Here is a 57671-nt window from a genome sequence, read left to right as displayed (position 1 = left end):
CTAACAAATCGATCTCTGCGATTTGAAATAAGGACTGGCCATTACTTTGGCTACCACTGTTAGTGAAGTTAAATTTAAAATGCTTGAAACTTTGAGTTGGTGCAACGCTAAATTCCCGAGTTTCCAATCTCTGTTCAAATACCTGATGTGACTGCGTGTCTATTTGGTGCCAATTAGTACCATCAGAGGATCCATATAAAGTCCAACTGCTAGGGTCTCTGCTAGGTTGGTTGTCGCCAACGGTTAAGCGATACGCACCCAGTTGTCCAGCACCAAAAGTAGAAAAGGTGATTTCAGAATGTGCATTTAAAGTGAGATATTTAGTATAGCGATCGCCATCAAAGGCATTTGTAACGTCATAGATTGGATCAGCAGGCACCGCGGTAGCACTTGCTTCCCCGCCCAATGTTATCAAACTGAGTTGCTCATCAGGAATGGCTGGGGCTTCGGGGGCAGCGCCTAAAGTAGCTTGATATTTCTGCCATAAAGTATTGATATCTTGATTTAAAATGCGTTTGAGCGCCTCTTCAAGTGTCCATTCCCAGCCTTCTTTTTGGCTAGTCAGTACCATTTGGTTTATTTTGTAGGTGAAGTCTTCGTCGTAGTTATCTTGTATCCAAGATAAAAAGAAGCCTGTATTGGTATAACCGCCGAGCCAGTTTTTCGAAGGTGAAGGGCTGCGTGTCGCATGGAAGCCTGCTCGGATCCTCACTAGATCCGCGATGCCCTCAATGATGGCATGTGCTTCATTGCCATCAGCCATTGCCCCTGTTGGGAAGTGTTGGTAGCCATGTACAAGTTCATGCCAGAAAACGCCGAGCAACTCATAGATCACTTCGTCATCGCTGGCATTGGCCAGTGATTCTGTGATGTATTTTGTACTGAATGCGATTTCCATATTGCGGCCAGAGCCCGCGCGATAAGCTAAGGTATCCATCCACTTCAGGCTAAATGTGACTGAATCAAACTCTGGTGACTCACCATAGTGTTTATATAAATACTGATTGACCTGTAGCGTTACATCGTTGATGGTTTTTTCCAAATCAGGAAAGAGTCTATGAATACGCTTATATCCTTCGCTCTGAGTATCTTCGTGGGCAAATTTAATTTCCGGATAAGCGAACCCCTGCCAAGGGTTTGCTGGGTCGACGACCTTCACCTTTTGAGTCACTGTTTCACTTTGACCATGCCAATTGTACGTCGTCAGTTCAATATTTTTGACGCCAGGAGTCTTGAATGAGACTAGCGGGTTTTTTGCTAAACTAGCGGCGGGGATACCCTGTTCAAACTGCCATTCAAAACTATTTGGTTTGTTGAGGCTAGCATCTTTAAATTCAATGGTTTCACCAACAAATACGGTATTGGAGTCACTTGTTATTCCAGCAATTGGCAATTGAGTGTTGGTAAACAAGTCTAGTTCGGCTATTTGCAAGAGATCATAACCCCAGTCATCGGTGCCTTTATGTGTTAATTCAAAACGGTAGTGTTGGTATGGCTGTTCTTCTGACAATTGATAGCTTTTTTGCTCGAAGCGTTTACTGAACACTTGCTCGTTACGCTGATCTATTGTTTGCCAGTTTTCACCGTCGTTAGAGCCTTTTAGTGTCCAGTTGTGAGGATCTCGACCCGGTGCGTCATTCGCTGAGGTAAACTGATATTGGGTGAGGCTTTGTGGCTGCGCTAGCGATACTTGGATCCAGCCTTGTGGTTTAAGCGTCACGTATTTGGTACGAGGATCGCCATCAAATGCATTGTTTAGGGATTCACCGGCTGGTGATTCTGCTTTTTGCTCATTCAGAATAATGTTGTGGCCAATTAAACTCATTTGTGAAATTGGATCGTTCTTTTTATCGTGTGCTATTTTCTCCCATACTTGGCTTGCACCCGGCACTTCGTTTAATGTCCACCACTTAGCTTTAAAAACTTCTCCCTTGTACGCTACCACTTGTCCCTTTGTATAAACTTGTGCATGCAGCCAAGGGTTAGATACCTCACCTTCGTCATTAATAAATTGCACAAACTGCCAAGCGCCCGACGTGTTGGTTGCTGGTAAATCTCCTTCTGACCACCATTTAGCCTTATATACAGCACCTTGGTAGGTAACTCGCTGGCCTTTTTTGTAACTTATTTTATCTTGCCACTCATTGAGTTCAGTTTGTTGAGTATGTTGATGTGTATGTCCTGAATGTGCGTGTATTGATGTCGATTGAATAGCAAGTGCTAGAGCACACAGTGCAAATCTTCTCATGACTAACTCCCATTATCTTGATTGTTTTTATTTGGAACGTTCCATTTATTATTGGCACAAAATTGCAGCAATTCAAAGTTTTATTTTAACTTCTAAACTTTAGCTAAGAACTTAGTAACAGGTGAGATTGAGGAGGTAATAAAAAAGCCGGGCTATCCGGCTTTAGGTATCGCTTTCAAACGGTATTAGCTGTCTGCACGACCCATGAATTTAACTTCGGTGGTATTGATTTTGATTTTATCACCCGTTGAGATGTGCTCCGGAACTTGTACGATTAGCCCCGTGGTCAGTGTTGCTGGTTTAGTGCGAGCACTGGCTGAAGCCCCCTTGATAGAAGGTGATGTTTCTTCAATCACAAGTTCTACACTTGACGGTAAATCAACTGATACTGGACTGCCTTCAACAACAACGACTGATAGGCCTTTTGTATCTTCGTTAATGAATAATACCTGCTCAGAAATAGCTTCTTTATTTAGGTGATAAGGCGTGTAGTCCTCTTCATCCATAAATACATACTCTTCGCCATCTACGTATGAAAACATAGCAGGGCGACGGGTTAGATCTGCCAGTTTCAGCATTTCTTCAGCTTTGAATGTTTCATCTACTTTGCCGTTATTTACGACATCGTACATACGCATGCGGTAAAGACTACCACCTGCACGACCTTGCGGTACCGAGCGCTCGATATCACGCACAATCATAACTCGACCATTGTATTCAATCGCCGCATGTTTTTTTATTTCACTGGCCTTTGGCATAGTAATTCCCAATTTATTTTGTTTTGCAGAAAACTAGCATGAAGCTCTGCCAACGCCAAGCCCCGTAGGTATTTTATTGTGTTTTAAAGGGGTGATAGGATAGGAGTGAAGGTCATGATATTCATCTTATCGTGACTATGACTGTTGCGATAAGGACACTGTATGGATAAATGTTTGAATTTTAGTTGTCGCTGCTCCAAAGTGTGTGGCACCGTATCTTATGGAAATCGGCTATTTCATAATCGTGTGGTTTGTTATTGTGATGATTGCCAGAAATTTGTAAGGCACCTTGGGCAAAATCAAATGCTCAATGAGTATGGCGGCTCAGACGTTTTTCAGGTTAGCTCATCGCAACTTGAGGTGCACCAGGGAAAACAGCAAATAGCTTGCCTTAAGGTGACAAAAGGCGGTGTTCACCGCTGGTTTGCTGCATGTTGCAATACACCGTTGGGAAATACCGTGAATGCACGTTGGCCTTTAGTAGGACTGTTGCAAGGTTGTATTGAAGAGGATCTAAACGAGACAGTTGGGCCACCTATTGGCAGCGTTTTCTGCAAGTTTGCCAATGCTGAAATTCCAGCCGAAATTAAGGGGCAATGGTCTCACAAGCGTGTTGTTGTGCATTTAGCATTTAAAATAGCGCTCTGGCGTTTACTTGGAAAAGGCAAGCCTAGCGAGTTTTATCAACAAGGCAAGCCGATCGCACAACCGTATTGCCTTGCTGATGATGAAAAACAACGCTAAAGCGCATACAGTGATGCCATTTCGTAGTAGGTTAAACCGAATTGTTTTTTGAACCAGCTGTTTACAAATTCATGCTGTGGAGAAATTTTGCCACAGCGCAGAATGTATTCACCATAGTGCGCACCGATTAAGCCATTGCAATGAGTTTCGACCCAGATACGATCTAGTTGTGACTTAAAATCTTGCTGTAGCGCGTCCAGTTGTGTACTTAATTTAGAGTCAACATCTAGAAAGGTAGCTTTAACAGGTTTGATTTTGAGTTGTGGAAAATCCGCTTGGTGGCTTTGCGTATAGTGAGTTTGGCTGTCGTCCACTCGAAACTCTATTGGCTGAGCCGCAATGGTGCCTTCATATTTTGCATCGACACTAAATTGCTCGGTAAATTCGGTGACTGGGTAGTTGTAGGCTTTTTTTACTTCTACATCGAGTTTATCCGATGGATCGTTTGGATTGTGACGTTCTTCAACAATGGTAAAGTGCTTCTGGCGATTGACCAGTTTAGCGTCTCTGATATGCTCCAACCTCGCATCAAATTTGAGTCTAAAAGTCTGTTGTCCGACTGGGCTATACCATAGGCTTTCTCTGAATATTTGCTTTAATTCAGAAGACGCTGTCTGTAACGAGTTCGCCTGTCGGCTAGTACGGTGCAAATTGACGTTGAATCGCGGTGTCAGTGCGATACTTGAATAGCGGCTTGGATCTTGGGTCATTGGAGTGAAGTTTTGTGGTAGATCCCATGCCATGCAGTATTTTTCAGTAAATTGGCGTAAATAAAAACGCGTGTTATTTGCCTGTGTGAACATACGAGTACACAGGGCATGTGCCTTATTTTGCAACGGAACACGATATGCCGAAAATTGATTGTGCAGCTGCGCGTTGCCGATTAAAAATGAATAGCGATGTTCAAAAAAGCGGAATTGATCTGGAAAGCGGGATTGGCCCAATTGTTCGGCACGTTGCTTCAACCACAATGTAGCATATTCAATTTCTTCATTCTGAGTATTGGCGATGGGCCCAAGTGGCTCTACTTGCCATTCAATTTGATTGCGTAATAATGACTCTAATTTCATTGCTGCGCCAGTCGGGTTGCCTCCTAAGCGCAACATTCGAACGTCGATCAAACCTTTATCTAATATTTTATTACGGGCCTGTAGTAGTCCTTTTTGTGCATCAATATTGTGCGGATCTTCAACCAATGCTTGCTCATAATATTCAGCTGATTGTGAATACATTCCTGCTTCAAATAAGTTATGTCCTTTTTCAACAAGGCTTTTACAACCACACAGTGCCAATGTCAGCACTGACAACACGAATATTTTTCTCATTTTATTATCATCCTTTTAATATCAATGAGTTGGCTTAAAGTCATGGCTGTCATTCGCGCACGCTTCTAGCAATCATTTTAATACAAAGTGAGCGAGTTTCTTCATTGTGAGAATACAAACTATTTAGCGTTTTATAGTAATTGGTATTGTGTACCTATGTCTAGGACTGCGGGTTAACTTTAGTTTACAAAGGAGGGTGATAATTGTACAGGTTTGGCTGGGGGAATGGGTCTCGCAATGACCCATTCAAGTGCTTTATCTATATGGTGGCTAGTATGTCAGATACTTTTGCTACCACTTGGTCGCTGAGTGTGTTGATAAAAAAGTGATCGCCATTAAAAGCGTGTTGCTGAATTGGCAAGCTTGACAGCGACTGCCACGCATCAAGTTGAGCTTGTGATATATCAACGTCATCGTGACCAAAAAAGACATCGATAGGCAGTGGGAGAGGGTGTGGCTCAGCCCGATAACAATCTGCGATTTCGAAATCAGCGCGTAGCAGTGGTAAAAACAGATCCATTAGTTCGGCATTTGCCAGAATTTCTTGTGGTGTACCATTGAGTTCACGAAGTTTTTTGATGAACTCTTGCTTAGGTAAATGGTAAATAGGTTGTTTCTGGCCGGCTAAATGTGGTGCTCGACTAGCTGAGGCTATCATTTTAACTGGCAGCGTTTTGTTTGCTTTTTGCAAGGAGTAAGCAAGTTCATAGGCGACACGGCTACCGAGACTATGACCAAAAAACACACATGGCTTTTGAGTAATAAAGTCGCTTTGTTGCATTAGCTCTTCAATAATTAAGTGCATTTTGTCATGGGGGGGCTCCATGAGCCGGGCACCGCGTCCGGGTAACTGGACAAGGACTATTTCAATATGAGCGGGTAATTTATCTAACCAAGGTATAAAAATGCTTGGAGCACCGCCTGCGTAAGGAAAGCAGAAAAGTCGAGTGGTTGCCTGAGGGTTAGGCTTTGGCGTTGTAAATAGTTTTGTAGTCATTGAATATTTTTTATTATTGGTTATGGATATCTATCCTAACAATTTAAATAAAATTGTATAGGGGCCGCAGCGTTCAAGCGGGTATATCAAAGAGGCCAAGTTTTTATATCCAGAAAATCGCTTAATGAATGTTGATGGCGGCATATGTGGAACGTAACATGAGATTGGTCAAGGTTAGAAATGCCGCAGTTTTTCGTCAATTTATGTGCCGATAAGTTGTTAAAATAGTCAGGATCAGAGACAATATGCGGATATGTGTTCACAGCTGAGTGTTATCAGTTAATAGTCACACTCAGATAAGCCAAAAGTAGAGTTTTCAATGTCAAACAACAGTATCCAGCAAGAAGTATCGCTTCGCCGTACTTTTGCCATTATTTCTCACCCGGATGCGGGTAAAACCACCATAACAGAGAAAGTACTTTTATTCGGAAAGGCGTTACAAAAAGCCGGTACGGTAAAAGGTCGTGGTTCAAACCAGCACGCAAAATCTGACTGGATGGAAATGGAAAAAGAGCGTGGTATCTCGGTAACAACCTCGGTGATGCAGTTCCCGTATAATGATGCATTGGTAAACCTACTAGATACCCCGGGACACGAAGATTTCTCTGAAGATACTTACCGTACACTGACTGCTGTTGACTCATGTCTAATGGTAATCGATGCGGCAAAAGGTGTTGAGGATAGAACTCGTAAATTAATGGAAGTTACTCGCTTACGTGACACGCCAATCGTGACTTTCATGAACAAGCTTGACCGTGACATCCGTGACCCAATGGAAGTGATGGACGAAGTCGAAACAGAACTGAATATCATGTGTGCACCTATCACTTGGCCAATCGGCTGCGGTAAAGAATTTAAAGGCGTGTACCACATTCATCGTGATGAAACGATTTTATACGCAACGGGTCAAGGCCATACTATCCAAGAAAAACGCATCATTAAGGGCTTAGACAATCCAGATCTAGATGTCGAAATCGGTGATGAGTTAGCCGAGCAGCTCCGTGAAGAGCTAGAGCTGGTGATCGGAGCATCAAATGAGTTTGATCATGAGTTATTTTTATCGGGTGAGCTAACACCAGTTTACTTTGGTACAGCATTAGGTAACTTTGGTGTTGACCATATGCTTGACGGTTTAACAGAATGGGCGCCAACGCCAATGCCACGTCAAACTGAAGAGCGTGAAGTAAAAGCTGAAGAAGAAAAGTTCTCAGGCTTTGTATTCAAAATTCAAGCGAATATGGACCCCAAACACCGTGACCGTATTGCTTTTATGCGTATCGTATCGGGTAAATATACTCAAGGTATGAAGATGGACCATGTACGTATTGGCAAAAAAGTCAGCATCTCCGACGCGGTAACCTTTATGGCGGGTGATCGTGAGCGTGCTCAAGAGGCATATGCTGGTGACATCATTGGCTTGCATAACCACGGTACAATCCAAATCGGTGATACCTTCACGCAAGGTGAGAAGCTGAAATTCAGTGGTATACCAAATTTCGCGCCAGAATTATTCCGTAGCATTCGTTTAAAAGATCCGCTTAAGCAAAAGCAGTTATTAAAAGGCTTAGTGCAGCTGTCAGAAGAAGGTGCGGTACAGGTATTTAGACCTCTACAAAATAACAGTTTAATCGTAGGTGCGGTCGGTGTGCTTCAGTTTGATGTGGTTGTAGCGCGCCTAAAAGCTGAATATAACGTAGATGCAATTTACGAAAGCGTGGCAGTACAAACAGCCCGTTGGGTGACGTGTGACGACGATAAGAAGATGGCTGAGTTTAAACGCAAGTGCGAAGCAAATTTGGCCCTTGATGGTGGTGATAACTTAACTTACATTGCACCTAGCCGTGTAAATTTAAACTTATCAATGGAACGCTATCCTGATGTTAAGTTCCATCATACACGTGAACACTAATAAGCGCTTAAATTGAATTTAACCTTGCTGGCTTGATGGCTGGCAAGGATCACAGGATAACAAATGAATATCAAAACTCTATTAATAGAAAAAGCCAATACCGCGATGCAAGCTGCGGGCATTCCTGAAGGCACAAACCCTGCGGTTACACAATCTACTCGCCCGCAATTTGGTGATTACCAAATCAATGGTGCAATGGGCGCCGCAAAAGCGCTCAAAACGAATCCGCGTGAAGTTGCACAAAAGATCATTGATAACTTAGATATCGACGATGTTGCTGCAAAAACTGAAATTGCAGGCCCTGGTTTTATTAATATTCATCTAAAACCAGAGTTCTTAGCATCAAGCTTAGAATCAGCCAACCAAGATGCAAAGCTTGGTGTAGCAGAACACGTGACCCCACATAAAGTCGTTGTGGATTACTCATCGCCAAATCTGGCTAAAGAAATGCACGTTGGTCACCTGCGTTCCACCATCATTGGTGATGCCGTTGTGCGCGCCCTTGAGTTCCGTGGTGATAAAGTTATCCGTCAAAATCACATGGGTGACTGGGGTACTCAGTTTGGTATGTTGATCGCACACCTTGAAGATTTACTTGAGCAAGGTATTGATCTTGAGGCGGTGGCACTGGCTGATTTAGAAAGCTTTTATCGTGATGCGAAAAAACGCTTTGATGATGAAGAAGGTTTTGCTGATAAAGCCCGTGACTATGTTGTGAAATTACAAGGTGGCGATGCGCACTGTGAAAAATTGTGGCAGTTATTCATCGACACCTCGGTGAAGCACTCTGAAGAAGTGTACAAAAAACTCAATGTGACATTGGGACGCGAAGACATCAAAGCGGAAAGTGCTTATAACGATCGTTTGAACGGTGTTATTGAGTTACTTAAAGAAAAAGGCATTGCGGTAGAAGACCAAGGTGCGCAAGTAGTATTCCTTGATGAATTAGCGAATAAAGATGGTGAGCCATCGGTATTCATCGTACAAAAATCAGGTGGTGGCTTCTTATACTCTACAACAGATTTAGCTGCGTGCGATTACCGTTCAAATGAGCTTGACGTTGACCGTATCTTGATTTTTGTTGATGCACGTCAGGGTCTTCACTTCAATCAAGTTGAGATCACAGCGCGTAAAGCCGGGTTTTTGAAAGACAAAACCAGCTACGAACCAAGTCTTTTTGGTACTATGATGGGTGACGATGGTAAGCCGTTCAAGACACGTACAGGTGGTACGATTAAGCTTGCTGATTTGCTAGATGAAGCCGTGAGTCGTGCAGCAGACAAACTGGCGGAGCGTGCCTCTGAACTCTCTGAAGAAGCGCGCGCAGAAATTGCCCGCAAAGTAGGTATTGGTGCAGTTAAATATGCTGATCTGTCAAAGCATCGTACAAGCGACTACATCTTCAATTGGGACACCATGCTGAGCTTTGAAGGTGCAACAGCCCCATATCTTCAGTATGCATATACTCGTGTTAAAAGTATTTTCCGTAAAGCTGCGGTCAATAGCGATTCATTGAACGGTCAGATCATAATTGCACAGCCACAAGAAAAGGCTTTGGCTCTTAAGTTATTGCAACTTGAAGAAGTCCTTGATCTAATGATCAATGAAGCGACGCCACACGTATTGTGTGGATACCTATATGAACTTGCCAGTTTATATATGTCGTTCTACGAAGCATGCCCGATTTTGAAAGATGATGTGGCAGAGCAAACGAGAGAGAGTCGTTTGCTACTATGTAACTTAGTGGCAAAAACACTACACACAGGCTTAGACCTATTAGGCATTGAAGTAATGGAGCAAATGTAAGCTCCATTGATTGGTTAATGTTGTAAAAGCCGCCACTTTAGGCGGCTTTTTGTTTACTGATGAGAGTAAGCACCTTTTTAATATGCTAAGGAATCGCCAAGATGAAATTAGATGATATCCGCAGAGAGTATGTGCAGGATGGGTTGCGTCGAGAAGCGCTTAAAGATAATCCAATTGAACAGTTTGAAATTTGGCTACAACAAGCCGTTGATGCAAAGTTTACAGCGGATCCAACTGCCATGGTTGTGGCAACGGTGGATGCACAAGGCCAGCCGTCACAGCGTATTGTGTTGTTGAAAAACCTGGATCAAAATGGCTTTGTATTTTTTACCAACACGGGTTCAAAAAAGGCACAAGATTTAGCTATCAATAACAAGATATCTCTGCACTTTCCATGGCATGCAATTGAGCGACAAGTGATTGTATACGGAGAAGCTCAGCCGTTAAGTACCGCTGCTGTGGCGAAATACTTTTTGTCTCGCCCTAAAGAGAGTCAGCTGGCGGCGTGGGCATCTCAACAATCCCGTCCAGTTTCGTCTCGACAAGCTTTGATGCAAACATTCCAAAATATGAAAAGTAAGTTTGCTAAGGGTGATATTCCACTACCGGACTTTTGGGGCGGGTATTGTGTTGTGCCTCATAAAATAGAGTTCTGGCAAGGTGGAGAGCATCGACTTCACGACCGTTTCATGTACGTAAAACAACCAGATGACAGCTGGTCGATTGAACGTCTAAATCCGTAAATGCGATTTATCGATAGCCATTGCCATTTAGATTTTGCAGAGTTTGCCGACAACATCACTCTGCAAATTGCAGACGCTGCGTCTTTTGGCATCGAAAAGCTGATTGTGCCAGGAGTTTCTCTGGCACAGTGCAAACGTTTAATAGATTTTCAACAAGTGTATTCGTGCTGCCATATTGCGTTTGGTCTACACCCATATTTTTTGACACCAGATAGCCGCCAAGAAATGGCGCAGTTGGCTGATTTGGCAACACGCCATAGAGAGAGGTTGGTGGCCATTGGCGAGTGCGGTATTGATAGTCAATGTGCAGATCTGCCCCTACAACAGGCAATTTTTACTGATCACATCCAACTGGCTAATACGTTAGAGTTGCCCTTGATTGTGCACCATCGCCAAAGCCATCATCTAATTGCGCAATCATTCAAGCAAACAAAACCTAAGTTTGGTGGTGTGATCCATGCCTTTTCGGGTTCTCGGCAACAAGCTCAATATTATGTCAATTTAGGGTTTAAACTTGGTCTGGGTGGTACTATCACCTATCCGCGGGCGAAAAAGACCCGAGATGTGGTGAGTGCATTGCCATTGTCTAGCTTTGTAATTGAAACTGATGCGCCATCAATGCCCGTTTTTGGCTATCAGGGGCAGATCAATACGCCAGCGCGGTTGATGGATGTTTTTAAGCATGTATGCCAATTACGCAGTGAACCTAAAGAAGAAATTGCGTTGTCACTTTACGCGTCGTCATGTGAGCTTTTTTCAATTTGATATTCGTTTTAATCGGTAAGCTCGATATGATAAGTGCAAAATGACAGACAGGAAGTCATGATTCGTTGTCTTCCTCATCTTCCATCAAACTGGCTTCTTGCGCGCCTTTTTTTATTTGCTTTTTGACATCACGGCGAGTTAGCGCTCGGCCTATTTGCCAAGTAAATACGCCGACAATAAGCAACATTAATAGTACGATTCGGCCCAGTTGATGGAAGTGTTTATGACTTTCACTCATGGCTGCGTCGGTAAGATATTCTATGCTGACAAAGCCGATAGTTTGTTGGTTGTCTACAATCTTTCCAACGATGGCATCTTTGCTTGGATTGATGCCAGCTAACCCGTCAGGCAAACCTTTAAATTCAGGCGCCTCGGTCATGCCGTCGTTGCCTATCAGAAATAGACCACTTTGGTTATACACAGCAACAGAGAGCACGTACTGATCGCTGGCCAAGTGGTTGCTCATGGCTCTGAGCCTTGGTGTGTCCATACGCGACAGTGGCTCAGCGGCATTGAGTGCAAATTGTTGGACCAAGCTTTGCCCTGTGTGATTAGCATTGGTATGCAGCAACTGGTGAGAGCGAAAACTGGTATTGGTTGCTATCCACAGTAGCGCGAGCAAGCAGCCTGCTGCAATCGTGAGTCTCAGTAAACGTTTACTTTGTGAAGATTTTAAAAAAGCATGTGCTTGTGTATTTTTCATAGTTACAGGTTGTTGGCTGACATTATTTTCATTAGATGTTAAAAAGAGCCTATACCGTTATTAGGAGTGCTCAATGCCAATGCAAAATATCATTGATGTCGACCAATTCGATGTCCGCCCTGTTGAAAATCAACTTACCTTATCAAAGTGGTACGAATTTGGAAATGCCCAATCTGCTAAAGAGAGTGGGTTAACAGAGGCCAAGTCGCAATACATCGTTTTATTTGGCGCTAGTGTCACGGGTACCTCGTTGGTGCAATTTATCGACATGCTTTCATCAGAGCACTTAACGTTTATCAGTCTGTGTGCTTTTAAAGCCCACGATGATCTGCCAATTGGCATCGCAATAGAAGTTTGCTTGCAACACCTTGATGAATTATCCAAAACGGCTGTCCGGCAAGCGGCTCAGACAGTGGGGTGTCAAGGGGCAATATTACCTAGTTTGCCTCAACTACTTAAACCTGGGCTGTTGGTGATGGATATGGACTCAACAGCGATTGAAATAGAGTGTATTGATGAAATAGCCCGTCTTGCAGATGTATATGACGAAGTGGCCTCGGTAACCGCAGAAGCAATGGCAGGCAAATTGGCATTTAGCGACAGTTTGTATAAACGCGTAGCGAAATTAAAGGGTATTGAGCTGAGCTTGATTTCCCCACTTAAAGAAGATCTGCCTTTGATGGCGGGGATTAAACCTTTATGTGAAATACTAAAGTCGCACGATTGGCGATTGGCAATTGCTTCCGGCGGGTTTACTTGGTTTGCAGAGGCATTGCAGGTTCGATTGGGGTTAGATCATGTGTTTGCCAATACTCTAGAAATTGAAGATCAAAAGTTAACTGGTCGAGTTATTGGTGAGGTAGTTGATGCTGATAAAAAGGCGCAAGTACTAGAGAGTTTGCGCAGCCGTTACGATATTGGTGCGGGGCAAACCTTAGCCATTGGTGATGGTGCCAATGATTTAGTAATGATGGCGGCGGCCGATTTAGGGGTGGCTGTACATGGTAAGCCGAAGGTTGTGGAGCAAGCGGATGCTGCAATTTGTGATGGGTCTTTACTGCAGTTACTGTACTTTCTAACAGTGCCTATGCCTGATGGAATTAAATCATAATGTACACACCAAATATGGGTTTGTATCGATAGAATTGGTAGCGACTCACATACTTGGGTTGAAAAAATAACAACAAAACAACAAAACAACAAAACAACAAAACAACAAAACAACAAAAGGATAGTAACGATGAAAATTAAACTTATCAAAAAAAACCTCAAAGCACTTAACGATGATAAAGTGCTTGCATCACACAAAACCAAGGCTGTTGGTGGTGGAGTAAGTGACTTTGTTTGCAGTGGTATCGAAGCATGCGACGTCGTCATTAAGTAAGCTAGTCTTAAGCTGGAAGCGGTGTGTTTCGTTATGAAATAGACCTTGCTTCCAGCGACCATTCGGTCTAACTCATCACATCCTTACAACTTTATCTCTTGTTTATTTTTCCAACTCACTTTTATTCACCTTTTGCTACTATGACACTCTGGTCTGACCATTTTTATTTTTCTTTGCAATCAATTTTAATTGTATAAAGTTTAATCTGAATGGATGTCAAAAAAAGGACATTAAAAGTGATGAAAAGGTGTATTTTTGACAGCCGAGCTTGATTTTGGTAACTTAATGTCCAAATTTGGTATGACCAATTTACCTGACTGGTCTCAATATACTAAATAATTAAGTAAATATTGCTAAGTTTTAAAGACTTACGGTTTAACGTAGGGGCTTTATTTTTAGCTGGTGGATATAAAACCCAAATTGGCGTGTTATCAATGTCTTTGAAAATTAAAGCTGCGAAACTCTCGGATGTGATTTTAGAGCAACTGGAAAACATGATTTTAGAAGGATCATTGCTTCCAGGAGAAAAGCTTCCACCGGAACGAGAGCTTGCTAAGCAGTTTGAAGTATCCCGCCCGTCGTTACGAGAGGCGATTCAAAAACTCGAAGCCAAAGGGTTAGTGACACGTCGCCAAGGTGGTGGCACGTACGTCAAAAATCAGCTAGAAGAAGGCTTAACTGATCCGCTTTTTGACTTGATCAGTAAACACCCTGAGTCTCAGTTTGACTTACTTGAATTCCGTCATGCTCTTGAAGGAATTGCAGCGTATTACGCGGCACTTCGAGGCACCGACAATGATATGGATAAAGTCAAACAAAGTTATGACAACATTGCAGAGGTCGGGGATGATTTAGCCCTGAAAGCCAAAGCAATCAATGCATTTCATTTCACTGTAGCAGAAGCGTCACATAATGTGGTGTTACTGCATTTGGTGCGTGGGATGCAGTCATTACTTGAGCAAAATGTATTGCAAAACTTAACTGTATTGGTGCAAAAGTCAGACGTAAGCGAGCAGCTTGCGCAGCACCGTGCGGTATTGATGGACGCTGTGATCCAAGGGGATCCAGAAAAGGCAAGGCTTGCGAGTAACGCACACCTTGCTTTCATCGAAGAAGCATTACTAGAAGCGGGCAGAGAGCGCTCTCGTATTGAGCGAAGTCTGCGCCGTACCAAGCAGCAATAGTTAGGTAAATTCGGTCTTTTTAAGCAAAATCGGGCAATTATGCTCGATTGCGTCATTGACGCATTGAATAAATTTGCATTTAAAACATAAGGAACACTCCATATGTCTGAAGTCAATAAGTTTGACGTTGACGCGTTAGAAACCCAAGAGTGGTTACAAGCGCTTGAGTCAGTTGTAAAAGAAGAAGGCGTAGAACGCGCGCAATTCTTACTTGAGCAAGTGCTAGAGCAAGCCCGCCTAGATGGTGTGGATATGCCAACTGGTATCACTACGAACTATGTGAATACCATTCCGGCTGACCAAGAACCAGCTTACCCAGGTGATACCACGATTGAACGCCGTATCCGCTCTATCGTACGTTGGAATGCGATCATGATCGTACTTCGTGCGTCTAAAAAAGACCTAGAGTTAGGCGGCCACATGGCGTCTTACCAGTCTTCAGCAGCATTTTATGAAATGTGTTTCAACCACTTCTTCCGTGCACCAAACGAGAAGGATGGTGGTGATTTAGTTTATTACCAAGGTCATATTTCACCTGGCATCTACGCGCGTGCATTCTTAGAAGGTCGTTTAACTGAAGAGCAGTTAGACAACTTCCGTCAAGAAGTAGACGGTAAAGGTATTTCTTCATACCCACACCCTAAATTGATGCCTGAGTTCTGGCAGTTCCCAACAGTATCTATGGGTCTGGGTCCAATCGCATCAATCTATCAAGCTCGTTTCCTTAAGTACCTAGAAGGTCGAGGTCTGAAAGAGACCAACGATCAGCGCGTTTATGCGTTCCTAGGTGATGGTGAGATGGATGAGCCAGAATCACGCGGTGCAATTTCTTTCGCTGCGCGTGAGAAGCTAGATAACCTATGTTACCTGATCAACTGTAACCTACAGCGTCTTGACGGCCCAGTAATGGGTAACGGTAAGATCATTCAAGAACTTGAAGGCCTATTCAAAGGTGCTGGTTGGAACGTGATCAAAGTGGTTTGGGGCTCTGGTTGGGATACGCTACTTGCCAAAGACACAACGGGCAAGCTTCTTCAGCTGATGAACGAAACAATCGACGGTGATTACCAGACATATAAAGCCAAAGATGGCGCGTATGTACGTGAGCACTTCTTCGGTCGCTACCCTGAGACTGCAGCATTGGTTGCAGACATGACTGACGAAGAGATCTTCGCACTTAAACGTGGTGGTCATGAGCCTTCAAAACTTTTCGCTGCATTTAAAGCGGCGCAAGATGAAAAGGGTCGTCCAACGGTAATCCTAGCTAAGACTGTTAAAGGTTACGGCATGGGTGAAGCGGCTGAAGGTAAGAATATTGCACACCAAGTTAAGAAAATGGATATGTCTAGTGTTGAGCACTTACGCTCACGTCTAGGTCTAGAAGATCTGGTTTCTGACGAAGAAATTGCAAACTTACCGTACCTAACGCTTAAAGAAGGGTCGGCAGAGTACGAATACCTGCACTCACGTCGTAAAGCGCTACACGGTTACACGCCACAGCGTCTACCTAACTTCACACAAGCACTTGAGCTACCTAAACTTGAGCAGTTCAAACCGCTACTTGAAGAACAAAAGCGTGATATCTCAACCACAATGGGTTATGTACGTGCACTAAATATCTTGTTGAAAGACAAGGGTGTTGGTAAAAACATCGTACCTATCATTGCTGATGAAGCGCGTACTTTCGGTATGGAAGGTCTATTCCGTCAAATTGGTATTTATAACCCACACGGTCAGAACTACACGCCTCAGGATCGCGACATCGTTTCTTACTATAAAGAAGCAACGTCTGGTCAGGTACTACAAGAAGGTATCAACGAGCTTGGTGCAATGTCTTCATGGGTTGCTGCTGCAACTTCATACAGCACCAATGACTTACCGATGATCCCATTCTACATCTACTACTCTATGTTCGGTTTCCAACGTGTTGGCGACATGGCGTGGATGGCGGGTGACCAACAAGCACGTGGTTTCCTATTAGGGGCTACAGCAGGTCGTACAACGCTAAACGGTGAAGGTCTACAGCACGAAGATGGTCACTCGCACATTCAAGCGGGTACTATTCCTAACTGTATTTCTTACGACCCAACGTTCGTATTTGAAGTTGCGGTTATCTTGCAAGATGGTATCCGTCGTATGTACGGTCCAGAGCAAGAAAACGTGTTCTACTACCTAACGCTGATGAACGAAAACTATCACCAGCCAGCAATGCCTGAAGGCGCTGAAGAAGGTATCCGTAAAGGTATCTACAAGCTTGAGTCAAACGCAGGTGAGAAAGCACACGTACAACTTATGGGTTCAGGCACAATCTTGAACGAAGTACGTAAAGCGGGTGCAATCCTAAGCGAAGAATACGGCATTGGTTCAGATGTATTCTCTGTAACGTCATTCAATGAGCTTGCTCGTGACGGCCAAGACGCTGAGCGTTTCAACATGCTTAACCCAGAAGCCGATGCAAAAGTACCTTACATTGCAACTGTACTGGGCGAATCTCCAGCAATTGCCGCGACTGACTACATGAAGAACTATGCAGATCAAGTACGTGCATTCATGCCAAGTAGTTCATATAAAGTACTAGGTACTGACGGTTACGGTCGTTCAGACAGCCGTGAAAACCTACGTCGTCACTTCGAAGTGAACGCAGGTTATGTGGTTGTTGCTGCACTTAACGAACTTGCTCAACAGGGCAAGGTTGAAAAATCAGTTGTTGCTGACGCTATCAAGAAATTTGATATCGACACAACAAAAGCTAACCCACTTTACGCATAAGAGGCAAAAACATGTCAATTGAAATTCATGTTCCAGATATTGGTGCCGATGAGGTTGAAGTAACCGAGCTCCTAGTAAGCGTCGGTGACACGGTTGAAGTGGATCAGTCATTGATCACAGTTGAAGGCGATAAGGCTTCAATGGAAGTACCGGCAGCTGCTGCTGGTACTGTAAAAGAAATCAAAGTTGTTGAAGGCGATAAAGTTTCAACAGGCTCTTTGATTATGATTTTTGACGCAGCCGGTGCAGAAGCACCAGCTGCGGCACAAGCGCCTGCGGCTCCTGCTGCAGCGCCGGCACCTGCGGCTGCAGAGCTTAAAGAAGTGCACGTGCCTGATATCGGTGGCGACGAAGTTGAAGTCACTGAGATCATGGTTGCAGTGGGCGAAGCCGTTGAAGCTGACCAATCAATCTTAAACGTAGAAGGCGATAAGGCTTCTATGGAAGTACCGGCACCATTTGCTGGTACTGTGAAAGAAATCAAAGTGGAAGTTGGCGGTAAAGTGTCAACAGGTTCTTTGGTATTCGTATTTGAAGTTGCAGGCAGCGCGCCAGCAGCAGCGCCTGTTGAAGCAGCACCAGCGCCGGCAGCGGCACCTGCTGCGGTAGCAGAAGCGAAAGAAGTACACGTACCTGATATCGGCGGTGATGAAGTTGAAGTTACTGAAATCATGGTATCAGTAGGTGATTCAATCGAAGAAGAGCAATCTCTTATCACTGTAGAAGGCGATAAGGCTTCTATGGAAGTACCTGCACCGTTTGCAGGCACTGTGAAAGAGATCAAAGTAAATGCTGGCGATAAAGTATCGACAGGCTCTTTAATCTTCGTATTTGAAACTGCGGGCAGCGCACCTGCTGCGGCGCCAGTTTCAACACCAGCTGCGCCAGCGACGGCACCAGCAGCTCCTGCTGCAAAACCTGCTCCGGCAGCCGCACCTGCCTCAGCGCAAAAAGATGAATTTGTTGCGAACGATCAGTACGCACACGCATCACCTGTTGTACGCCGTCTAGCACGTGAGTTTGGTGTGAACCTAGCGCGCGTTAAAGCGACCGGCCGTAAGAACCGTGTTGTTAAAGAAGACGTTCAAAACTATGTGAAAGAGCTAGTTAAGCAAGTTGAATCTGGTCAGCTGCCTAAAGGTGGCAACACAGGTGGTGGCGAGCTTGGTCTAATTCCTTGGCCGAAAGTAGACTTCAGCAAGTTTGGTGAAGTTGAAGAGAAGAAGCTATCTCGTATTCAAAAGATCTCTGGTGCAAATCTACACCGTAACTGGGTACAAATCCCGCACGTTACACAGTTTGACGAAGCAGACATCACGACACTAGAAGCGTTCCGTAAAGAGCAAAATGTGCTGGCTGAGAAGAAGAAAATGGGTGTGAAAATCACGCCATTGGTCTTCGTGATGAAAGCAGCTGCAAAAGCACTTGAAGAGTTCCCAACGTTTAACTCTTCACTATCAGAAGACGGTGAGAGCCTAATTCTGAAGAAATACGTGAACATCGGTGTGGCGGTTGATACGCCAAATGGCTTGGTTGTTCCGGTATTCAAAGACGTGAACAAAAAAGGCATCATCGAACTTTCTCGTGAACTGATGGAAGTGTCTAAGAAAGCACGTGACGGTAAGCTGACTGCTGCTGACATGCAAGGCGGTTGTTTCACAATCTCGAGCCTTGGTGGTATCGGTGGTACGTCATTCACGCCAATCGTGAATGCGCCAGAAGTGGCTATCTTAGGTGTATCTAAGTCTGAGATGAAGCCGAAATGGAATGGTAAAGAGTTTGAGCCGCGCTTAATGGTGCCGCTAAGCTGTTCATACGACCACCGTGTAATTGACGGGGCGCTTGCAGCACGCTTTACTGTGACACTTGCAAACTACCTGAGCGATATTCGTCAGCTAGTGATGTAAGATGAATCAAAACCGCCCAACCTAAGTTGTGCGGTTTTGTTGTATTTTTAGTGTCCTGTCTGATAATTGGACGGGACATTAGTGAGTGCGAATGATACACTTTCGCGCACAAAAAACTCTCTCTGTTGGATTTGCCCTAATTTGGCGACCGGCAGGCAAATTGGGTGCGGATACTCAGTTGAGTAGAGTCCCGTTCGAATAATAGTTAAGGTAATAACATGAGCAACGAAATCAAAACTCAAGTTGTTGTACTAGGCGGTGGTCCTGGTGGTTACTCTGCAGCATTCCGTGCAGCAGACCTAGGTTTAGATGTTACATTGATTGAATCTCGCGATACCCTAGGTGGTGTTTGCTTGAACGTAGGTTGTATTCCTTCAAAAGCACTTCTTCACGTCGCTAAGGTTATCGACGATGCAGCTGAAATGGCTTCTCACGGTGTAACTTTCGGTGCTCCACAAATCGATTTAGATAAAATCCGTACTTGGAAAGAGTCTGTAATCGGTCAACTTACTGGCGGCCTAGCTGGTATGTCTAAAATGCGTAAAGTTAACGTAGTTAACGGTTACGGTAAATTCACAGGTTCTAACACTATCGCAGTTGAAGGCGCTGACGGCACTAAGACAGTGACGTTTGACAATGCAATCATCGCAGCAGGTTCACAACCAGTAAGCCTTCCGTTCATCCCACAAGATGAGCGTATCATTGATTCAACAGGTGCACTTGAGCTTAAAGACGTCCCTGGCAAACTACTTGTACTAGGTGGTGGTATCATCGGTCTTGAGATGGGTACTGTTTACCGTGCACTAGGTTCAGACATCGACGTTGTTGAATTTGCTGATCAGCTAGTACCTGCTGCTGACAAAGACATCATCAAGGTTTACCAGAAGTACGTTAAGAACAAGTTCAACGTGATGCTTTCTACTAAAGTAGTTGCGGTTGAAGCGAAAGAAGACGGTATCTACGTTTCATTCGAAGGTAAGCAAGCACCTGAAGGCCAAGTACGTTACGACAAAGTATTGGTTGCTGTTGGTCGTACACCAAACGGTAAGCTACTTGACGCTGACAAAGCGGGCGTTGCTGTTGACGAGCGTGGCTTCATCAACACTGACAAGCAAATGAAGACAAACGTTGATCACATCTTTGCGATTGGTGACATCGTTGGTCAGCCTATGCTTGCGCACAAAGCGGTACACGAAGCACACGTTGCTGCAGAAGTTATCTCTGGTAAGAAGCACTACTTCGATCCTAAGTGTATTCCTTCAATCGCTTACACAGATCCAGAAATTGCATGGGTTGGTGTAACTGAGAAAGAAGCGAAAGAGCAAGGTCTTAAGATCGAAACTGCGGTATTCCCATGGGCAGCTTCTGGTCGTGCAATCGCTTCAGCACGTACTGAAGGTCAAACTAAGCTTATCTTTGATAAAGAGTCAGGCCGTGTTATCGGTGGTGCAATGGTTGGTATCAATGCAGGCGAAATGCTTGGTGAGATCGGCCTAGCGGTAGAGATGGGTGCAGATGCAGAAGACGTAGCACTAACTATCCACGCTCACCCAACACTGAACGAGTCAATCGGTCTAGCTGCTGAAATCTTCGAAGGTTCAATCACTGACCTTCCAAACAAAAAAGCAGTTAAGAAGAAGTAATTGAGCTTCTCACTGATTTAGCAGTATTGCTACTAAAAACCCGGCTATTGCCGGGTTTTTTAATATGTGTGTATCGATGTTATACATTTATTCAGCTCACTCCAGCACAGCCGCGAGCATTGTTCTTTACGGCATTAGGTTGACATAAAAACCTTTATCTCTTTTATTGTAGATAAATAATCTCTTCTTCCTGAGCTTTGGAGTTCACAATCCAGCAGTTTAAACGTGTTGTTCAGAAGTCTAAATAGCCATCAACCGATAGCAGTTCAGCGAGTTAATGTATTAGACATCTACGGTTGTTCAGGCAGCTAGACTATCGTGTTGAGTTTTTCGGTGGGATCTTAGCACCATGGTTTTTCACTTGAGTATGGGCCGTACACGAACTCTTAATTTTTATCCCACACCTCCATTGCTATACGGGTTCACATACAGTTTCGATTAAGCCAGATACGTAACTGTTTGTGTTGATGTGCTTGCGATGACCTGTTCATTGAGGACGACAGTTATTGTTGGTGAAGAAGGCGATCTTAGAGGGATTAATTATTTGAAAAATAAGAAATTATAAATAGTAAAGATATGTTCAAGATAGGAATAAGAAGTATCAATATTTGAGGCTTCTTATGAATAGAACATATAATTTTTTATATTTATCTATTGCGACTTCTATAATTGTTATTGATATTTTTTAAACTTTTATAAGTTAAATTGTTAGTGGCTAATTTGTTGTTAGCCACTAAATAATTAATAATATAGAATTATATCTTTATTATTAATAACGTCTGCAAGGCGTTTCAAGATTGGTTTCGCCAATTGTGCCACTGGCACCTGCAACTGCATGAGTTTGCTCTTTACTTAAGTTCTTATTATTAGAAAGCTCTTTGATTTTATTTTTAGTTAATTTTAATTTCATTTTAATTGTCCTTTTAATGTTAATTAAACCAAGTTTGTGGTCGTTTTGAAGATAGTTTTTTTTGTTTGTTGTGTCAATGGTTTTATTTGGTTATGAATATTTTTATTTTATGCTGGTTTTAAGGTTTTATTTTAGTCGGTGAGGGTAATAAGTGAACCATTCATGTTTATAAAAAGTGGTAGAATAATTGCGCTATCAGTTGTAATCTTGGGTTGTAAAAAATAACCCCTTGTGTGCGGTATATGACTGTTTTAAGGGTGGAATATTTAAAATGAAGTCGTGGTTTTTATTGTGTTTACTTGATTAATATAAATTGTACCTATCGCTGCCATAAGCCGCTTTCATGGATTTACCTATGCCTATCTGAATATATAGGAGCTTTCTGCGAGTTCTTTTTATGGAGCTGTTGTCTTCGCGAAATTTTGTATCAAGTGTTCAATATAACAGATATTCCACTGCCCATTGACTTCTTACATGTTCTACTTATTCTTTTGCAGATATATAAACTGAGCTTGTGTCGTAGCGTGTATCTATCAGTTATTTAGTATTTTCTATGTGATAATTAACTGCTAGAACGAAAATAACCAACTATTCTTTTTCACAGAGTTTCTTTGGAGTGGTCTCACATATATCGTCATTCTGTATTCTATGTGGCTACTTCGTATACGTATGTTCAGAGTCTCGGTTATGGCTGTTTTTGAAATAACAATTTTTTGACCGATAGATGAGGAGTGTTTTTATCGGCTACATTTGTCTGGCACGCGATAGCATCTAATGTCACTAAGTGGACTCTAAAGTCGATTATTTCCAATAGGCCCGATGTAGCCGTAGTATCACTCGACTTTTTTATATTTTTCATTGCCTCATAGCCGAACTGACTTTTGATATAAATGGGATTATTATGAAGGTAGTTGAGAGCCTATTAGGATGACTCTAAGAACACTTTGTATTTTTCCTTCAACCGTAATGTGCTTTCTTTCCTATTTAACTTTTTCAGTTAAAAAACCTTAAGTGAAGTGCATCTGGCGTAATATTATTGATTGGTTGGGAGTAATCTTAAGTGTAGGTTTGTTCAGTTTAAATGGAGAGTGTTGTCTTAACTAGCTTAATCTATAATTGAATAAAGTGTCTCAGCCAAGAAAGTTCTGCTATATATTCTAGATAGCGATAATCGGTTACTGTTTTTATAAAAAAGTGTTTTATTTTTTTAGTTTTAATTTTCACTACTATATTTATTTTTCAAGTTCAGGACTAGTTGTTATTCTCATAAAGATTGATAAGAGTTCTAAATAGACATATTTTATGTTGTTTGGACCATGATTTATAGAGAAGTCAGCTAATTAGGACTGGTTTCATGGAAACCAGTCCAGGCTACTAGGTATTTATATAGTCAAAATAGCTTCAATTCGTTTCAACTTTAACTTATCCATTTCTGCTTTTATCGCAGGCCCTTTGGCACCTAATTCGATGACTTCCTGTGCTTTGACATTACTGGCCGCTTTATATGCTTTGTTAAGTTCAATGGTTTTGGCTGCGCAGTTATCATCAATGACGCGTGCAGTGCTGATAAATACACTTAAGCGCTCTGGACGACGCCATGCGTCTAGTTGATTTAGAATGGTCATGACCGTGTCTGCTTGCCAATCACTTGATTGCAGCAATGGTAAATTCGCTTGCAAGTCACGCAAGCTGTCGGCATAGATTTTTGGTATCTTATGAACTTGCTCGAGATTGTATTCGCTCAGATCTGCTTGATATTGCCAAAGGCTAAACGCAGATCTTAAATAGGTGTCATTAATCGGATCTAAGCGTTTAAGCTGATCTGACAATATACTTGCGGTATTTTGATCCCATTTAGTTTGCCAAGGTGTGACAAACGGTAGCGCATCTAGATCCTTGAGGACATTGGCGAATATGTGGATTGCGCCATCTTTGAGTGACTTTTCAATTTCCATCCATACGCGTTCTTTGGTGAGGGTTTTAAGCTCACCCGCTTGAACCATATTACTCATCAATGTCATGGTTTCATCGGCAATGGTAAAACCTAAATAGTGATAACGTGCAGCAAATCTTGCCACGCGCAAAATCCTAAGAGGATCTTCACTAAAGGCATCACTGACATGACGCAGGATCTTTTTGTCGAGATCGACTTTGCCATGGTAGGGATCGATCAAGTTACCTTGATCATCTTGTGCAATGGCATTCACTGTGAGGTCGCGGCGGATCAGATCATCTTCTAATGTAATGGTCGGTGCAAAGTCGCAAATAAAACCGGTATAACCCTGACCTTGTTTGCGCTCGGTGCGTGCCAAGGCGTGTTCATCTTTACTGTCTGGGTGTAAAAATACCGGGAAATCTTTGCCAACTTGTTGGTAGCCAAGTTTTAGCATATCCCGGATTGTTGCACCTACCACGACGTAGTCTCGCTCTAATATAGGCCTGCCGAGTAATTTATCTCTGACGGCACCACCGACCAAATACACCTTCATAGTCATCCTAATACTTCATTAATTCATTCTTTACTATGGCACTATCACCTTGAGTTTAAAATGTTTGTTCCTAAATTTGTGAAAAATTCAGGGACGATTAAGCAAACAATGTTTTAACTTAAAGTGATTTTTTGCCATTATAGGCAGCATTCTAACAATAAAGAGACAGATCGTGTATTTACGCTATTTTGGTTTAACGGAGAAACCGTTTTCAATTGCGCCGAATCCTGAGTTTCTATTTTTAAGTGATCGCCACAAAGAAGCGTTGGCACATTTAACCTATGGACTTGGCGATGCCGGTGGCTTTGTATTACTAACAGGGGAAGTGGGCACTGGAAAAACCACGGTGACCCGCAGCATGTTAGCGCAATTACCCGAATCCACTCAGGTCGCGTTTGTCTTAAATCCAGCATTATCAGAAATGGAATTGTTAGCGAGCATTTGTGACGAGCTACATATAGAATATGATGCAAAAGACGCAACACTTAAATCGTTAACTGACGTGATTAAAAAAAGGTTGCTGGATAATCATGAGCAAGGTGGCCACACCATGCTGATCATAGATGAAGCACAGCATCTTGCGGCAGAAGTGCTAGAGCAGCTTCGCTTGCTCACCAACTTAGAAACGGATCATAAAAAATTACTCCAAATAGTGCTTGTCGGGCAGCCTGAGCTGCAACAACTATTGCAGCGCAATGAGTTGCGCCAGCTGGCACAGCGCATCACCGCACGGTATCACTTATTACCATTGACGGAATCGCAAGTATTTTCATATATCAAACACAGGCTGAATAAAGCGGGATGTCAAAACCATTTATTTAGTAATGAGTCGATAGCTTATATCCACCAAGTTACAGCTGGGATCCCTAGGCTTATTAACTTACTGGCTGATCGCTGTCTGCTAGGTGCGTATTCAGCCCAGCAGCAAGAGATCAGCAAAGAAATTGCAGAGCAGGCGGCAAAAGAAGCCTTGCCACTGAATTTGATCCCAGAACAACAAACCAAAAAGCTCAATGTACCTGTATTAATTTCAGGTTGGGTGGCCGCCATGTTTGCATGCGGTTTTGGTCTTTCATATTTATTTTAATGGTGTGTCATGTCTTATCTTGTTAATGCATTAAAACAATCACAACAACAGTCAAAATCTGAGCAAGACTATGTACAAGCACGTCAATCAGCACAGGTGGCTTTTTATAAACGTTTAAGTCTCGGTCTTGGTGGTGGGCTTATTAGTGTTTGCGCATTAAGTGCTGGCTACTTTTTAGGACAAGCGGTACAAGCACCTGAAGAAGCGCAGCAAGCCGTGGCTACACAAGTGGCTGAAGATGATAAATCCACCGCCACAGAGCAACCAGCAACGAAAACTGCGGACAATGTCGAGAACACAGAGGCTACCCCTGATACTACAGTGGCCTCTGCCGTTACACCTGCTGTTGTGCCTGCTATACCAGTGGCCAACCAAGTTCAGCAGCCTGTGCTTATGCAGCAACCTGTGGTTCAAGGCGTGGTGAACAACCAGATCCATTATCAGTGGATGTCGGTACAGGTTGGCTTTGACGCCAGTGGGAGAGCTGTGTACTCACAGCAATTGGTACCAGTTAATAGCCAAGGGCAAATTGTAAACGTACCAGTGCAAAGTCAAGTACCACAAGTACAACAATATGCGACGGCCGGGCAGTTTGTACAGCCTAATATGACTTACCCACAGCAGTCGATGGTGGCAGCAAATAACGGCCAAACGTACAATCCAAACATGGCTCAGCAGTATACAAATAACCCACAAGTTAACCAGTTTAATGGGACGCAAAACGTCCAAGAAGATGAGTTGGCTGGTGTGTCAGATGAACTAAAACAAGCATTTGCAGCGGCTGTAGAAGAAACACGACCAGCATTTACTGTGAACTCTGGTGACGAGGAAGATGTGGTATCGAGCAGTAGAGATACTGCACATGCCACGCCTGTTGAGCTGTTACCACCAAAATTACAAAACAGCATTCCTTCTTTGCGCTATCAAGCTCATATTTATGCGACCGAGCCAGAGAAGCGCTGGATAAAATTAAACAACCGAGAGTTATACGAAGGGGATAATCTTGGGGCATTGACGATTGTTGAGATCACACCAGAGCAAGCTCTTTTTGATTTTGACGGGATTGAATTTACCTTGAATGCAATGCAGGACTGGATCCCATAACTCAGTCACTGTGTGGGCACCTTAGCGCCGAAAGTCGGTCGCTAAGGTAGCATCGAGTGACGGAAAAACTTAATTAAATCAAGCCCAAACTCTTCAGGCTTAACTGCGGCTTCTAACTCATCATCAACACGTTTATCGCTCAAGTCGATATCTCTCACTTCAACATGGAACATGTTTTTCGCGTTATAAAATACTTTGACTACAGGCTGTAAAGGAGAGTCCGGGTTGCTGGCTGCGACAATGCCGACTCGGTGGCTTTTAAGCTTGACGAGTGTGCCGACAGGGTACATGCCAATACAGTGAATAAACTGATTAAGTAGGTTCTCATCAAATTCATGTGGACAGCCATCTTTGAGTTTTCTAAACGCTTTTATCGGCGCCATACCAACTTTGTAGACTCTGTCAGCGGTAAGTGCATCGTAAACATCGACTATTGAGATCATGCGAACGTATTGAGATAACTCCTCGCCTTTTTTTGCATAAGGGTAACCTGTGCCATTTAATCGTTCATGATGAAAGCCAGCGATTTCTGAGGCGATGTCACCGAGCCCACTGTCTTTAACAATATCGTGGCTGAATTTGGCATGCTCGCGCATAATGGCGAATTCGTTTTCACTGAGTTTGTCTGGCTTTTGGAGTATTTCGTCAGGTATTTTGATTTTGCCAATATCATGCAACAGCGCACCAGTGGCCAACTCTTCAATGAGTGTACGCTCAAAGCCTAGGTGTTTCGCGAAGATGCTCATTAAAATAGAGACATTCAGGGAGTGTTCTAACAAATAGCCATCTTTTTCACGGATCCGCGCAATACAGGCTAGAGCATCTTGGTTTCTAAAGACCGAATCAATAAATCCTGAAGCCGTTGCTTTAAAGTCCGCAACATCGATTTTGCGCCCTTCTTTGATATCTAAAAAGGTTTTCTCTTGGAGCTGTTTCGCCTGTTCATACATCTGCACTGCATGACCAAGCTCAGCTTCAACAGGCACTGATTTATGCCATGGATCCTGTTTAGGTGCTTCGGTGATCTCTTCGACCGTTTCTGTTTCAGGTTGAGATTGATCCAGTGTTTTATCGGGATCTATTTCAACTTCTAATACACCTGAGTTGATCAGGTTATTGATCCCTTTTTCATTTCTGACCCAACCCTGATTTTTTACACGAACATGTCCGGCTTGTTTGATCACGCCAACAACAAACATACCAGGTTGTAAATCTTTGATATTTATTGTTTTCACAGTATAAAAATCCCCCTGTAGAGAATTTAAGCTTAGCAAATGGATGTAAAAATGAAAGGGAGAAAAGTGTTCAGATCTTAATATGATAACGGCAAGTGATCGCTTATAAAGTAGTTGCATTTACCAGCATTTGTTTGCAAGCTGGTATGACTTTTTCAACTTAATAATAATAACCTTATGAAAACATTGCTCACATCAATGGCGTTATTGTGTTGCGCCAATCAGGTTATCGCCAGTGATTTAGAATCTGCGGTTAGTTTATCGCTGCCAAAATTAGAACAACTTTATCTCCATCTCCACCAAAACCCTGAATTATCGTTGCAAGAGAAAAACACCGGAGCGCGCTTGGCGCAGGAGCTCAGACAGCTCGGGTTTGATGTAACAGATCGCGTTGGCGGATATGGTGTAGTTGGTCTGTTCAAAAATGGACAGGGGCCGACCGTGATGATCCGTGCAGACACCGATGCTCTACCAATCATAGAACAAACAGGCAAGTCATATGCCTCTAAAATCAGGGTGCAGGATGCAAACAACAATACGGTAGGCGTGATGCATGGGTGTGGTCATGATATCCATATGACTAGCTTTATTGGTGCAGCTGAGCAGTTGATAAAGAATAAACACCAGTGGAAGGGCACCTTGATGATGGTGGCTCAGCCAGCAGAAGAAGTTGGCGCAGGTGCCAAGGCAATGTTAAAAGAGGGGCTATTTAGCAAGTTTGCCAAACCAGATCATGTGTTAGGCTTGCATGTCAGTGCATCATTACCTGCTGGTAAAGTAGCTATCTCTCCTGGTTATGCGCTTGCCAATGTCGACTCAGTGGATATTACTGTAAAAGGGCAAGGTGGTCACGGAGCTTACCCCCACACAACAATTGATCCTGTGGTACTTGCTTCTCGTATTGTGCTTGGGATCCAGACCATCACAAGTCGAGAGATCTCGCCGCTGAAACCTTCAGTGATCACGGTAGGATCAATACATGGCGGATCTAAGCACAATATTATTTCTAATGAAGTAAAGCTGCAATTAACTTTACGATCTTACGACAGAGAAGTGAGAGATCAGCAAATAGCCGCGCTAAAACGGTTAACACAAGGGGTGGCCATCAGTGCTGGATTACCCGCAGATAAAGCGCCTGTAGTGTATGTGCATGAATCTGAAAGCATTCCATCCACATACAATGATCCTGCGCTTGCTAATGCTGTAACAGCCAGTATCAAAAACGAGTTAGGTGAAGAGAATGTTGTCAAAGCGGATCCTGTTATGGCGGGTGAAGACTTTGGTTTGTTTGGGCGCACCACAGAAAATGTGCCGATCACTATCTTTTGGCTAGGCGGTGTAAACCCGCAGGATTATGCAGCGGCGCAAAAAAATGGCACCGTTTTGCCGTCACTGCACTCAAGCAAATTTGCACCAGACTACCCGCTGGCTTTAAAAACGGGCGTGCGTGCAATGACTGCCAGTGCGCTAGATCTATTTAATCAATAACTATAAATGCCGACCGGATCCTAAAACGGATCCGGTGCATTAAACTGCATCATTTCGCCGCTGACAGGGTGGCAGATCTCAAGCATTTGTGCATGTAATTGTAGCCTATTTGCCGCTTTCAGCGCATCTCCTTGGGCATAAAGTCTATCGCCTAGAATCACATGTCCAAGGGATTGCATATGCACGCGTAGCTGATGGGAGCGTCCCGTGATAGGTGTTAGAGAAACGCGTGTCGCCAGTGGTTCATATTCAAGTACTTCAAAGTGCGTCAGTGAGGGCTTGCCCGATTCGTGGCAAACCATTTGTTTGGGGCGGTTGGGCCAGTCACAGGTTAAGGGTAAATCGACAGAGCCATGCTTGGACTCTAATTTACCAAATACACGTGCGACGTAACGCTTTTTAGTGAGCCTGTCTTGAAACTGGATACTTAAAAAACGATGGGCTTCTTTGTGCATTGCTAAACACAGTACACCAGAGGTTGCCATATCCAAGCGATGGACAATTTTTGCGTTTGGAAAAACGCGATTAACGCGATTAATTACGCTGTCCGCATGCTTTGGATCTTTGCCGGGGACGGTTAACAAGCCGCTTGGTTTATTGATCACCAACATATGTTCATCTTGATATAAAATTTCAAGATAGGGATCGGTAGGCGGATTGTAATTTAAAAGCACAGCAAAATTCCAAAAGAGATCAAAACGGGCATATTCTAACTGCCTATGCTCGAAAGGCCAAGTAAGGGGACTAGCTACTTGGCACAATGGTTACTTCTATACCAAGCGCTTGGATATTGGCTTGAACATCTGGGCGCACACCGACATCAGTAATAACATGATGGATCTTCTGTGCAGGCACGATTTGAAAAGTCATGGTTTTATCTAATTTATCATGGGGGCCCATAAGTATGGTGCGATCAGCTTGCTCGATCGTTGCTCTGAGTACTTCCGCCTCTTCCAAATAACTCACACAGAAACCGTGTTTTACATGAAACGCGCAGATCCCCATAAAGACTAAATCAAAACGAATTTGCTTGATCATCTCGATGGCTGAATTTCCGACTGTACGCATTGCTGGTTTAAACATTCTTCCACCAATTTGTATTACTTGTACTTGGGGGTGTTGCATGAGATCTTGAACAATTAAAGGGCAGCCTGTGACGACAGTTAAAGGTAGGTTTGCGGGTAAATTTTGCGCCAAATAACGACAGGTTTCTCCCGAATCAATCACAATAGTTTGGCCCGCTTCAAGCATATCGAGTGCGGGTTTTAAAAAACGCTTTTTTGATGGATCTGGTGTACTTAACCTATCGAAATAATCCGGCGTGTCTTCCTGTAAAACCAAGGCGCCACCATGAACACGGCGCAGCAGCTTAAGTTCACCCAACTTGTTAAGATCGCGCCTGATCGTATCTTCACTTACGGCCAGTGTTTTGGCTAGTTCTACCGAAGTGATCCTGCCATGCAGGGTGAGTTGGTCTAAGATCAATTGATGTCGTTCAGCGAGTAGCATTTTGCATGTTCCTGCGTTTTTTTGCCGAATTTTACTTGATCTAATTGGGATCGCAAGCGTATTATTTGCTTGTTGTTGCATATTTTTACGTTTTTTTTGTTTTGTTTGCATGTTTTTGCATTTTTTAAGGAGGAGGTATGGAGTTGTTTTGTGACTTATCTAACTATCGAGGCATTATCTTTGATATGGATGGAACGTTAGTTGATTCTGATAAAGCCATAGCGAAAGCCATTGCACCTTGGTGTCAGATGCATCATCTGGACTTAGAAACTGTGCTTAAAGACGGTCGTGGTGTACGGTTTGAAGATTATATCCGCCAGCATTTACCTCACTTGGACATTCATCAGGAAACCAAGAATTTAGAAGGCGCAGAGGCCACATTTTCCGCATATGTATGCGAAATTGCTGGAGCCGGGAGGTTTATCACCCATTTGCACGAACGACAAATACCTTGGGTATTGGCAACGTCAGCGGATCGGGAGAATGCGCTTCAGCGCATGCAACACTGTGGTTTACCAAAGCCGCCATATTTAGTGGGGGCTGAAGATGTGCAAAATGGTAAACCTGATCCAGAGCCGTTTATTAGCGCAGCTAAAAAATTGGGTTTACCTTGCCGAGATTGTTTAGTGTTTGAAGACTCTGATGCTGGTGTACAAGGGGCATTGGCCGCCGGGTGTGACGTGGTGGTGGTAGGGCGGTTTTGCCAGTTGGAGCATCCAAACATTGTGGCGAGAGTTATAGATTATTGCTGTTGGAATACCGAGTTGTCACAGGGGAAACAAGCATGTTGAAGGCAGTTTGGAGCCATTTATTGACAAGTAATGAGCGCTATTGGGATTTCGCCGGAATTTTATTTGGTGGGATAGGTGCATTTGCTTTACTTGGACAGTTGCTCAATGAAATAAATCGTCACGGTGAAAGCACATTGTCGATGACATTTTTATTTGGGTACGTTGTTGTATTTATGTTTTGGTTACTCTATGGGGTCCGCTTTAAACGGCCTGCCATTGTCTTGACTAATTTAGCCTGCCTAGCACTGCAATCAATGATAGTTGTTGTGGTCATTGGTTAGAAAAGTGGGGACACATGATGTCCCCATATGTTCTTAGTTAGCAGCTGGGTAGGGGCCAGCGTCATGAGCAAATTTAAATACAGCTTGTCGACCTGTCGCACAGCTTTCACCTGGCTGATATTGGCAGACTGAGAGGCCATCTCGGGCAAACTTGGTTATTTCAAAAATGTTTTCTTGTTGGTTAATCAGCGTGTGCAGGTTGCCATCAATGAAAGAGAAGGTACCGGTGCCCGCAGGTGATTTAACTCGGTTAACAACCTCCCCATTTTCATCAGGAAATCGACTGAATACGTAAGCTTCTTTTTGTGCTTCATACTCTAGGGTCATTGGGGTGTTTGAAAAGATGTTTCTTGAGAAATCTTGTATGCCAAACTCTTCATCATACTCGATTTTTAATATCCATTTACCTTGCATCTTCAGAGGACCTTGGGGATAAAATTCAGAGCTAAAATGATGTGCAACATAAAGTGTATTGCCTTTTTTTGCGAGTAATTCATAGAAGAATTCACAACTAACATAGCAGCTATTATCAGGACAATTTAATACGACACCTTGTTCTGGGTGTTCTAGTTTTTCCCTGACAAGCTGACCAAGGTGGTTGAGTTCCCACTTTGACGCCGTATTGGCGACACTTGCAACCGCAATTTGGTCAGGGTAGTAGTCATGAAAACGTCCAGAAGCCTTGCGCCATTGACCAATGATTTGCTCGTAAGTGAGCGCGAGATCCTGTTTTTCGATCATGTAGCCACTGATCCACTTGGCTTGTTTTGATTCTTTATTTACGTGTTTTGCGACAAAACGTAGCCCGATGTCGTCAATGTATTCAAATACGCGTAGCACAACTTTCATGGGCTCATTGTTACGCTGATAATTAAGAATGAGCTTTTTCCCTTTCAGCTTCCATGTTAGGTCACTCTGTGTGTTGTCCCAATGTTGTACAATTCCAGTGCCTTTGTCATGAAAAGTGACCGAAGCTGAGCTGTTGCTTTTAAACCAAGGAGTATCAGCATGTGTTACTTCATCAATATTTGCGATTTCCCAAGTTTTATTTACCAGTTGTGATTGCCACCTTTTCAGCTGGCGTTGTTTTACTAACAGCGCTTCACCTGAGATCGTATAGGTATCAACGACCTCTTGTGTTTCTTTATGCCAAACCTGAAAGTGTTGTGTGTAGGGGCTTTGTTGTTGTGTTTTTGAATTGAAGCTTAACCCTGTTAACTGGTGTATATAGGTTTCATTCTCGGACAATTGTATTTCGAATTGATTTTGCGGCTGAGAAAGTTGCGCCATGATTTGTTGTTGAGGTTGCCACTGCCACTGGGCGGATACTTGAAAGTCGCCTGATACAAGGACTTGATTGTTAGGTTTAAAGCTTAATTTATAGGTCTGATCTGTGCCTGCACTATCGATTATAAAATAGTTTCCAATGGGCGAGGTGCTTTTGGCTGCATATGTTTGCATAGATACTGTGGCCAGCATGAGAAGGCTGAGCATAAAAAGTGAGGTTATTATTCTTATCTTCATAGTCATTTCCTTGATTGTATAAATCTTGACCAAGTTACCAAGCTTTTAAATCATACACAATAACTATATTTTCTGTATGAATTTAATAATAAATAATGGGTTTTTTGGCTGTTGAGAGGGGGGATAGGCAGTAAAGCGGGGCTTTACTGCCTGATATTGAATAAATAGTTATTGGTTAGAAACCACAATTAAGCGAATGGCATCGAGTTTAACTTGCGCTTTAGAGATATGTTCGCTGAGTTGTGTTTTTTGTTTATCAAACACCTTAATCTCTTCGTCACGAATATTAGGGTTGATCGCTTTTAGTGCGGTAAGGCGGTTTTGCTCTTCGCCTAATCGCGTTTGCATGTCTGCTTGTGCCTGACTTTGCAATGTTTCTAGCTGCTCATTTGCCATATCAGTTGCTTTGGCGATCAGTGGGTGGATCCCAGATTGAAGTGCATTGGCGAGCTTACTGGCCGTTTGACGACCAACAGCAGACAACTGCTGGTTAAATGCATCGAATGCAACATTATCTGCGAGGTTATTGCCCGCTTTATCCATCAACACACGTATTGGCGTCGGTGGTAAGAAGCGTCCTACCTGCAATGATTTCGGCGCGGAGGTCTCTGCTACATAGATAAGTTCAACAAAGAAAGTACCGACTGGTAACTTGTTGTTTTTAAGCAATGCGACTGACGCACAGCCAAAGTCATCATCACAGATCATGTCCATGACGCCTTCTACCATAGGGTGATCCCAACTGATAAATTGTGCATCTTCTTGAGACAGAGATGTTGAACGATCAAATGTGACCGTGATGCCGTCATCTTTCAAACAAGGAAAAGATGGATTGAGCATGTGTTCTGTCGGCTTCAGAATAATGGTGTTTTCACCTTTATCTTCTTGGTTAACGCCAAAGATATCAAACACATTAATCATATAAGCTGGCAGGATAACATCGTCGTCGAGCGTTTCAATTTCACTGACGATCTGCTCGGCACGGCCTTGACCGCTTGAATGTAGTTCAAGGAGTCTATCCCGACCTTGCTCCATTTTGGCGCGAAGTACTTTATTTTCCTTGGCAACTTGCTCAAGTAGTGGGTCTAGCTCTTCTTCGTCACAGTTGTGAGCTGCGATAAACTCGAGTAAATCTTCAGAAAACTCTTTAAAGAGTAGCTGGCCTGTGGTGCTGGTGGTTTCAAAAGCATCTAATGCTTCGTTGTACCAGCGCAGTAACACTTCTTGTGCGGTATTGGCAAAATAAGGCACATGAATATTTACATCATGTTGTTGGCCAATACGGTCTAGACGACCAATACGCTGCTCTAATAGATCTGGGTTCAGCGGTAAGTCAAATAGCACTAAGTGATGCGAAAACTGGAAATTACGCCCTTCAGAACCAATTTCAGAGCACAGTAATACCTGTGCACTGTCATATTCGTCGGCAAAATACGCTGCTGCGCGATCACGTTCAATAATAGACATGCCTTCATGGAACACCGCTGAGCGAATGCCTTCACGTTCGCGCAGGGTTTGCTCTAGGCTGATCGCGGTTTGTGCTTCTGCACAGATCAAGAGCACTTTTTCATGTTTTAACTCTTTGAGTTTTTCAATCAGCCAATTTACGCGCGGATCAAACTGTGTCCAGCTTGCGCTTTCCCCTTCAAACTCTTGGAAGATTTTTTCTGGGAACAATGCGCGTAACGCGCTTTTTTCAGCCGTTTGAATGCCACCCATATTGCCTAAAACAGACATAGCTGTCTTGTATTGTTTCGGCATTTCGACCGCGTGAGCGTGGATTTTTCGGCTTGGGTAGCCTTTAATACCGCTGCGGCTATTTCTAAACAAGATACGGCCGGTTCCGTGACGGTCAAGCAACATACCCAGTAGTTCTTGTTTTGCACTTTGTTCTTTTTCTGCGACACGCTTAAGTAACTCAGAGATATCAGTTTCTTTGAGTAGCTCAGTGATGGTCTGCGTGGCTTTTTCATCCAGTTCAGTATCTTGCAACAATTGGTTTGCCGCATCAGCAATTTCTTTGTAATTGCTCTCTTCTGCAACAAATGCATCGTAGTCATAGAATCTATCAGGGTCTAATAGCTGCAAGCGGGCAAAGTGACTGCGATGGCCCAGCTGATCAGGTGTTGCAGTTAATAGAATGAGGCCTGGAATATCTTGGCTTAGTTCAGCAATACGCTGATACTCAGTACTTGGTTTGTCTTTTTCTACGGTTAAGTGGTGTGCTTCATCGACAATGAGCAGGTCCCAATCAGCCAGAGTCGCCTGTTCAAACCAGCGGCGCTTTTTGGTGATAAACTCAAGACTTACCAGCACCAATTGTTCAGTTTCAAAGACGTTAGGAGAGTCGGCAAATGCTTCGTCACAGCGCTCTTCGTCGAAAATAGAAAAGTGTAAGTTGAAACGACGCAACATCTCTACTAGCCACTGATGTTGCAGGCTTTCAGGAACAACGATCAACACTCGGCTGGCGCGACCAGTAAGAATTTGCTGATGCAAAATCATGCCGGCTTCGATGGTTTTACCGAGTCCTACTTCATCAGACAGCAAAACGCGCGGTGCAAAACGCTGTCCTACTTCATCGGCAATGTACAACTGGTGCGGAATTAAGCTCGCACGTTGACCGATAAGGCCTTTTAGATGAGATTGCTGACGGTTAAACTGGTGCTGCCAAGTTTGGTAGCGCAATGTGTAGCGATCAAATCTATCGACTTGACCCGCAAATAGCCTGTCTTGAGGCTTATTAAACTTAATGAAGTGATCTAAAAAGGTTTCTTTTAGGCTGACAGTTTCTTCTGTGTCTAGACGAACACCATGATAGCAAAGCAGATCCCCTTGCTCTTCGATGCTCTCTACACGCATTTCCCATTCTTCGACACTGCGGATAACATCCCCAGGATTAAATGCTACACGAGTCACCGGCGCTTCTTGTACAGAATAAACGCGGTTTTCTCCACTGGCGGGAAACAGAATGGTTACTTGTCGACCCTCTAAGGCGACAATGGCCCCTAAACCCAAATCTGATTCGGTATCGCTTATCCAGCGCTGACCTAAGGAAAAATTCATGGTTTTCTCATCTTCGCAGAAAAAAGGCGGCTATGTTACCGAGAAGCAAAGCCTTGTTCAAGATTGTAAAAACACAATAAATGTGCCTTACAGCGTGGTGTTGTGCGGGTTTTACCAAATAACTCGTACATATTTGTTGTTTGCTCACCGTTGATTGTTTTTTATTGTGCAATAGTGGCTATTAAGCATAGTCAAACATACTCATAGTTGGAGATAAAATATACGATCCAATTGATTAAAAAAAGTGACAATGCACATATCTGGAAATAAATAGGGACAGTTTCAAACTGCACTTTTTGTCATAAAAACGACTTTTGTGACAAATAGACTAAAATTAAGTTAGAGCGATGTATTGTGTGGCGAGCAATGCAGTGTTCAATCATAGAAATTGCAGACGAATAGGAATGCACTATGGGAAAAGATGACCTCGACCGGAAAATATATGTACTAGACACCAACGTTTTACTTCATGAGCCCCTCGCTTACCTCTCCTTCCAAGAACACGATGTTGTGATCCCCATGACAGTGTTAGAAGAACTTGACCACATCAAAGATCGAAAGCGTGATGTCAGCAGAGATGCGCGGGTTGCAATTCGTAGCCTCGACGATGTCTTAACCGATGCAACACCTGAGCAAATGTTAGAAGGTGTTGATTTACCTAAAGTACAGAGAGACCCGAATAAACCAGCCAGCAGTGGCAAGCTCATTATCGTCAACGACCATTTATACCCTGATAGTATCTCTGGTCTGCCCGGCAATGAAAATGATCACAGCATTATCAACTGTGCATTGCAGTTGCAAAAACAGTATGTAGAAAAGCGTGTAGTCTTGGTGACCAAAGACATCAATATGCGACTTAAAGCAAAAGGAGTGGGATTAAAATTTGTTGAAGATTACCGCACTGACCAATTAATTGATGATATTAATTTACTCACTTCAGGGTATAACAAGTTCGAAGGCGACTTTTGGGCTACTGTTGGTGAGTGTCAAACTGAGCAACAGGGCCGTTATAGCTTGCATAAAGTGCCAAAGTCGCTGATGCCGGAAGTCTTTTACAATGAATATTTACTCGATGGCAGTGAGCATTTTGCAGCCCGTGTTGTCGGTTACGATGAGGCCCATGTCACCTTAAAGGACATCAGTGTTGAGCGTTTAATGCATCAACAAGCTTGGGGGGTTAAGCCAAAAAATGTGTATCAAGGTATGGCTTTAGATGCTTTACTCGACCCTAATATTGAACTGGTGGTACTCACCGGACCTGCGGGGTGTGGTAAAACTTTATTGGCATTGGCCAGTGCGCTAGAGATGATCATTGAAAAAGGGGTGTACGATAAAGTCATTGTTACCAGAAATACGCCAGAAATTGCCGAAAGTATAGGTTTCTTACCTGGCACAGAAGAAGAGAAAATGGCACCGTGGTTGGCAGCGATCACTGATACCTTGGAAGTACTTCACAAACATGATGAAAGTCCAATTTCCAGTCGCAATTACATAATGGAGAAGGCGAATATTCAATTCAAGTCTGTGAACTTTATGCGTGGGCGGAGCATTCAAAATGCAGTGGTGATCTTGGATGAAAGTCAAAATTTAACGGCATCGCAGCTGAAAACCATTATTACGCGCTGTGGCGAAGGGACTAAATTGATATGTACCGGGAATTTGGCGCAGATAGACAGCAACTACTTGACGCCGGTGACCTCCGGATTGACCTATATTGTTGAGCGCTTTAAAGATTTTGAAGGAAGCGCAACAGTCAACCTCAACGGGGTTGTTCGCAGTAGACTGGCGTCGTTTGCAGAAGAGAACTTGTAAAACACGCTGTGAGCCATTATTGACTCGTTAGCAGGTAGCTGGTGGATAGCGGTGAGCCCATGTGGTTTTCTGCTGTGCATCGGCTATTTGTGCAAAATAGATTGCAGCCAACGTGAAGCACTTGCTTATCTCAATTGTGCTCGCTACTCTTTCAAAAAAAGATGGAAGCAATTATTACAGGCCCATGAATGGACATTTTGTCAGAGTTCCTGCCACTTAAAACTTACCGAAAATCTATTTGTGTCGCTTTATTGATACCCCTAATTCTTGCAATCGTGCTGTGTTTTCACTTATTCAATATTAAGTTAGAGCGCCAATATGACGTGTATCAGGTGCAGTTTTCAGCGGTATTGGCACAGGTCGATCAAGCTGCGAGTGCCGCAAGTACGGTTATTGGTAGCATTAAAAGAGGTCTTGATACACCGATTAAATATCAACTCGCCAATAATGTGCAGCAGCAAGTGCGCCAGCAGTTGGGATACTATTATCATCGACTGCCTGAGCAGGGGGGGGAATTGGTTGGTCTGGGTACCTACAAGGCTTCGCCTCATATATTGGAGCATTGGTTGCACGTGATGGCGCTGGGCCCTAGCTTTGATACTGCGTTGGCATTGATCAGTGAGCTGGAGGCCGTGGCATACTTTAATGAACATGGCTTTGCCTTTGTAAAGCGCCGAGATGATACACAAAGCCATTTATTGACGGCCATTGTTGAAGGGCGTTTTAGTCCAAGAAAAGGTGTGCTAGCCAACCCTGATAGTAAACAGACTCGGCTTTTCGGCAATACCTATTTTAGTATCGCGCAGCCCATTATCAGCGGTGGTAAATCACACATTATTCTGATTTATAGTGCAGACAAAGTAACTGCATTGCTGGATAAGTTGACCTTCGATGGTGGGGCATTGGCACTGGTCGACGCAAATTCACAAGTTTTGGTACAAAGCAGCCAAGCAACTGTTTTACAAAAAGACCCCATGGTTGAGTATGCAAGGTTATGGCGCGGGGGGGTTGAGCTACAAGGAGCAATTAAAAATGCACCTTACACATTGCGGTTTCAGCAATCAGAAGACGCCTTTGTTGCAGCGGTGTTTGAGGAGGTCATGATTGAACTTGGCTTTTTGACCCTGTTTATTGTGTTCACCTTTTTTACGTTTTTGTGGTTGAACGGGCAAATTTTTATTCGTCCGCTAAAACATTTTGTACACTACCTGACCAAGCAAGACTTAGCAGAAGATCATACGCTCAACTATCCAGTACCAAGTGACTGGCAACCATGGTTTAAAGAAATCAAACAAGTTGTTACTCAAAGACAAGCCTTATTTGAGCAAATGGAAACTCATAATGCGCGTTTAGACGATCAGGTTCAGCGCCAAAGAAAAGCGCTGTCTCGCAGCTTTGAGGCCAAAGAACGCCAAGCTGCCCTGCTCAATACTGTGCTTAATTCAGTGCCGGATCTAATCTATTTTAAAAATATTGATGGTTCATTTATTGGTTGTAATCAGGCATTCGAGCGATTTATTGGGGTGGTGCAAGCGGAACTGGTTGCCAAAGAGCATCAGGAAGTGAGTCAAAAATACTTAGAATTACTCGATCTGGAGCAGGCCATGGAGTTACACAGTATCCCATTGACAGAAACGCTCAACTTCGATGAAAAAGCTTATTTGGTGAGTGTATCTCCTTTGTTTGATGAACAGGGGAGTCGTATCGGTAGTTTAGGCATTGCCCGTGATATAAGTGAACAACAGCAGGCTATGATCGCGCTGCGTGCCTCTGAGCAAAACTTTAAAGCAGCAATTAAACACGCACCAAATGGTATTTTATTGGTCTCAACAGAGTGTGTGATTTTAGAGTTCAATCGTGCTGTTCGTAAACTGCTAGATGGCGTTGAAGTTGGACAGCATTTAAGCGCTTTATTTGATAAAGACGAGCTGGATACACTCAATGGGGTGTTGGCGCAATTATTGGCAGAGCGCAAAGGGGTGAAAGTTCTGAGCTTGTCACAAAGTGAGTCAGCGCTGTGGCTTCAACTGAGTGTGTCACTCGTTTGGGACAAGCAAAAGGTGCCAAAATACTTTGTGATCCATGTGCAAAATGTCACAGCCCTAACTAAGGCTAAGATAGAGGCCGAGCGTGCAAATAGAGCGAAAAGCCGCTTTATTGCCAATATCAGCCATGAGATCCGAACGCCTTTAAATGCGATACTGGGACTGGTGGGGATCTTAAAACCAGGATTAACACGTGCCCAAGACAGTGAAAAGTTAGCGCATATTGAAACCGCAGCGAAACAACTGCTGACGATGCTGAGCGATATATTAAGCTTCGCTCGCCTCGAAGGGGGAAGAGCTAAACTGCATAGCAAATCATTTACGATATTGAACTTGATGAGCAGTTTAAGTGCGCTGATCCAGCCGTTAAGCGACGCAAAAAACTTAGGCTTGAAATTGCAGGTTGCGGCTAATGTATGGCCGGAATTTGTGGGGGATGAAGCTCGGATCAAGCAAATTCTCGTCAATTTGTTAGGTAATGCGGTTAAATTCACAAGCCAGGGTGAAGTGGGCCTTAGAGTAGAGACAAAATGGAGCAAAGTAGGAGAACAGTGGCTGTCTTTTGCTGTATTTGACACCGGCCCGGGCATTAAAAAAGTGGACCAAAACCGCCTGTTTGACGCATTTACACAAGGAAATGAATCTAGCTCTCGAGAATATGAAGGAATAGGCTTGGGGCTGGCTATTGTAAAACAACAAGTTACTTTATTGGGTGGCAAAATTGAGATCCGCAGCGAAGAAGGAGTTGGAAGCACTTTTGAATTTGAATTGATGTTGAAAACACACGGCCGGACTTATCAGGCCAGTCACAACAACATATGTTTGGTATCAACAAATACACCACCGAGTTATTTATCGACCTATCAAGTCACGCACTTTGCCAATTTTGGTGAGGCACTGGAGCAGTTGGATAAATTTGCGTATATCGCCTGTGATGACATCGAGGAGTTGAGCTATTTGTGTCATCACTTTAGTGATATGGAGTCATCAAGCTGCTCTGGGCTTGTGGTGCCCAATAATTTAAATATGTCGCAATGTGCAAGCCATTCACTTACCACTCTTAGGTTACCTGAGCACATGTTTTACCAGTCGCTGTGTTTATCACCGTTTGAGCAAGGTACAACGTCGACGCCAAGTCATGATCGTTTGGCAAACGCTTTATGTTTGGTGGTTGATGACAATGTACTCAACCTTGATATATCCAAAACGGTTTTGGAGCAACATGGTGCGGTAGTTGTGGCGCTCTCTAGTGCACTGGGTATTTTGGATATTTGCCAAAAACTCAAACCTGATATGGTGCTGATGGATATCTATATGCCACATATTGATGGCTACCAGGCAACTCAAATTATCCGTGAGCAATTAAGTGAAGAGGCATTGCCAATCATTGCGCTAACTGCAAATGCGCATGAACATGAAAAAGAAAAAGCGTTCGAGCATGGCGTTAATGCATTTTTAGTTAAACCCATTTCCCCAGATGACTTATGTGTCGCCTTGCAGCCCTATGTAGGAAATCACCCGCGTGTTTTTGACAAATCGTTTGCTCTGAGACAACTGATGAATAACTCAGACCTTGTAAAAGCAATGTTGGATAAGTTTGCTAAACTGTGTGATGAGTATGTGCGTGATTTGCAAGCCGTTGATAGCAATGTGCGGCTGGCTGAGATTGCACATAGTATTAAAGGGGCTGCTGGTGGTATTGGGCTGGTGCGTTTAGCCGACTATGCCAAATTGGCCGAGGCAAGCGCTCGCCGTGAAAAGCTGGATAACTCATTAGCTAGTGGACTAAGCAGCACCTCTTTGAATGAGCAGATACGAGATGAGTTAATCTCTTTAATTCAACAAGCTCAACAATTTATTTTATTGGAAGCAAAAGGAAGTTAAATGCAAAAGTCAGCCAATATCTTAGTGTTAGACGGTGATCCTCTCAATCGCGTGGTTTTAGAAAATACATTATCTGATGAGCACTTAGTGATTGGTTGTTCCAATAGTGATCAGGCATTTGAACGCTTATTGCAAACACGCTTTGACCTGATCATTGTGGATATTTTAATGCCTGATGATGAAGGCCTTGATTTTCTGTTACAGCTCAAAGCAGATCCCAGTAGCTATCAAATTCCGGTGATAGTCATTTCAGCTAGTAATAGCTATCAAGATGAAGCTCGTGGACTGATGTTGGGCGCGGTGGATTATATTGTTAAGCCGTTTAGCCCCAATATCGTCAAAGCGCGGATAAAAATTCATTTGGCAATTAAGCAAAAGAATGACTTGCTTGAGCGTTTAGCAAATATCGATGGATTAACCGAAATTCCGAATCGTAGAGCATTAGATGAGACCCTTGCTCAGCTTTGGTATCAAAGTCGGGATCAACACGTGCCACTATCAATTTTGCTGGTGGATATAGATTATTATAAAGAATACAACGACAGTTGTGGGTTCAGTGCTGGCGATGAGTGCTTGGTAAAAGTTGCCAAGGTACTGGAAGGTATCACACAAAAAGTAGAAGGGTTTGTCGCGCGCTACGATGGCGTGCGGTTTGTTGCACTGATGAATAAACGCAATGCCGATCAAGCTCTATCTCTGGCTGCGGCTATGCATCAAGCGGTGGATGCTTTGTCAATTCCTCATCCAAGCTCACCCATTTGTGCGCATGTAACGATTAGCATTGGTGTGGTCCATGTCAAAGAAGATTTTTCCGGTGATCACCAAGATAGTTTGAAGCAAGCGGATGAAGCTTTGCTACAAGCACACCAATTGCAAGAGCGAGTAGTATTGGTCAACCGCTAATAGTAATCCAAATGAAAAAGCCGCGAGATGCGGCTTGAGCAGGGAAATGTATAAATAATTGATTACAGGTAAGTGTCTACTGCCGACTGACCAAAACCAACGAGTTGGTTGTTTTTAAACACCAATGGTGTGCATTCGTCTTTGGTGATCTGACCATCAGCGTGTTTTCTGTTTGTAGCAAAGTACAGGACCTGATATGTGTGGCCGTCTTTTGATACTGCTTCGTTGAAGTCTGGCGTGCCAAATTCTTTAGTGACTTCTTTATAGCTAGTACCCAGAGCGAGTTCGCTGATCTTATCTCTATTTTCTTGGTGTTTTGCAGGCCAGCTATTGTAGTGACGCATTTCACCGTCAGACACGGCAACGATACAACCAGACAGTAATGTAGTGCTTAAAAGCGCAGTAGCAACAAGTAATTTTTTCATTGTGTTATCCTCATGACCTGATGTGCACAGTCATCATCAAGTTTTATCCTATTTTTTACTTACCTTAACTTTAGCAATTGTTTTGCCAGTTTTTTTGTTTTTAAAAATCAATGGGTTATGGTTTTTGTGGAAGAGTGGATATGAGTTTTACACTAAATAGTAACAATAATGAATAAAATGTGGTGTTTTAAGCCACTTTTATTGAGTGGCCTAAAATGCAGTGCGTTTGTCGGGTTAAACTACACGGTTATGTTGTCCACCATTCAAATAGCTGGTGATGTTTTCAGCAATACCAAGAATTAATCGGGTGATTGACTCTTGACTGGCCCATGCCGTGTGTGGAGTCAGCATTAGATTGTCGCCTTGATACTTGATCAATGGATTATCGGCATCGGCTGGTTCAACTGAAAGCACATCAACACCAGCTGCGGCGATTTGATTGTTAGCGAGTGCATCAGCGAGAGCTTGCTCATTGACAATGCCGCCACGTGCTGTATTGATAAGAATGGCGTGTTTTGGCAACAGTGAAAGTGTCTCAACGTTAAACAAGTCTTCAGTTTGTGGTGTGAGTGGGCAGTGAATTGAAACGATATCAGCGATCTTCATTGCATCTTCAAATGCCATACGGCCATTACGTGTTGCTTTGCTATTTGGGCGCTCAGCAATGATCACTTTGGCACCAAATGCCTCAGCGACTTTAGCAGTTGCTTGGCCAAGGTTACCATAGCCGACGATAACAAAACGTTTATTGGCAATATCATTAATGCTGTGATCTAGACGGCAAAACATTTTGCTTTTTTGCCAAGTACCTTGTTTGGTATCTGCGGCGTAGCGATGAATATTGCTCATGAGGTTACCTAGCAAGGTAAAGGTGTGCTGAACGACAGAAGGGGTTGAGTATCCGGCAACATTAGTGACAGCAATGCCTGCGTCTTTTGCCGCGACCAGATCAATATTGTTGGTGCCTGTGGCAGCAACACAGATTAACTTTAATTCAGGTGCTATTGCAAAGTGAGTACTATTCAACTGAACTTTATTAGAGACAATGATATTTGCCTGTTGAATGCGGCTGTCGACCTCACAGGGGCTGGTGTACTCATAGGTGGTTACAGTGCCAAATTCGTGAAGTGGAGAAAGGTCGACGCCGGCCAAAGTAGCGGCATCCAAAACAACAATATTCATATTTTTATCTCGTTATTGACTTTGGAGTTAACTCCAAGGTTTATACTCTTTATTAGTGATGAAATTGACGAAATGGTGGCGGTGAATTTTAGCGCCTACTTAATTGGTGGGCATTAAACGCGCTCGTTCACGACACCATTTGCAGAGTTCATGTGTGTGCGTTCAGCAAATAGCAAACGCCAGTGTATCACTTTTAGCTCTTAAATTTGATTTATTGTGGCTAACAGGTTGCACGGGCTTAAGAGCGTCAGCTGACTTTATCGTGTTAACTGAGTGGATAACTATGGCGATGTATCGAATAGGGCAACTTGCAAAGTTGTTAGACGTGTCAACGGATACGCTGAGATATTACGAGCAACAAGAGTTATTGGTTGCCAATGAAAGAAGTGCGGCGGGCTATCGTCTATATGATAAACAGGCAGTTGATAGGCTGCGTTTTATTATTCGCGCAAAGGAAGTCGGGTTTAATCTCAAAGATATTCAAGAATTATTGAGTATCAAGATTGATAAACAATTATATCGCTGTGAAGAAGTAAAAACCCTGACTTTACAAAAGCGAGATTGGGTTCGTGAAAAAATTTCGGAGCTGAGTATGTTTGAACGTTCATTGACTTTACTCGCTGATCAATGTTGTGGTGGTGATGAACCCGCAAACGCCTGTTCAATTTTAACGGCACTGGAGGATTTAGATGACACTCATCAGTAACTTTTGGCAATTATTTGTAATTTCAGCACCTTGGTTGATGCTGGGGTTATTACTGGCTGGTTTACTTAATGTATTTATTCCAAAAGACTTTTTACAACGTCATTTAGGTAAAGAGGGGTTGTGGACGACTGTTAAAGCGGCATTGATTGGTGCGCCTATGCCACTGTGTTCCTGTGGTGTGATCCCTGCTGCCATTGGGTTGCGACGCGCGGGTGGGTCGAAAAGTGCTACTACCGCATTTTTAGTGTCAACGCCAGAAACCGGCGTGGATTCTATTTCTGTATCGTACGCTATGTTGGGGCCTTTTATGGCTGTTATTCGACCAATTGCTGCGGTAGCCAGCGCGATCACGGCGGGGTTATTGGTTGGCAGAGACAGCACTGAGTTGTCTGGGAACGCGCAGCATTGTGATAAGCAACCACAAGCGACGTCGTGTTGCTCTAAAGCTTTGCAAGCGACTCCTAAACCCCAAGTTTCTTGTTGTTCTCAGGAACAGGAAGCTGTCACGGAAGCTGCACCTGTTTGCGCTGAGCAAGTGTCGGAACCTGTAACAACTTGCTGTAGCACTGAAGGTAGCCCAACCAAACAGCTTGGTGCGCACAGTCATGAACACATTGAGCAGGATCATCAGACCGACTGTTGCTCTAGAGAAGATAAAATAGACCAATCAGAAGTAAGTGCTTGCTGCTCTTCTCAAAGCAAACCCAAGGACGGCTTGCCCACCAAGCTCTGGCAAGCAGTCAAATTTAGTTGTAACAAGCTATTATCTGATACTATGGTTTGGCTTCTAATTGGTATATTCTTCGCAGCATTAGTCCAAACATATGTACCGACCGAGTTTTTAGCTCAATGGGGTAACGGTATATTGGCCATGATAGTGGTCATATTGATCAGTATTCCCATGTATATTTGTGCGACGGCTTCGACGCCTATTGCTGCAGGACTGCTGCTCGCCGGGGTGTCGCCGGGAGCAGTGTTAGTCTTTATGTTAGCGGGGCCTGCAACAAATGTAGCGACCATTGGGGTGGTTGCAAAAGAGCTGGGACGTCGAGCTGTAGCTGCATATATTACAGCTGTGATTGGAGTCGCTATTTTGTTTGGTTTTTTAACGGACTATCTCGTTTTGCAATTTGGTTTTGAAGTGGCCGCAATGGCAGGGCATCAGCATGAAGTATTGCCAAGTTGGCTGAGTCAAGTCTGTGCCATTTTACTTGCGGTGTTGATGCTGCGTTTATTCGCGAAAGATTTCAAACAACGTCTGACAACCTAGTGTGGTCAGACTTGATATTCTTAGCATCCGGGTAAAGAGCGAGATAGAATAGGCCGTTTTTTTGTCACACGCCTAGATCAGTAAGAGTAATTTAGTGGATAAATACGCAGATATCAGACCTTATAATGATGATGAAGTGCCCGCGGCCCTAGACAGGCTATTGGCCGACGAACAGTTTTTAGATGTTATTGCCGAACATAACCTACCAAAATGGATAGCGTCTTTTGCCGCTATTAGCAGGCCTTTGGTAAAAGCGAGACTCAAGTCTAAATGGAAAACTGTCAATAATGTTGAAGCGGTTCAAAATGAGGTGGCGCAATATTTGTCTATGTTGGTTGAGCGCACCACTTCCAAAGTTACCTATTCTGGGCTTGAGCGTTTAGATAAAAATGCCGCATATTTGTTTATTTCTAATCACCGCGATATCGTGTTAGATCCCGCGTTGGTTAACTGGGGATTGCACCAGAACAATTTACCGACGGTACGCATTGCAATTGGTGATAACTTGTTGCAAGTCCCTTATATTACCGAGTTGATGCGCTTGAATAAGAGCTTTATTGTAAAGCGCTCAGCAAAAGCGCCAAAAGAAATGCTCAAAGCGCTGTCGCAGTTATCAGGTTACATTTATGACTCACTGCAAGAAGGTAATTCGATTTGGATTGCGCAAAAAGAAGGCCGTGCAAAAGATGGTATTGACTATACCGACCCTGCACTATTAAAAATGCTACAGCTTCAGGGCAGGCGCTTAAAAGAACCATTTGCTGATTACGTGCGAAAGCTAAAGGTAGTGCCAGTATCAATTTCTTATCAATACGAGCCATGTGCACTGGCAAAAGCCAAAGAGCTGTATCACAAGCAGCAGTTTGGTGAGTATCAAAAGGAAGAAGGCGAAGATATCAAGAGTATCATTGATGGATTTAGCGCTGATAAAGGCAATGTCCATGTCGCATTTGGGACACCAATTGAGGATGATTTTGAAACGCCAGAGGAGTTGGCGCAAATTATCGACAAGCAAATCATTGATAACTATTACTTGCATTCAACAAACTATTTAGCAGCGGGCGAACAAGCAAATAGCAGCAGTGAAGAAACTGAGCGTTTCAAGCAAAATATTGAGACACTTCCAAACGAGCTAAAAGAGTTTGTTTTGTCTATGTATGCGCAGCCAGTGAAGCGTAAGTCATCTATATAGCCAATAGAAAATCAGTGTAAATAGTGAGCCCATAGGATGATGTTCTGTGGGTTTTTTTATGTATTCGGAAAAAGGAATAAGTCAGGCGGACTTTATGCGGGTTTTGATGGCAGATTAAGGTGTCCCCGGCTGCGCGGATGCGGATGTAAGTCCTTGAACCCTAAGGTTCAAGGCGGAAGGCAACAACCCACCGTAGGCTTCTCGGTACCTGCCAAGCTTGCGCAAAAGTGAATAAACTGCATTCCTAAAAAAAGTTTATCGGCTCAGGGACATAATCCACTGTCCGGCGAGCTAGGGAACAACTTTAGTATATAAGACAACACCGAATGCTTAAACCATAAAATGAAAAAATCTTACTTATTTGCTGGCAAAATCATCTACTGAGTATTGGCTGCTCAACTTTTGCTTTTTTTCCATACACACGACCTACATTCTATGTTCGAAAACTATCTATGTAGTTGTTGGCAAACTGCGAGAACTGTGGGGTTTTTTCCCTACAGATAAGACAATGCATTGTAGTTGCTATACTTCGAATGTTAGCATTAACCTTATCAAGTGAATGAGAATTAAGCCTTATGATCGAATTAAAAGATTACCAGCAAGCACAGTTACTACTCGAAAAACACGGCATCTTTGTCGCACCAGCAGAAGTTCATGGCACCATTAGTGGCATTTTGGCCTGTGGCTTGAGTATTGATGATAAAGAATACTTAGGTTTGCTCAGTGATGTATTCAATGACGGCCAAGCTTTCGGTGTTGAACTTAAAGGGTTTTTAGCAGAGTTATACAAGCTTGTGGTAGAGCGTTTTAATGATCCTGAACACACTTTTGAAGTCTATTTGCCAAATGGCGATGAAGCACTTATCGATCAAGCCAACGCGTTAGTTTCTTGGGTTTCAGGGTTTTTACTTGGCTTTGGTCTAAAGCAGAAAGACTATGGCAAGTTGTCTGATGATGTAAAAGAAGTGATCAGTGACTTCAGTGAGATCACTAAGCTTGATACGCATTTCGATGATACAGAGGAAGACCAACAAGCATTTCATGAAGTGGTCGAGTATATTCGTGTTTCTGCGCTTTTATGCTTTGCAGAGATGGGCAGAGAGCAAGGAAATGGCGCAACATCAAAAACAGTGCACTAATTATGATAAAAAATGAAGAGTTTGTAGCACGTCGTGCGCGACTGCTAAACAGCCTAGATAACAATGCGGTGGCGATTATCCCTGCGGCTGCTGAAATTACCCGCAGTCGCGACACTGAGTTTCCATTTCGCCAAGACAGCGACTTTTTTTACTTAACGGGTTTCAAAGAGCCGGATGCCGTTCTGGTACTACATAAAGATAAAGCAGGCAGTGGCCGCACTATCTTATTTTGCCGCAATAAAGACAAACTTGCCGAGATTTGGCATGGCAGACGAGTGGGCTTTGAAATGGCCAAATCCCAGTTTGCCATGGATGAAACTTATGCTTTAACTGACTTAGATGACGAATTGTTAGCATTGGTGAATGGTTGTGCAACCTTGTACTTTGGTCAGGGAACTTACCCCCTATTTGATGACAAGGTGTGGAGCTTGTTGAGCACACTGCGCGGTGCGCCGAAAAAAGGCTATAAAGCACCAGAAACCATCAAGGATATCCGTCCCTTGGTGCATGAAATGCGTTTGTTTAAGTCAGACAATGAAATTGCCGTGATGCGCAAGGCGGCGCAGATCAGCGCACAGGCGCATGTGCGAGCGATGCAATTTGCCAAGCCAGACGCCACTGAATATCAATTAGAAGCTGAAATACACCACCACTACGCAATGAATGGCGCCCGCTACCCAGCATATGGCACCATTGTTGGCTCAGGTAACAATGCCAATATATTGCATTACACTGAAAATAGTGATGCGTTAAAGTCGGGGGATTTGATCTTGATCGACTCCGGGTGTGAATTGGAAGGGTATGCTGCTGACATAACACGGACTTTCCCGGTTAGTGGTCAATTTAGCGCGGCGCAAACTGAGATATATAACTTAGTACTCAAAGCGCAATTGGCAGCATTTGAAGAAGTGAAACCGGGTGGTACTTTAGTTAAAGCCAACAAACAGGTTGTGCGTGTTTTAACTGAAGGCCTAATTGAACTGGGTATCCTTTCAGGCACCGTTGACGAGTTGATCGAAGCACAGGCTTGCAAAGCATTTTATATGCATGGTGTAGGTCACTGGCTCGGTTTAGACGTGCATGATGTTGGCGAGTATAAGATGGATGAAGCAGATCGACCATTTGAAGCGGGCATGGTCTTGACCATTGAGCCCGGCTTATATTTCGATGAAGATGCTGAAGTACCAGCACAGTACAAAGGCATTGGCGTGCGCATTGAGGATGATTTACTGATCACGCAAAATGGCCATGAAAACTTAACTGTTGATGTGCCAAAATCGATAGCAGAGATTGAAGCGCTGATGCAAAAAGCCTAACTGCAAGAATTGGGAGTATCAGGCTTGCAACAATTCGACGTACTTATTGTCGGTGGTGGCATGGCAGGTGCCACTGCTGCCGTCAGTATTAAAAAACAAATTCCCAACTGCCGTATAGCTGTGGTGGAAGCATTTGCCCCTAAAGCGCAAAGCCACCCAAGTTTTGACGATCGCTGCATAGCGCTGGCTGAGCAATCCGTTGATTACTTGAGCCAGCTTAACCTCTTTAATAAAACCTGGTCTTTTGCCGAGCCAATCTTAAAGGTCAATGTGTCTGATAGAGGCCATTTTGGAAAAGCGTCGATCACACCTCAAGAGTATCAAGTTGATGCACTGGGCTATGTGGTAGAAGTGAATCCATATGGTCAATTCTTGCACCAGCAATTGCAAAGCCAAGACATTACTTTGTTTTGTCCTGCAAAGGTCAACTCACTAGTGCAGCATTTAGACTATGTTGAAGTGACACTCGATAGTGATGAAGCCGTAAAATTACAGGCAAAACTGCTGGTGGTTGCCGATGGGGCACAATCACCGACACGAGATTTAATAAATCTCGAGTTTGACAGCTTTCCATATGAGCAAGGGGCATTAATTGCCAATGTGAAAGTGTCGCCTGAGCATCAGGGTCAAGCTTTTGAACGTTTTACATCACAGGGGCCTATTGCGCTGTTACCGATGAGCGAAGGTCGTTTCTCGGTAGCGTGGTGCATGAATCAAAGTGCGCTTGAGGAAGTTTTAGCGCTTGATGATAGTCAGTTTTTAATGCGTCTACAGCAAGAGTTTGGCTATCGTGGCGGCCTGTTTGAAGCGGTGGGTACACGCAGTCGTTATCCGCTGGTTCATGGCCGTATCTCTAGTGTGGTGCATCATCGAGTGGTGGTGATAGGTAATGCCGCTCACGCCATTCACCCGATTGCTGGTCAGGGCTTTAACCTTGGTATGCGTGATATTCAATGTTTAGTCACACAGTTACAGGCAACAGCGCTCGATAGCTGGGGTGATCATGGATTTACCCATGCGTATAAAGTCGCCAGAGATCAAGACATCGGGCGTGTGATGACTTTGACTGATGGCCTTGTGAGGCTATTTTCTAACGAGTCTCGCAGTATCGCTTTTGGGCGTAGTTGCGGCTTGATGATGATCAGTCTGTTTCCCAATTTAAAAATGCCATTGGCTAGACAGCTAATGGGCCGAGTGCAATAGAGGAGCTCTCATGCAGCAAGTGCAAGTATGTATAGTCGGTGGAGGCTGTATTGGATTAACGCTGGCATTGGGTTTAGCACGACAAGGTATTTCAGTGATGGTGCTTGACGCTGGCACTGCGCCACAGCCATTAACTGAAGACTACAGTGTGCGGGTGAGTGCGATTAGTCTTGCCAGTCAGCAATTATTTGAATCACTGGATGTTTGGCAGGATATCTTTGCCAGTAGAGCAACACCTTATACCGCAATGGATGTCAGAGATGCGGACAGCTTTGGCAAAATAGCATTTGATGCGCAAGCTTTACAGCTCCCCGAGCTTGGTCACATCATTGAAAACGATGGTATTCGCTACGCACTGTACAATAAGTTACAAGCATTTGAACATGTCACGCTGGCGTTTGAAAGTCGCTATCAAACGATTCATCAAACCGATACTGACGTATTGATCACCTTAGCGTCAGGTATGCCGGTGATGAGCAAGCTGCTGGTGGCTGCCGATGGCGCAAACTCTGGGGTGCGTAAGTTATTTGATATGCCGCTGAGCTTTTGGGATTACGACCACCATGCAATTGTAGCTACGGTCAAAACAGATTGTACCCATCAGCATACGGCGCGTCAGGTATTTTTACCAACAGGCCCATTGGCGTTTTTACCATTGCGCGAAGAGACTATGCATTCAATTGTTTGGTCGACGTCTCCTGAGCATGCAAAACAGCTTATGGCGCAAAGCCCTAGCGAATTCAATAAGTCGTTATCTGTCGCTATAGATATGCAATGTGGGCTGTGTGAAGTACAAAGTGACAGAGCGGTGTTTCCACTTACCATGCGATATGCACAGCAATGGTTAAAAGGTCGCGTAGTATTAATGGGGGATGCTGCCCATACCATTCACCCACTTGCGGGTTTGGGCATGAATTTAGGCTTAAAAGATGCAGCTCATTTAATTCAAGCGCTGGGTGAGCAAAGTCAGGAATTTGCTGCGCACAAAGTACTCAGGGAGTACGAACGAGCGCGTAAATTGGATGCACAAAAGCATATAGCTATGATGCAAGGCCTCAAAGATTTATTTGAAGGTGCACACCCGGCGAAAAAGCTCATCCGAGGCCTGGGCTTGAGCCTAGTTGATAACTTAGGCCCGATCAAAAACCTGTTTGTAAAGCAGGCTGTAGGGCAGTAAAGTTGCTGCGTTACGACAATCGTAACGCGATAAACTCAGCGAGTTTGTTTACTGCATGGGCAGACTCCTGAGTATTTTTAATTAAACTGATCCCTATTTCGCCAAGCATCGGTAAGTCAGGGGTATATTCTTGATAAGACAATTCACTTGGTACGGTGTTTTTGGCCAAAACCGTGATCCCCAATCCTTCGTTTAACGCCGCAGTCAGGCCGGTTAAGTCTGCATTGCTGTATACGATGCGAAAAGGCCGGCCGCTCTGTTGCAGCGCTTCAATGGCACGACGTCGATAAATACAGCCCTCCGGCGCGGTGACTAAGGTGATGACATCTTTTTTGGCAAGGGTTAAGTCGCCAACCCAGACCAGTTGATCGCGCATAAATATTGGGTGGGTTACAGATTCTAACTCTTCATTTAACGCCAAAACCAAATCAAATTGATCTTGCCTTGATACTGAGAGTAAATGCTTACTTAATCTTGACTTCACTTCTAAAGCCACATCTGGGTAAAGAGACACAAAATCGCCGATGATGGCAGGTAGAATTCGTGCGGCAAACTCACTGGGGATCCCTAAGCGCACACGACCCGTGACGCTTTCAGATGTAAATTGCTGCAAAATGGCATCATTGTATTGCAACATCTGCTTTGCTTGTGGCAGGAGTAGCTCGCCGTATTGATTGAGCACTTGGCGCTGGCCTTGTTTTTTAAACAATTTACATCCAAGTAAATCTTCTAGGCGCCGGATCTGCAAACTTACCGCTGGTTGGGACAAGCCGAGCAATTCACCTGCTTTTGCAAAACCTCCGACCTCTACAACCGTGACAAGTGTCCGTAGGCCATCAATTGATAAGTTCTTCATATTTAAAAAAGCTATTTATAAATCTTGAATACATTAATATTATTTATCAATTGATAAATAATTACAATTTGTTGTTGGTTATCTGCCACCCTATACTTTTGTCCATCTTAATTTCACTAAGGTGGTTGTATGACGTTTTCTCCGATAATTTTTGCCAAACACCGTCAAGGGACTGTACCAGCAAAGAATGCTTACAGTGCACTGGCAGGTCAAGTGGTATTAGATTTTAGTGGCTTTGAAACGACGCCTTTCCTTAATCAAGAGCTTGGGATCAATTTAAATAAGTTGATAGCGCCTGGGCTTGGAATTCAAGGCACATTTGCCAACGGTCACCGTTATGCGGTTTACTACTTTAGTGAGACAGCTTATCGCTTTATTTTGGATCAAGACGCTGCACTAACCTTACAGGCGTTAGTTGAACAGCATGAGCACGAGTACGATATTGAACTTGTACGTCGAGAAGACCTAGTTATCGCACAGCTCAGTGGAAATGCTGCATTTGATTCATTATTAACGAACTTTTCGCTCACACCTGGCATAGGCATTTCTGACCTACAGGCTTGTTATGGCAAACAAAGTGGTGATGTATTCATCACAACTTTACTGCAAGATGGTGTACAGCAGCATCAACTTATCGCGCAGCAAGACCCACTTTCAGCGTGGCAAAAAAAGCTCAGCGCAGAAGGTTTTTGCGTAAATTAATTCCGTGCATTTGAGCTGGTCACCGGCTCAAGATTAACCCCTTCGAGGTTTTTACCTCGATTATATGTAAAGCACCTAAAGTGACTTACATAACACAAAAAAGTGAAGGACAAGTATGACTTCTAAAACAGTACTACATGCTAAGCACCTAGAAGCAGGCGCTAAAATGGTTGATTTCCACGGTTGGGAAATGCCAATCAACTACGGTTCACAAATCGAAGAGCACCACGCAGTGCGTCAAGATGCGGGTATGTTTGACGTATCGCACATGACCATTGTGGATGTTAAAGGTGCTGACGCACAAGCATTCTTACGCAAGCTTGTGGCAAACGATGTTGCAAAACTGACTGTGCCTGGTAAAGCACTATATACTGGCATGTTGAATGAGCAAGGTGGTGTTATTGACGACCTTATCATCTACTTCTTCACAGAAACGGATTATCGTCTAGTTGTAAACTCTGCAACGCGTGAAAAAGACCTTGCACACATTGGTACAGTGGCCGCTGATTTTGAAGTGACAGTCACTGAGCGTCCAGAGTACGCAATGATTGCAGTACAGGGCCCAAATGCAAAAGAAAAAACAGCGACTATCTTAAATGATGAGCAGCGTGCAGCAGTTGAAGGCATGAAGCCATTCTTTGGTGTTGAAGCTGGAAAACTATTTATTGCAACAACCGGTTATACTGGTGAAGCAGGTTACGAAATCGTTGTTCATAACGACGATGCAGCAGAACTTTGGCAGCAATTACTTGACGCAGGTGTGCGTCCGGCTGGCTTAGGTGCACGTGATACGCTACGTTTAGAAGCGGGCATGAACTTGTACGGCTCTGATATGGATGAAACGGTTTCTCCACTGGCTGCTAATATGGCTTGGACCATTGCTTGGGAACCAGAAGATCGTGATTTCATTGGCCGTAAAGTAGTTGAGCAACAACGTGCTGATAAGAGCACTGATAAGCTGGTTGGCTTGGTGCTTGAAAGCAAAGGTGTATTGCGCGGTGGCTCTAAAGTTATCGTAGAAGGTGGCGAAGGTGTTATAACTTCTGGTACATTCTCTCCGACTTTAGGTTTTAGCGTGGCGTTGGCACGTGTTCCTCGTTCAACTGGGGAAACTGCACAAGTTGAAATGCGCAAAAAGCTAGTAGACGTTAAAGTTGTGAAGCCTAGCTTCGTACGTAACGGTAAGTCAGTGATCTAAGATCATTGTAACGAGTAGAATTATGGGCGGTTGCCCAACTAAAACGACCAAAGGAACAAAAAATGAGCAACATTCCTAGCGAGTTAAAATACGCATCTTCACACGAATGGGTTCGCAGCGAAGGCGATGGTGTATTCACTGTAGGTATTACTGAGCATGCACAAGAGCTTCTAGGCGACATGGTATTTGTTGACCTACCTGACGTTGATGACGAAGTAGATGCTGGCGAAGACTGTGCAGTTGCTGAGTCTGTAAAAGCGGCTTCTGATATCTACGCACCAATCACTGGAACTATCGTTGAAATCAACGAAGAGCTAGAAGATTCACCAGAATCTGTTAACAACGACCCATATGGCGACGGTTGGTTATTCAAAGTTAAAGCGTCTGACGAGTCAGAGCTTGAAAACCTACTTGACCACGAAGGTTACAAAAACTCAATCGACGAAGACTAATTCGTTGTGTGATTAAAAGCCCCATTTTTTGGGGCTTTTGTTGTTAAATCAAACCGCTTTGGTTTGGTTAACGTTCAAAGCATTATTTGTGACTGCGTTACCAAGGCCTTTGTCTGGCAAAAATGTCAGGCATCAATGCAGGAACACCCATTTTATTTGGATCATAGGAATCTGGACTAATGTCAAACGCCAAATCTCTTGAACAATTAGAGCAAAAGCAAGACTTTATTCGTCGCCATATCGGCCCGAATGCCGCACAAGTAAGCGAGATGCTTGCTGAGCTTGGAGTATCAAGTGTTGAAGAGCTGATCGGTCAAACGGTACCTGACTCTATTCGTTTAGAAACAGGTCTTAAGATTGGTGAAAGCCGTACTGAAGTTGAAACGCTTAGCTACCTAAAATCAGTAGCAAGCCAAAACAAAGTATTTAAATCATACATCGGCCAAGGTTATCACCCAACACACGTGCCTAATGTTATTCTACGAAACGTGTTAGAAAACCCAGGTTGGTACACAGCGTATACGCCATACCAGCCAGAGATCGCACAAGGGCGTTTGGAGTCTCTTCTTAACTTCCAAACACTAACTATGGATGTGACAGGCCTAGATTTGGCAAGTGCATCTTTGCTTGATGAGTCTACAGCAGCGGCAGAGGCAATGGCCCTGGCTAAGCGTGTAGCAAAAGCGAAAAAAGCAAATACTTTCTTCATTGCAGATGACGTACACACTCAAACAATTGACGTAGTAAGCACCCGTGCTGAACAGTTTGGTTTTGACGTAGTTGTAGCGCCTGCAAGTGACGTTGCAAACCACGAGATCTTCGGTGCACTATTCCAGTACCCATCAACATCTGGTGAAGTGGTAGACCTCACAGACCTTATCGCACAAGTACAAGACAAAAAAGCGATTGCCTGTGTTGCGGCCGACATCATGAGCTTAATGCTATTAAAAGCGCCAGGTAAATTAGGTGCTGACGTGGTGCTTGGTTCTGCACAGCGTTTTGGTGTACCTATGGGCTACGGTGGTCCACACGCTGCATTCTTTGCAACACGTGACAAGTACAAGCGTTCACTGCCAGGTCGTATCATCGGTGTTTCTAAAGACCGTTTAGGCAACGACGCATTACGTATGGCGATGCAAACGCGTGAGCAGCACATTCGCCGTGAAAAAGCGAACTCAAACATTTGTACAGCGCAGGTACTGCTAGCGAACATGGCAGCATTCTACGCGGTATACCATGGCCCACAAGGCCTTAAGACGATTGCACAGCGTATCAACCGCTTTGCAAGCATCTTGGCTTCTGGCCTTAAATCAAAAGGCGTTGCGCTGAAGCACGACACTTGGTTTGATACCATCACAGTTGTAGCAGAAGAAGCAGACAAAAACGCCGTTGTAGCACGTGCAGTTGCAAACGAAGTGAACTTTGCAATTAACCATGCAGGCGAGTACTCAATCGCACTGAATGAGACAACAACACGCGCTGACATCACAGAATTATTCGACATTATCCTTGGCGAAGGTCACGGTCTTGATGTGGCTGCGCTTGACGCAGAGGTTGCGGCAAACGGCATCATAGGTATTCCAGCAAGCTTGGTACGTGATGACGAAATCCTTACCCATTCAAACTTTAATGAGTATCACAGCGAAACTGAAATGCTGCGTTACATCAAGCGTTTAGAGAACAAAGATTTAGCATTGAACCACTCAATGATCTCTTTGGGCTCTTGTACTATGAAGCTAAACGCGACAGCGGAGATGATCCCAGTAACCTGGCCTGAATTCGCTGAGCTTCACCCATTCTGTCCACTTGAGCAAGCACAAGGTTATCAAACAATGATGAC

Annotated in this window: 45 protein-coding genes and 1 other RNA gene (2 of these 46 cut by a window edge); 30 read left to right on the top strand and 16 right to left on the bottom strand. The window is 43.7% G+C overall.

Annotated elements, in window-relative coordinates; genetic code table 11:
- Nucleotides 1-2248, bottom strand: partial view of a basic secretory protein-like protein gene (locus N483_RS08665; RefSeq protein ID WP_023400786.1) — the 5' portion only. The gene continues 470 nt to the left of window position 1, outside the view; 2248 of the gene's 2718 nt are visible here — the first part of the coding sequence; the start codon lies at nucleotides 2246-2248; its stop codon lies off the left edge, out of view.
- A gap of 185 nt (nucleotides 2249-2433) precedes the next feature.
- Complete coding sequence (yeiP, locus tag N483_RS08660) at nucleotides 2434-3006, bottom strand: elongation factor P-like protein YeiP (protein WP_023400787.1); 573 nt, start codon at nucleotides 3004-3006, stop codon at nucleotides 2434-2436.
- Between the two features lie 162 nt (nucleotides 3007-3168).
- On the opposite strand from yeiP, the gene N483_RS08655 reads away from it, so the two are divergent.
- Complete coding sequence (locus tag N483_RS08655) at nucleotides 3169-3750, top strand: DUF6151 family protein (RefSeq protein WP_023400788.1); 582 nt, start codon at nucleotides 3169-3171, stop codon at nucleotides 3748-3750.
- Here the strand turns inward: N483_RS08655 and N483_RS08650 are convergent.
- Entirely contained in the window at nucleotides 3747-5075 is a 1329-nt protein-coding gene (locus N483_RS08650; RefSeq protein WP_023400789.1) for a hypothetical protein, read from the bottom strand. The two genes, N483_RS08655 and N483_RS08650, sit on opposite strands and share 4 nt — an antisense overlap.
- 259 nt (nucleotides 5076-5334) lie before the next feature.
- Nucleotides 5335-6072 carry a thioesterase II family protein gene (locus tag N483_RS08645; protein WP_023400790.1) on the bottom strand — a complete coding sequence of 246 codons (738 nt, stop codon included), beginning with the start codon at nucleotides 6070-6072 and terminating at the stop codon, nucleotides 5335-5337.
- Between the two features lie 319 nt (nucleotides 6073-6391).
- On the opposite strand from N483_RS08645, the gene prfC reads away from it, so the two are divergent.
- The 4 genes from prfC to N483_RS08625 all read left to right on the top strand — a co-directional run bounded on the left by prfC (nucleotide 6392) and on the right by N483_RS08625 (nucleotide 11295).
- The gene (gene prfC, locus N483_RS08640; RefSeq protein ID WP_023400791.1) at nucleotides 6392-7981 is read left to right on the top strand and encodes a peptide chain release factor 3; all 1590 of its coding nucleotides are present in this window, start codon (nucleotides 6392-6394) and stop codon (nucleotides 7979-7981) included.
- Nucleotides 7982-8044: 63 nt separating this feature from the next.
- Nucleotides 8045-9787, top strand: a complete 1743-nt coding sequence (gene argS / locus N483_RS08635) for an arginine--tRNA ligase (RefSeq protein WP_023400792.1) — start codon at nucleotides 8045-8047, stop codon at nucleotides 9785-9787.
- Between the two features lie 101 nt (nucleotides 9788-9888).
- A complete protein-coding gene (gene pdxH, locus N483_RS08630) occupies nucleotides 9889-10530 on the top strand; it encodes a pyridoxamine 5'-phosphate oxidase (RefSeq protein ID WP_023400793.1) in 642 nt (213 codons plus the stop codon).
- A complete protein-coding gene (locus N483_RS08625) occupies nucleotides 10531-11295 on the top strand; it encodes a TatD family hydrolase (protein WP_023400794.1) in 765 nt (254 codons plus the stop codon).
- Between the two features lie 55 nt (nucleotides 11296-11350).
- Here the strand turns inward: N483_RS08625 and N483_RS08620 are convergent, their stop codons facing one another.
- Complete coding sequence (locus tag N483_RS08620) at nucleotides 11351-11998, bottom strand: AhpA/YtjB family protein (RefSeq protein WP_023400795.1); 648 nt, start codon at nucleotides 11996-11998, stop codon at nucleotides 11351-11353.
- A gap of 79 nt (nucleotides 11999-12077) precedes the next feature.
- Here N483_RS08620 and serB point away from each other — a divergent pair, with 79 nt between their 5' ends.
- The 6 genes from serB to lpdA all read left to right on the top strand — a co-directional run bounded on the left by serB (nucleotide 12078) and on the right by lpdA (nucleotide 20885).
- The gene (serB, locus tag N483_RS08615) at nucleotides 12078-13109 is read left to right on the top strand and encodes a phosphoserine phosphatase SerB (protein WP_036976877.1); all 1032 of its coding nucleotides are present in this window, start codon (nucleotides 12078-12080) and stop codon (nucleotides 13107-13109) included.
- A gap of 129 nt (nucleotides 13110-13238) precedes the next feature.
- Nucleotides 13239-13382: a hypothetical protein gene (locus N483_RS26910; protein ID WP_023400797.1), complete on the top strand. Its 144-nt coding sequence runs from the start codon at nucleotides 13239-13241 to the stop codon at nucleotides 13380-13382.
- Between the two features lie 434 nt (nucleotides 13383-13816).
- On the top strand, nucleotides 13817-14566 hold the full coding sequence (gene pdhR / locus N483_RS08610) for a pyruvate dehydrogenase complex transcriptional repressor PdhR (protein ID WP_036976862.1): 750 nt from the start codon (nucleotides 13817-13819) through the stop codon (nucleotides 14564-14566).
- 102 nt (nucleotides 14567-14668) lie between these two features.
- Nucleotides 14669-17335 carry a pyruvate dehydrogenase (acetyl-transferring), homodimeric type gene (aceE, locus tag N483_RS08605; protein ID WP_023400799.1) on the top strand — a complete coding sequence of 889 codons (2667 nt, stop codon included), beginning with the start codon at nucleotides 14669-14671 and terminating at the stop codon, nucleotides 17333-17335.
- 11 nt (nucleotides 17336-17346) lie between these two features.
- A complete protein-coding gene (gene aceF, locus N483_RS08600; RefSeq protein WP_023400800.1) occupies nucleotides 17347-19242 on the top strand; it encodes a pyruvate dehydrogenase complex dihydrolipoyllysine-residue acetyltransferase in 1896 nt (631 codons plus the stop codon).
- Between the two features lie 218 nt (nucleotides 19243-19460).
- The gene (gene lpdA / locus N483_RS08595) at nucleotides 19461-20885 is read left to right on the top strand and encodes a dihydrolipoyl dehydrogenase (RefSeq protein WP_023400801.1); all 1425 of its coding nucleotides are present in this window, start codon (nucleotides 19461-19463) and stop codon (nucleotides 20883-20885) included.
- Between the two features lie 769 nt (nucleotides 20886-21654).
- On the opposite strand, the gene N483_RS26905 is transcribed toward lpdA, so the two are convergent.
- Nucleotides 21655-21795: a hypothetical protein gene (locus tag N483_RS26905; protein WP_023400802.1), complete on the bottom strand. Its 141-nt coding sequence runs from the start codon at nucleotides 21793-21795 to the stop codon at nucleotides 21655-21657.
- 1382 nt (nucleotides 21796-23177) lie between these two features.
- On the bottom strand, nucleotides 23178-24284 hold the full coding sequence (locus tag N483_RS08590) for a tRNA nucleotidyltransferase/poly(A) polymerase (protein ID WP_023400803.1): 1107 nt from the start codon (nucleotides 24282-24284) through the stop codon (nucleotides 23178-23180).
- A gap of 172 nt (nucleotides 24285-24456) precedes the next feature.
- Here N483_RS08590 and N483_RS08585 point away from each other — a divergent pair, with 172 nt between their 5' ends.
- Both N483_RS08585 and N483_RS08580 read left to right on the top strand, forming a co-directional pair.
- Nucleotides 24457-25371 (top strand): ExeA family protein, encoded by a 915-nt coding sequence (locus N483_RS08585; RefSeq protein WP_023400804.1) that lies wholly within the window; start codon nucleotides 24457-24459, stop codon nucleotides 25369-25371.
- Between the two features lie 9 nt (nucleotides 25372-25380).
- Complete coding sequence (locus N483_RS08580) at nucleotides 25381-26475, top strand: general secretion pathway protein GspB (RefSeq protein WP_023400805.1); 1095 nt, start codon at nucleotides 25381-25383, stop codon at nucleotides 26473-26475.
- Nucleotides 26476-26516: 41 nt separating this feature from the next.
- On the opposite strand, the gene N483_RS08575 is transcribed toward N483_RS08580, so the two are convergent.
- Nucleotides 26517-27710: an HD-GYP domain-containing protein gene (locus N483_RS08575; RefSeq protein ID WP_036976880.1), complete on the bottom strand. Its 1194-nt coding sequence runs from the start codon at nucleotides 27708-27710 to the stop codon at nucleotides 26517-26519.
- Between the two features lie 198 nt (nucleotides 27711-27908).
- On the opposite strand from N483_RS08575, the gene N483_RS08570 reads away from it, so the two are divergent.
- On the top strand, nucleotides 27909-29198 hold the full coding sequence (locus N483_RS08570; protein WP_023400807.1) for an amidohydrolase: 1290 nt from the start codon (nucleotides 27909-27911) through the stop codon (nucleotides 29196-29198).
- 20 nt (nucleotides 29199-29218) lie between these two features.
- Here N483_RS08570 and rluA read toward each other — a convergent pair whose 3' ends face one another.
- Nucleotides 29219-29872, bottom strand: a complete 654-nt coding sequence (gene rluA / locus N483_RS08565; RefSeq protein ID WP_023400808.1) for a bifunctional tRNA pseudouridine(32) synthase/23S rRNA pseudouridine(746) synthase RluA — start codon at nucleotides 29870-29872, stop codon at nucleotides 29219-29221.
- 70 nt (nucleotides 29873-29942) lie between these two features.
- Nucleotides 29943-30818, bottom strand: coding sequence for a DeoR/GlpR family DNA-binding transcription regulator (locus N483_RS08560; RefSeq protein WP_231105432.1), 876 nt, complete (start codon nucleotides 30816-30818; stop codon nucleotides 29943-29945).
- Nucleotides 30819-30844: 26 nt separating this feature from the next.
- Here N483_RS08560 and N483_RS08555 point away from each other — a divergent pair, with 26 nt between their 5' ends.
- Nucleotides 30845-31498: an HAD-IA family hydrolase gene (locus N483_RS08555; RefSeq protein ID WP_023400810.1), complete on the top strand. Its 654-nt coding sequence runs from the start codon at nucleotides 30845-30847 to the stop codon at nucleotides 31496-31498.
- Nucleotides 31492-31779: a hypothetical protein gene (locus N483_RS08550; RefSeq protein ID WP_036976864.1), complete on the top strand. Its 288-nt coding sequence runs from the start codon at nucleotides 31492-31494 to the stop codon at nucleotides 31777-31779. The genes N483_RS08555 and N483_RS08550 overlap by 7 nt, the downstream gene beginning before the upstream one ends.
- A gap of 33 nt (nucleotides 31780-31812) precedes the next feature.
- Here the strand turns inward: N483_RS08550 and N483_RS08545 are convergent, their stop codons facing one another.
- Both N483_RS08545 and rapA read right to left on the bottom strand, forming a co-directional pair.
- The gene (locus N483_RS08545; protein WP_023400812.1) at nucleotides 31813-33303 is read right to left on the bottom strand and encodes a hypothetical protein; all 1491 of its coding nucleotides are present in this window, start codon (nucleotides 33301-33303) and stop codon (nucleotides 31813-31815) included.
- A 168-nt stretch (nucleotides 33304-33471) separates the two neighbouring features.
- On the bottom strand, nucleotides 33472-36369 hold the full coding sequence (rapA, locus tag N483_RS08540; protein WP_023400813.1) for an RNA polymerase-associated protein RapA: 2898 nt from the start codon (nucleotides 36367-36369) through the stop codon (nucleotides 33472-33474).
- A gap of 411 nt (nucleotides 36370-36780) precedes the next feature.
- On the opposite strand from rapA, the gene N483_RS08535 reads away from it, so the two are divergent.
- From N483_RS08535 to N483_RS08525, 3 genes are all read left to right on the top strand, one after another.
- On the top strand, nucleotides 36781-38181 hold the full coding sequence (locus tag N483_RS08535; RefSeq protein WP_023400814.1) for a PhoH family protein: 1401 nt from the start codon (nucleotides 36781-36783) through the stop codon (nucleotides 38179-38181).
- A 188-nt stretch (nucleotides 38182-38369) separates the two neighbouring features.
- Entirely contained in the window at nucleotides 38370-42110 is a 3741-nt protein-coding gene (locus N483_RS08530; protein WP_023400815.1) for a hybrid sensor histidine kinase/response regulator, read from the top strand.
- A complete protein-coding gene (locus tag N483_RS08525) occupies nucleotides 42111-43013 on the top strand; it encodes a GGDEF domain-containing protein (RefSeq protein ID WP_023400816.1) in 903 nt (300 codons plus the stop codon).
- A gap of 62 nt (nucleotides 43014-43075) precedes the next feature.
- Here the strand turns inward: N483_RS08525 and N483_RS08520 are convergent, their stop codons facing one another.
- Both N483_RS08520 and N483_RS08515 read right to left on the bottom strand, forming a co-directional pair.
- Nucleotides 43076-43438, bottom strand: coding sequence for a DUF3192 domain-containing protein (locus tag N483_RS08520; RefSeq protein ID WP_023400817.1), 363 nt, complete (start codon nucleotides 43436-43438; stop codon nucleotides 43076-43078).
- Between the two features lie 234 nt (nucleotides 43439-43672).
- Entirely contained in the window at nucleotides 43673-44620 is a 948-nt protein-coding gene (locus N483_RS08515; RefSeq protein WP_023400818.1) for a D-2-hydroxyacid dehydrogenase, read from the bottom strand.
- Between the two features lie 289 nt (nucleotides 44621-44909).
- On the opposite strand from N483_RS08515, the gene zntR reads away from it, so the two are divergent.
- The 3 genes from zntR to N483_RS08500 all read left to right on the top strand — a co-directional run bounded on the left by zntR (nucleotide 44910) and on the right by N483_RS08500 (nucleotide 47788).
- Complete coding sequence (gene zntR, locus N483_RS08510; RefSeq protein WP_036976883.1) at nucleotides 44910-45326, top strand: Zn(2+)-responsive transcriptional regulator; 417 nt, start codon at nucleotides 44910-44912, stop codon at nucleotides 45324-45326.
- Nucleotides 45310-46596, top strand: a complete 1287-nt coding sequence (locus tag N483_RS08505) for an SO_0444 family Cu/Zn efflux transporter (protein WP_023400820.1) — start codon at nucleotides 45310-45312, stop codon at nucleotides 46594-46596. The genes zntR and N483_RS08505 overlap by 17 nt, the downstream gene beginning before the upstream one ends.
- A 94-nt stretch (nucleotides 46597-46690) precedes the next feature.
- Nucleotides 46691-47788, top strand: a complete 1098-nt coding sequence (locus N483_RS08500; protein WP_023400821.1) for a 1-acyl-sn-glycerol-3-phosphate acyltransferase — start codon at nucleotides 46691-46693, stop codon at nucleotides 47786-47788.
- Nucleotides 47789-47906: 118 nt separating this feature from the next.
- Here the strand turns inward: N483_RS08500 and ssrS are convergent.
- A non-coding RNA gene (gene ssrS / locus N483_RS08495) (6S RNA) lies at nucleotides 47907-48089 on the bottom strand.
- A 274-nt stretch (nucleotides 48090-48363) separates the two neighbouring features.
- Here ssrS and N483_RS08490 point away from each other — a divergent pair.
- Genes N483_RS08490 through N483_RS08475 form a run of 4 tightly spaced genes read left to right on the top strand, consistent with a single transcriptional unit; the run spans nucleotide 48364 to nucleotide 52623 of the window.
- Nucleotides 48364-48927, top strand: a complete 564-nt coding sequence (locus N483_RS08490; RefSeq protein WP_023400822.1) for a UPF0149 family protein — start codon at nucleotides 48364-48366, stop codon at nucleotides 48925-48927.
- A 2-nt stretch (nucleotides 48928-48929) separates the two neighbouring features.
- A complete protein-coding gene (pepP, locus tag N483_RS08485) occupies nucleotides 48930-50243 on the top strand; it encodes a Xaa-Pro aminopeptidase (RefSeq protein ID WP_023400823.1) in 1314 nt (437 codons plus the stop codon).
- 24 nt (nucleotides 50244-50267) lie between these two features.
- On the top strand, nucleotides 50268-51446 hold the full coding sequence (gene ubiH / locus N483_RS08480) for a 2-octaprenyl-6-methoxyphenyl hydroxylase (RefSeq protein ID WP_023400824.1): 1179 nt from the start codon (nucleotides 50268-50270) through the stop codon (nucleotides 51444-51446).
- Between the two features lie 10 nt (nucleotides 51447-51456).
- Nucleotides 51457-52623: an FAD-dependent oxidoreductase gene (locus N483_RS08475; protein WP_023400825.1), complete on the top strand. Its 1167-nt coding sequence runs from the start codon at nucleotides 51457-51459 to the stop codon at nucleotides 52621-52623.
- A gap of 10 nt (nucleotides 52624-52633) precedes the next feature.
- Here N483_RS08475 and N483_RS08470 read toward each other — a convergent pair whose 3' ends face one another.
- Nucleotides 52634-53479, bottom strand: a complete 846-nt coding sequence (locus N483_RS08470) for a LysR family transcriptional regulator (RefSeq protein ID WP_023400826.1) — start codon at nucleotides 53477-53479, stop codon at nucleotides 52634-52636.
- A 129-nt stretch (nucleotides 53480-53608) separates the two neighbouring features.
- On the opposite strand from N483_RS08470, the gene N483_RS08465 reads away from it, so the two are divergent.
- From N483_RS08465 to gcvP, 4 genes are all read left to right on the top strand, one after another.
- Entirely contained in the window at nucleotides 53609-54181 is a 573-nt protein-coding gene (locus N483_RS08465; protein ID WP_023400827.1) for a hypothetical protein, read from the top strand.
- Between the two features lie 115 nt (nucleotides 54182-54296).
- Nucleotides 54297-55379: a glycine cleavage system aminomethyltransferase GcvT gene (gcvT, locus tag N483_RS08460; protein ID WP_023400828.1), complete on the top strand. Its 1083-nt coding sequence runs from the start codon at nucleotides 54297-54299 to the stop codon at nucleotides 55377-55379.
- A 62-nt stretch (nucleotides 55380-55441) separates the two neighbouring features.
- Nucleotides 55442-55831: a glycine cleavage system protein GcvH gene (gene gcvH, locus N483_RS08455; protein ID WP_023400829.1), complete on the top strand. Its 390-nt coding sequence runs from the start codon at nucleotides 55442-55444 to the stop codon at nucleotides 55829-55831.
- Between the two features lie 179 nt (nucleotides 55832-56010).
- Nucleotides 56011-57671, top strand: the 5' portion of a protein-coding gene (gene gcvP, locus N483_RS08450; RefSeq protein ID WP_023400830.1) for an aminomethyl-transferring glycine dehydrogenase. Its footprint extends 1237 nt past the window's final position; only the first 1661 of its 2898 coding nucleotides appear in the window; the start codon lies at nucleotides 56011-56013; the stop codon falls past the right edge of the window.

Source organism: Pseudoalteromonas luteoviolacea NCIMB 1944 (genome assembly GCF_001625565.1).
Lineage (GTDB): Bacteria > Pseudomonadota > Gammaproteobacteria > Enterobacterales > Alteromonadaceae > Pseudoalteromonas > Pseudoalteromonas luteoviolacea_F.
Note: the sequence above shows the minus strand (reverse complement) of the source record. Positions and strands in the feature narration are given on the sequence as shown.

Bases quoted from the DNA above. Each gene is read 5' to 3' on its own strand.
- yeiP (WP_023400787.1), bottom strand. From the start codon at position 3,006: ATGCCAAAGGCCAGTGAAATAAAAAAACATGCGGCGATTGAATACAAT.
- N483_RS08655 (WP_023400788.1), top strand. From the start codon at position 3,169: ATGGATAAATGTTTGAATTTTAGTTGTCGCTGCTCCAAAGTGTGTGGC.
- N483_RS08650 (WP_023400789.1), bottom strand. From the start codon at position 5,075: ATGAGAAAAATATTCGTGTTGTCAGTGCTGACATTGGCACTGTGTGGT.
- N483_RS08645 (WP_023400790.1), bottom strand. From the start codon at position 6,072: ATGACTACAAAACTATTTACAACGCCAAAGCCTAACCCTCAGGCAACC.
- prfC (WP_023400791.1), top strand. From the start codon at position 6,392: ATGTCAAACAACAGTATCCAGCAAGAAGTATCGCTTCGCCGTACTTTT.
- argS (WP_023400792.1), top strand. From the start codon at position 8,045: ATGAATATCAAAACTCTATTAATAGAAAAAGCCAATACCGCGATGCAA.
- pdxH (WP_023400793.1), top strand. From the start codon at position 9,889: ATGAAATTAGATGATATCCGCAGAGAGTATGTGCAGGATGGGTTGCGT.
- N483_RS08625 (WP_023400794.1), top strand. From the start codon at position 10,531: ATGCGATTTATCGATAGCCATTGCCATTTAGATTTTGCAGAGTTTGCC.
- N483_RS08620 (WP_023400795.1), bottom strand. From the start codon at position 11,998: ATGAAAAATACACAAGCACATGCTTTTTTAAAATCTTCACAAAGTAAA.
- serB (WP_036976877.1), top strand. From the start codon at position 12,078: ATGCAAAATATCATTGATGTCGACCAATTCGATGTCCGCCCTGTTGAA.
- N483_RS26910 (WP_023400797.1), top strand. From the start codon at position 13,239: ATGAAAATTAAACTTATCAAAAAAAACCTCAAAGCACTTAACGATGAT.
- pdhR (WP_036976862.1), top strand. From the start codon at position 13,817: ATGTCTTTGAAAATTAAAGCTGCGAAACTCTCGGATGTGATTTTAGAG.
- aceE (WP_023400799.1), top strand. From the start codon at position 14,669: ATGTCTGAAGTCAATAAGTTTGACGTTGACGCGTTAGAAACCCAAGAG.
- aceF (WP_023400800.1), top strand. From the start codon at position 17,347: ATGTCAATTGAAATTCATGTTCCAGATATTGGTGCCGATGAGGTTGAA.
- lpdA (WP_023400801.1), top strand. From the start codon at position 19,461: ATGAGCAACGAAATCAAAACTCAAGTTGTTGTACTAGGCGGTGGTCCT.
- N483_RS26905 (WP_023400802.1), bottom strand. From the start codon at position 21,795: ATGAAATTAAAATTAACTAAAAATAAAATCAAAGAGCTTTCTAATAAT.
- N483_RS08590 (WP_023400803.1), bottom strand. From the start codon at position 24,284: ATGAAGGTGTATTTGGTCGGTGGTGCCGTCAGAGATAAATTACTCGGC.
- N483_RS08580 (WP_023400805.1), top strand. From the start codon at position 25,381: ATGTCTTATCTTGTTAATGCATTAAAACAATCACAACAACAGTCAAAA.
- N483_RS08570 (WP_023400807.1), top strand. From the start codon at position 27,909: ATGGCGTTATTGTGTTGCGCCAATCAGGTTATCGCCAGTGATTTAGAA.
- N483_RS08560 (WP_231105432.1), bottom strand. From the start codon at position 30,818: ATGCAAACAAAACAAAAAAAACGTAAAAATATGCAACAACAAGCAAAT.
- N483_RS08555 (WP_023400810.1), top strand. From the start codon at position 30,845: ATGGAGTTGTTTTGTGACTTATCTAACTATCGAGGCATTATCTTTGAT.
- N483_RS08550 (WP_036976864.1), top strand. From the start codon at position 31,492: ATGTTGAAGGCAGTTTGGAGCCATTTATTGACAAGTAATGAGCGCTAT.
- N483_RS08545 (WP_023400812.1), bottom strand. From the start codon at position 33,303: ATGAAGATAAGAATAATAACCTCACTTTTTATGCTCAGCCTTCTCATG.
- rapA (WP_023400813.1), bottom strand. From the start codon at position 36,369: ATGAATTTTTCCTTAGGTCAGCGCTGGATAAGCGATACCGAATCAGAT.
- N483_RS08535 (WP_023400814.1), top strand. From the start codon at position 36,781: ATGGGAAAAGATGACCTCGACCGGAAAATATATGTACTAGACACCAAC.
- N483_RS08530 (WP_023400815.1), top strand. From the start codon at position 38,370: ATGGACATTTTGTCAGAGTTCCTGCCACTTAAAACTTACCGAAAATCT.
- N483_RS08525 (WP_023400816.1), top strand. From the start codon at position 42,111: ATGCAAAAGTCAGCCAATATCTTAGTGTTAGACGGTGATCCTCTCAAT.
- N483_RS08520 (WP_023400817.1), bottom strand. From the start codon at position 43,438: ATGAAAAAATTACTTGTTGCTACTGCGCTTTTAAGCACTACATTACTG.
- N483_RS08515 (WP_023400818.1), bottom strand. From the start codon at position 44,620: ATGAATATTGTTGTTTTGGATGCCGCTACTTTGGCCGGCGTCGACCTT.
- zntR (WP_036976883.1), top strand. From the start codon at position 44,910: ATGTATCGAATAGGGCAACTTGCAAAGTTGTTAGACGTGTCAACGGAT.
- N483_RS08505 (WP_023400820.1), top strand. From the start codon at position 45,310: ATGACACTCATCAGTAACTTTTGGCAATTATTTGTAATTTCAGCACCT.
- N483_RS08490 (WP_023400822.1), top strand. From the start codon at position 48,364: ATGATCGAATTAAAAGATTACCAGCAAGCACAGTTACTACTCGAAAAA.
- pepP (WP_023400823.1), top strand. From the start codon at position 48,930: ATGATAAAAAATGAAGAGTTTGTAGCACGTCGTGCGCGACTGCTAAAC.
- N483_RS08475 (WP_023400825.1), top strand. From the start codon at position 51,457: ATGCAGCAAGTGCAAGTATGTATAGTCGGTGGAGGCTGTATTGGATTA.
- N483_RS08470 (WP_023400826.1), bottom strand. From the start codon at position 53,479: ATGAAGAACTTATCAATTGATGGCCTACGGACACTTGTCACGGTTGTA.
- N483_RS08465 (WP_023400827.1), top strand. From the start codon at position 53,609: ATGACGTTTTCTCCGATAATTTTTGCCAAACACCGTCAAGGGACTGTA.
- gcvT (WP_023400828.1), top strand. From the start codon at position 54,297: ATGACTTCTAAAACAGTACTACATGCTAAGCACCTAGAAGCAGGCGCT.
- gcvH (WP_023400829.1), top strand. From the start codon at position 55,442: ATGAGCAACATTCCTAGCGAGTTAAAATACGCATCTTCACACGAATGG.